Here is a 56,338-nt window from a genome sequence, read left to right on the forward strand (position 1 = left end):
CCCTTCGCCACAACACCCCGATCGATCCCGGGCCCGGCCACCGGGCTGCGTTCGCTCCCGCGGGCACCGCTCTGGCCGGCGGCTCGCTAGCGCTCGCCGAGTTCCCCGGCCTCCGCTGCCGGCTCCGCGGGACAAGCCCGGACGGATCCACCGGCCGCGTGCGCGGAGCTCTTGAGCTGCCCGCACAGACGGGGCATCCGCATGCCCGGCGCCGTCGCGATGGTCGGAGGCGGTAGAGGGCGACCGTGACAGACGCGGACGGTGAGGCCGCGGGAGCGACGGTCCGGACCCGATGCCACTCAACCTATGACCCCGATTTCGGGCCGACGATCACCGGCCACGCCCAAACCGACCGCCAGCGCCGATCAAGGGACGCACGGCTCGACGGCGGACCGTCCCAGCAGATCGTGGTACGAATCCGCCCGCCCGAGGGCACCTACGTACCACGATCTCGACCGTCGCCCGCCGCTCGGTGGCGATCGCGGCCCGGCCCCGCCTGGCCGGTCAATGGCCTGACGCTCCTGAGCGTGGCCAGTTCACGACCTTGGTCGAATTGGCGTGAGCGGCATTGGGACTGGGCCGCGATGGGTCGCGGTAGCTCATATCTGTGTCTGGATACGCGGTTTGGGCGGCGTCCGGTGTGTGAATCCATGTGCGTCGCGCGCCGGATGTCCGGTCGCCCGGCGGAATTGGCCGGCACCCGGGGTCGTTATGCATGCGGCCCGCGAAGAAGCCCGGCGGTGCCGGGTGGTGGGTCGGAGTTCGGTGGAATGGCCGGCGGCCCGGGGCCGTTGTATAGGCGGCTCGCGAAAGGGTTCGGTCGGGTCGGGGCTCCGGTGGGAATGCCGGGTGGGGTCGGGTCGTTGACTATCCCGCGCCGGTGAGTGTGAGTCCGCCGGGTGCTTGTGTTTTCCCCCCGTTGTTTTCCCTGATTTGTTTTGTGGCGTCGAATTCGGCGTCGGGCGCGTGTGTGCGCGTTTTTCCCCCTGGATTGGAGTGTCGGGTATGAACACGATGCTGCGTAAGACGGTGACCGCGGTCGCGGGTTTCGCCTTCGCTGGTGGTGCGCTGCTCGGTCCGTCCACGGCGGCGCTGGCTTCGCCGGCCCACGGTACGCAGGGTGCGCCGGCGGTGGTGTCGGTGGCGCAGGTGAAGGCGGACAAGCCGGGTATGGACAAGCTGGTCCCGCATGGTGTGCAGGGTGAGCAGTCGTACTTCGCGTTGTCGGGTGAGCAGGTGGATAACGCTGAGGCGATTATCGCGGCGACGAAGAAGGCGGGTATGGACGAGCGGGCCGCGGTGGTGGCGATCGCGACGTCGTTGCAGGAGTCGAAGCTGGTGAACCTGGGTCATCTGGGTGATGTGAACGATCATGACTCGTTGGGGTTGTTCCAGCAGCGTCCGTCTTCGGGTTGGGGTTCGCCGGAGCAGATTACCGATCCGGCGTATTCGACGACGGCGTTTTTGTCGGGGTTGAAGAATGTTGACGGGTGGCGGGACATGCCGCTGACCGATGCCGCGCAGGCGGTGCAGGTGTCGGCGTTCCCGTTCCACTACGCGCAGTGGGAGTCGATGGCCGCCAAGACCGTGGCCGACCACTGGAACAGCTGACCCCCAACGAAACAACGAAATAGAGACCGCTGGCCGGGTCCCTCGCTCCCCCCGGGAGGGACCCGGCCAGCTCTCGCCTGTCCGGCCGCCCGGAGATTCTCGCCACCTTGACGAGAAGCCCATGAGGCCGTTATCGTCAAGACGACGATAACGAGGGAGGGGTCGGGATGGCCGACATCACGAGGAGACTGTTCCTGCGGCACCTGCGCGGGGCGCCGACGGCCTATGTGCGGCACGTCGTCCGCGGGCGGGTGCGGCACGAGGGCGTCGGCACGTCGTTCTGGTACCGGCCACTGCACGCGGTCCTCTCCGAGGTGCCGGTCGACGACCGTGAGCTGCCGTTGCTGTTCCACGCCCGCACGGCCGACTTCGCCGACGTGACCGTGCAGGCCACGGTGACGTACCGGATGAGCGACCCGGGCCTGGCCGCCACCCGGCTCGACTTCTCCATCGACCCGCTCCGCGGCGGATGGCGCGGCCAGCCGCTCGACCAGGTGGCGACGCTCCTCGCCGAGCTGGCCCAGCAGCCCGCGCTCGACCTGCTCGCCCGGGTCCCGCTCACCGAGGCGCTGGCCGGCATCGCGACCGTCCGCGAGGCGGTGGCCTCGGCCCTCGCCGGCGACCAGCGGCTCGCCGAGATCGGGGCGAGTGTGGTCTCCTCCCGGGTGGTCGCGATCCGGCCGGAGCCGGAGGTGGAGCGGGCGCTGCAGACCCCGACCCGGGAGGCGGTGCAGCAGGAGGCCGACCGGGCCAGCTACGCGCGCCGCGCGGTCGCCGTCGAGCAGGAGCGCGCCATCGCGGAGAACGAGCTGCAAAACAAGATCGAGCTGGCCCGCCGCGAGCAGCAGCTGGTCGAGCAGCGCGGGGCCAACGACCGGCGGGCAGCCGAGCTGGAGGCGGCCGCCAAGCTGGTCAGCAGCCAGGGACAGACCGACCGGGCCCGGCTCGCCGCCGAGTCGGAGCGGGCCCGCGAGCAGGCCCGAGCCGACGGTGTACGCGCGGTGGGTCTCGCCTCCGCGGAGGCCGAGGTCGCCCGGCTGGCCGCCTACCGCGACGTCCCCGAGGCGGTCCTCTACGCCCTCGCCCTGGAAAAGCTGGCCGGCCAGCTCCCGCAGATCGGCGAGCTGACCATCACGCCCGACGTGGTGACCAAGCTCGTCGGCCGGTTGGCCAACGGGCACGGCGAGCGATGACGCTTCCAACCCGGCTGGTGACCGTGACCCGGCGCAGCGAGCTGGACGAGCTGCTGGCCCGCCACGGCACGCTCGGCGCCGCCGGCTACTTCCTGCGCCAGCGCGGCCGCGACCTGGCGCAGGTGCGGCAGCGGCACGAGGCACAGGCGGCCGCGCTGACCACGGTCGGCGCGGCCGTCCCGCCCGACTGGCGGCGTGGCCACGTGGACCGCGACGACCTGCCCCGGTTCCTTTTCGGGCCGGAGGACGTCGTGCTGGCGGTGGGGCAGGACGGGCTGGTGGCCAACGTCGCCAAGTACCTGGACGGGCAGCCGGTCATCGGCGTCGACCCGGAGCCGGAGCGCAACCCGGGCGTGCTCGTGCAGCACGCCCCGGCCGCCGTGGCCGCGCTGCTCCGCCGCGAGCTGCCGGTCGAGCACCGGACCATGGTGGTCGCCGAGCTCGACGACGGCCAGCGGCTGTACGGGCTGAACGAGGTCTACATCGGACACCCGAGCCACCAGTCCGCGCGCTACGTCCTCGGCACGGCCGGCGGCGCCCGCGAGCGGCAGTCCTCCTCCGGCGTCGTGGTCGGCACCGGCACCGGCGCCACCGGGTGGTGCGCCTCGATCGCCCGTACGCTGGCGCCGGCGCCCGCCCTGCCCGGCCCGACCGAGACTGCGCTGTGCTGGTTCATCCGGGAGGCCTGGCCCTCGCCGGCGACCGGCACCACGCTCACCCAGGGGCGCCTGGCCGGCGCGGAGTGGCTGGAGCTGACCAGCGAGTCGGAGCGGCTGGTCGCCTTCGCCGACGGGCTGGAGGGCGACCACCTGGAGCTCGGCTGGGGCCAGCGCCTGCGGATCGGCCTGGCTGACCGCTCACTCAGCATCGTGCCGCGCCGTTGAGTGTGCCTCCTACGCTGTTCCCCTACACGGCGAAGGGACCGGCCATGGATCGAAAGCGCGCGGAGCTGATCCAGCAGCGGCTGACACTCGTGCCCGACCTGGCCGGGGTGCGCCGGAGCCAGGCCGCCCTGCGGCAGGTCCGGCTGGTCTACTTCGGGGTGCCCGTCCTCATGACCGCCGTGGGGATCTCGATGTACGTGGTGCACACCGTCACGTACGCGATGGTCGGCGCGGGCATCCTCGGCGGGCTCGGCCTGCTGTTCTGCGGCTACTTCTTCTACGCGTACGGGGCGATGGCCCGCGCGGCCAGCGAGACGGTCAGCGGGCTCGGGCTCAAGCTGGTCCAGATGCCGGCGTACCTGCGGGTGCCCGACCTGGCCGGCGGCTTCCTCGGCGGGTTCACGGTCGGCGCGGTGGTCTACCGGGGCGTCCGGCACGGGCGGGCGGTGCACATCGTCCAGGAGCCGAAGCGGGCCGCGACCCTCGTCGGCGAGCCGCCGAGCGGCGGCGCCCCGGTCGGGCCCAGCCCGATGGGGCCGGCCGAGCTGTCCGCGCTCACCGGCGAGCCGCCGCGGTCGTGGCGGCGGGTGACCGTGCTGCGCGGCGACGGGTTCGCGGCCGTACGCCGGGACGGCAACGCGGCCGGAAAGTGGATGTTTCACGACCTGCTCCTGGCCGAGGCGCTGCTGGCGTCGCCCCGGTAACGGGGGACCGGGCCCGGCGTTGCCGGGGTGTTGCCGCGGTGAAACCGGGCGGCGCGACCGTTCGGGGCATGGCAGACAACCACATCCGACCGGCGATCGCGGTGCGCGGGCTGCGCAGGTCGTACGGCGACAAGGTCGTGCTCGACGGCATCGACCTCACCGTCGCCGAAGGGACGATCTTCTCGCTGCTCGGCCCGAACGGCGCCGGCAAGACCACGATGGTGCAGATCCTGTCCACGCTCATCCGCGCCGACGGCGGCGAGATCCGGGTGGCGGGGCACGATCCGGCGCGGGAGCCGGACGCGGTACGGGCCGCGATCGGGCTGACCGGGCAGTTCTCGGCGGTGGACAAGCTACTGACCGGCGAGGAAAACCTGCGGCTGATGGCCGACCTGCACCACCTGGGCCGGCGGGAGGGGAGCCGGCGGGCGACGGAGCTGCTGGAGCGGTTCGACCTGGTGGAGGCGCGGGGCAAGCTGGCCGGGACCTACTCCGGCGGCATGCAGCGCCGGCTGGACCTGGCGATGACGCTCGTCGGGGCGCCGCGGGTGATCTTCCTGGACGAGCCGACCAGCGGTCTCGACCCGCGCAGCCGGCGCGGCCTCTGGCAGATCATCCGGGAGCTGGTGGCCGGCGGGGTGACCATCTTCCTCACCACCCAGTACCTGGAGGAGGCCGACCAGCTCGCCGACCGGATCGCGCTGCTGGACCAGGGCCGGGTGGTGGCCGAGGGTACGCCCGACGAGCTCAAGCGCCGCATCCCGGGCGGGCACGTCAGCCTGCGGTTCACCGACCCGGACGAGCTCGACCTGGCGGCCCGGACCCTCACCGCGGCCGGCGGGGCGCTCGCCGCCGACGGCCGGGACGACGAGTCGCTGGTGCTCCAGGTGCCGCACGACGGCGCAGTGCACTCGCTGCGGGCGCTGCTCGCCCGGCTCGACGACGCGTCGGTCGAGGTGGACTCGCTGACCGTGCACACACCCGACCTGGACGACGTGTTCCTCGCCCTGACCGGTAAGAGCCGGATGACCGACGAGACCGCCCAGACCGGCGAGACCGCCCGGACCGACGAGACGACGATGGAGGCTGTGCGATGAGCACCATGTCACTGGCGCTGGCGGACTCGGCCACGATGGTGCGCCGCCAGATCACGCACATGCGGCGGTACCCGTCGCTGATCCTGCAACTCGTGGGTACGCCCGTGGTGTTCCTGCTGCTGTTCGTCTACGTCTTCGGCGGTACGCTCGGCAACGGCCTGGGCTCCGGCTCCGGCGGCCGCGGCGCGTACGTGGACTACGTGGCACCGGGCATCCTGATGATGGCGGTGGCCGCCGTGGCGATGGGTACCGCGATCTCGGTGGCCATGGACATGACCGAGGGCATCGTGGCCCGGTTCAAGAGCATGGCCATCGCCCGCGTCTCGGTGCTGACCGGCCACGTCGTCGGCGCGATGGTGCAGACCGCCGTCGCCGTGGCGGTGGTCGTCGGGGTGGCGCTCGCCATCGGGTTCCGGCCGAACGCCAGCGTCCTGGAATGGGTCGCGGCCGCCGGTGTCGTGGCGATGATCGCCTTCGCCCTCACCTGGCTGTCGGTGGCGATGGGCCTCGCGGCCAAGACCGTGGAGAGCGCGAGCAACCTGCCGCAGCCGCTGGTCTTTCTGCCGTTCCTCGGCAGCGGGTTCGTCCCCACCGACTCGATGCCGGTGGGTCTGCGGTGGTTCGCCGAGTACCAGCCGTTCACGCCGATCATGGAGACCATCCGCGGGCTGCTGCTCGGTACCGGCATCGGGTCCAGCGGGATCGCCGCCGCCGCGTGGTCGGCCGGGATCGCGCTGGTCGGCTACCTGTGGGCCAGGAAGCTGTACAACCGTCAGGCCTGAGGCCGCTCGCGCAGCGCCGCCCGGGCGGCCACGAGCATCTCGTCAGGGCCGAGGGCGGCGTACGCGGAGACCGCTTCCGCGTACGCCGCCTTGTCGGCCTCTTCGGCGGCCTGCCGTGCCTGCTCCGGCGACATGGCCGGCCGGAAGCCGCGGATGTAGTGGAACCGCTCGGCCAGCGCGGTCAGCCGTACGCCGGAGCCCGTCTCGCCCCGGTCCAGGTCCACTGTGGCCAGTGCGAGCAGCAGCGCGCCACCGAGGGGAAAGCCGGCCAGGGACGTGCGGTTGGCGGCGAGCGCCGCCAGCAGCGCCGAGAGCCGTTCCGGCAGCGCGGCGGCGAGTGGGGCGACGAGCTCGCGCCGGCCGTGCCGGACGTGGGCGATGACGGTCGCCGCCTCCACCTCCAGCGTCCAGCTGTCGAGGCCGGGCACGTCGCCGCGTTCCACCGCTTCGCGGGCCATCCCGGCGACCCGCCGCCACGTCCGCAGGCCGGCCTCGGTCTGGTCGCGGCCGAGCAGGATCTCGGCGCGTACGGCCAGGAAGGAGCTCAGCTCCACCACCTCCTCGGGCTGGTCCGGCTCGAACAGGGCCAGCTGGCGCTCGGCCGCGTCCAGGGCGCCGAGCTGCAGGTTGGCCAGCACGATGCCGAGCCGGACGCCGAGCGTCTCGTGCCGGATGCCGACCTGCTCCAGGATCCGCATCGCGACCTCCAGGTGGGGCAGCGCCTCCGCGCCCCGCCCGGACTGGAGGTACAGGTCGGCGATCCGGGCGCGGGCGAGCAGCCGCGCCCACGGCACCGGCTGGTCCAGCGACGCCGCGAGCATCCGCTCGGCCGCGGACAGGGCGCGGTCGGGCTCGCCCTGGTACTCCCAGAGGTAGGTGGCGACGGCGTTGGCGACCGCGGCGAGCAACGGCACGCCGCTGCCGCAGAGCTCGTCCAGCCGCCGGCTCCCCGCCATCAGCTCCGGCACCGCCGCCAGGACGATCGCGCCGGCCCGGGTCAGCGTGTCCGGCGGTGCGGGCGGGAGCCGGCGCAGCGCCACCAGCGAACGTACCGCCCGCGGCCCCTCGGAGCTGAACGTGAAGCCGGTGCAGAGCGTCGCCGCCGTCCGGGTCACCTCCACGAAGTCCGGGCCGGGCCGGTAGTGCGACAGGATCCAGCCCGCCTCCGCGGTCAGCGCCACCATCCGGGCGTAGTTCGACTCGATCATCCACAGGGCGCCCAGGACCGCGGTCGTCGCCACCACCGTGGTGCTGTCGCCGCGCGCGACCGCCTGGTGCAGCGCCTGCAGCAGGTTGTCCTGTTCGGCCCTGATCCGGTCCGCGGTCGAGGCCGGGTCGGGTCCCAGGGCCGCCTCGTGGTGCGCCAGCCCGAACTCCCTGGCCCAGGCGAGAAAACCGGCGGCCACGTCGTCGTCCTCGCCCGCCGCGGCGCGCCGTGCGGCGCCGAACTCGCGCACCGTCTCCAGCATCCGAAACCGCGCGCCGGAACCGGTGTCGACCACCTTCAGCAGCGACTGGTCGGCCAGGTCCTCCAGCGTGCGCAGGGCCTCGCCGCCCAGCAGACGCCGCGCGCCGCCGGCGGTGAACCCGCCCGGAAAGACCGACAGCGCGCGGATCGCCGCCTGGCCGGCCGGGTCCAGCAGGTTCCAGCTCCACTCGACCACCGCGTGCAGGGTCTGGTGCCGCGAGGGTACGTCCCGGGGCCCGCCGCGCAGCAGGGCGAACCGGTCGCCGAGGTGCTCGGCGATCTCCGCGACCGACATCACCCGTACCCGGGCGGCGGCCAGCTCGACCGCGAGCGGCAGCCCGTCCAGGTGGCCGCAGAGCTCGGCGACCGCCTCCGCGGGCAGGTCGACGCCGGGGCGGGCGGCCCTCGCCCGCTGTGCGAACAGCTCCACCATCGTCGGCAGGCTCAGCTCGGGCAGCGCGTACACGGACTCCGAGGAGAGGCCCAGCGGGGTGCGGCTGGTGGTCAGTACCCGCAGCTCGGGCAGGGCCGAGACCAGCGCCCGGACCAGCTCCGCGGCGCCGGCGACCACGTGCTCGCAGTTGTCCAGCACGAGCAGGGCCGGCCCGGAGCCGAGCGCGGCCGCGATGCCGGCGACCGGGTCCGGCGGTACCGCCGGGTGGGACAGCCGCGGCTCGGCGGCGTCGAACGTCGACGCCACCTGGCGGACGACGTCGGCGTCGGTGGCCACGCCGGCCAGCGGCACGACCTGGACCACTCGCTGCTCGGCGTCCCGGGCGACCGCGTTCGCCAGCCGGGTCTTGCCCAGGCCACCGGGGCCGACGATGGACGTGACCCGGGACCGGCGGACCAGCGCGGCCACCGCGGCCAGGTCCTCGTCGCGACCCAGCAGCGGGTTCGGCTCGGCCGCGACGCCCTGCCGGACCACCGGCGTGTCACCCCGCAAGAGATGCTGGTACGCGGCCTGCAGCGCGGCGCCCGGGTCGGTGCCCAGCTCGTCGCGCAACGCCCGGCGGTACGCCTCGTAGCGGGCCAGCGCCGCCGACGCGCCGACCGTGGCCGCCTCGCCGCGCAGCAGCTCCAGCAGCACCTCCTCGTCGCGGGGCAGGTCGGCGGCGAGGGCGGTGAGCGGCTCGACGGCTTCCCCGTGCCGCCCCAGCCGAGCCAGCGCGAGCGCCCGGGTGCGCACCAGCGACCGGTGCGCCGCCACCCGCTCGGCCCGCAGCGCCTCCACCGGGTCGTCCGTCACGACGGTGTCCCGGGGCGTACCGTCCCACAGGGCCAGGCCGGCCTCGGCGTGGGCGAGCGCGGCCGCGTGGTCTCCCGCGCGCAGCTGCCGGGTGCTCGCCGCCGCCCGCAGCAGCACGGCGCTGCTGTCCACCCGGTCCTCGGCGAGCAGCAGCCGGTACCCCTTGGGTGTACTGGCGATGACGCCCGAACCCAGCTGCGCCCGGGTCCGGGACACCAGCACCTGCAGCGCCTTGGTCGGGTTGCCGGGCGGCTCCTCCGGCCACAGCCCGTCGACGAGGCGTGCGGTGCCGCAGCCCGTACGCAGGTCGCCGGCGAGCAGTGCCAGCAGCCCGCGCATCCGGTGCCCGGTGATCTCCTGCCCCTGGTACGACACGCCGCGGAGCAGGACCAGATCGACGCTCACCCCACCAGGCTAGGCGCGGGTCACCCGGGCTCGCGGCAAGCGGTGTCGACCCCCCTGCCGGACGGGGCGGCATCGTAGCGGCGCGGCGCGCGTCAGGATCGCGTATGGACGCGTACGGATAGCGTCAAGAACCTCGTCCCGCCCCCGGGCCCGCGTTTTCATGGGCAGCGCGCGGCCGATCGGCGGCCGCCCGGAGGCTGGTCAGGAGTGCGTGGTGCGGGCGGAGGCGGGGCGTACCCCGTTCGGTATCGACATGGCGGCGGGCGCGGCGGCGATGGCGGCCGCGACCACCGTGGCGGCCGTGCTGTTTCCGCGCGGCGACACCTCGGGCCGGTTGCTCGTCGTGGCGGTGGCGGCCGGCGTCTACGCGGCGCTCGCCGCGGGCACCCGCGCGGCGCTGGCCACGGCGGGCCTGGGATACCTGCTGTTCAACGGCTTCCTGGTGCACCGCTTCGGCGACCTGTCCTGGGACGGCCCGGAGTGCGGGTGGCACCTGGCCGTGATCGCCTTCGCGACCGCGCTGGGCCTCGGGCAGCGGTGGCTGCGGCACGCACAGGCCGCCGGTGACGGGCGCGAGGAGCCGGTGCGGCGCGGCGTGGGTCACCGCTGACGTCAAGGGTCCGTCAAGAAACGAGGCGGCGCCGTATGGATCCCGTCAAGAGCCCTTACGGCGCGCGCGAGCAGGCGTTTGTATTGCCCGGCACGGTCGACGGCCGGCCGACCGCGAGTTGGCGTTGCCGGCCGACCCGACACGGTACAACCGATATACGCAATTTGAGGCTTTCCTGAAGGAGGCACCCCAGTGGCCGACATAGCCCTGGTGCTGTTGACGGTGGGGCTGTTCGTGGTCCTCGCCCTGGTCGTACGGGCGGTGGAGCGGCTGTGAACGCCGTCAACGTGATCGGTCTGGTCATTTCCGCCGGCCTGGCGATCTTCCTGGTCGCGGCCCTGCTCTTTCCGGAGCGGTTTTGATGGGTGTCGTCTTCGTCCTCTCCCTGATCGCCGCGCTCGCCGTGGCGTACCGCTTTCTGGGTGACTACATGTACCGGGTCGTCTCCGGTACCCGGCACTCCGCCGTCGAGCGGGGCGTCTACCGGCTGGTCGGGGTCAACCCGGCCGGCGAGCAGACCTGGGGCGTGTACGCCCGCAGCGTGCTGGCCTTCTCGGCGGTGTCGATCCTGTTCCTGTACGGCTTCATGCGCCTGCAGAGCTACCTGCCGCTGTCGCTGGGCTTCGACAACGTGATGACCCACGGCGCGTGGAACACCGCCGTCTCCTTCGTGACCAACACCAACTGGCAGTGGTACTCGGGTGAGTCCACGATGGGCCACCTGGTGCAGATGGCCGGCCTCGCCGTGCAGAACTTCGTCTCCGCCTCGGTCGGCATCGCGGTCGCGGTCGCCCTGGTGCGGGGCTTCGCCCGGCGCAGGACCGACCAGCTCGGCAACTTCTGGGTCGACCTGACCCGGATCACGATCCGCATCCTGCTGCCGATCAGCGTGCTCGCGACGATCGCACTGATCATCGGCGGTGCGGTGCAGAACCTCTCCGGCGGCACCGACGTGACCACGCTGGGCGGCGCGACGCAGCACATCACCGGCGGGCCGGTCGCCTCCCAGGAGGCGATCAAGGACCTGGGTACCAACGGTGGCGGCTTCTACAACGTCAACTCGGCCCACCCGTTCGAGAACCCCACGCCGTGGACGAACTGGATCGAGATCTTCCTGCTGCTCTGCATCCCGTTCAGCCTGCCCCGGGTGTTCGGCCGGATGGTCGGCCAGAACCGGCAGGGGTACGCGATCGTCGCGGTCATGTCCGTGCTGGCGATCGCGAGCGTGGCGCTGACGATCGGCTTCGAGTCGGCGCACGGCGGTACGGTGCCGCAGGCGGTGGGCGCCGCGATGGAGGGCAAGGAGACCCGGTTCGGGGTGCCCAACTCGGCCACGTTCGCGGCCGCGACCACGCTCACCTCGACCGGGTCGGTCAACTCGTTCCACGACTCGTACACCGCGCTGGGCGGCATGATGCCGATCGTCAACATGATGCTCGGCGAGGTCGCGCCCGGCGGGGTCGGCGCCGGCCTGTACGGCATCCTCGTCCTGGCGGTGATCACGGTGTTCGTGGCCGGGCTGATGGTCGGCCGGACGCCCGAGTACCTGGGCAAGAAGATCGGCGCCCGCGAGATCAAGTTCGCGTCGCTGTACTTCCTGGTCACGCCGGCCCTGGTCCTCATCGGCACGGCCGCCGCGATGGCGACGAAGAACCACGAGACCGCGCTCAACGTCGGCCCGCACGGCTTCTCCGAGGTGCTCTACGCGTTCACCTCGGCCTCCAACAACAACGGCTCGGCGTTCGCCGGCATCACCGTCAACACCGCCTGGTGGGACACCGCGCTGGGGTTGGCGATGCTGCTCGGCCGGTTCCTGCCGATCGTGCTCGTGCTCGGCCTGGCCGGCTCGCTCGCCCGGCAGCAGCCGGTACCGGAGTCGGCCGGGACGCTGCCGACCCACCGGCCGCTGTTCGTCGGCATGGTCGCCGGCGTGACGGTCGTCCTCGTCGCCCTCACGTTCCTGCCCGCCCTCGCCCTCGGCCCCCTGGCCGAGGGCCTGTAGCCGCCCTAGAGAAGGAAAAGACTGAAATGACCGTCACGACAGTGACACCGGAGGCGCCGGTGGCGGCCCAGCGGGGCAAGCCGGTGGGCGGCGGCCTGCTCGACCCGAAGCAGCTGTGGAAGTCCCTGCCGGACGCGGTGCGCAAGCTCGACCCGCGCACGCTGTGGCGCAACCCCGTCATGTTGATCGTCGAGATCGGCGCGGTCTTCACCACCGTGCTGGCGATCACCGACCCGTCGGTCTTCGGCTGGCTGATCACGGTGTGGCTGTGGCTGACCGTGGTCTTCGCCAACCTGGCCGAGGCGGTGGCCGAAGGGCGGGGCAAGGCCCAGGCCGCCACGCTGCGCAAGGCGAAGCAGGAGACCGTCGCCCGCCGCCTCACCGGGTGGGGTACGGACGCCGAGCGCGAGGAGCGGGTCGACGCCGTCGACCTCCGGCAGGGCGACATCGTCGTCGTGGAGGCCGGCCAGATCATCCCCGGCGACGGCGACGTCGTCGAGGGCATCGCGAGCGTGGACGAGTCGGCGATCACCGGCGAGTCCGCGCCGGTGATCCGGGAGTCCGGCGGCGACCGCAGCGCGGTGACCGGCGGCACCAAGGTGCTCTCCGACCGGATCGTCGTGAAGATCACCCAGAAGCCGGGGGAGAGCTTCATCGACCGGATGATCGCGCTGGTCGAAGGGGCCAACCGGCAGAAGACGCCGAACGAGATCGCGCTCAACATCCTGCTCGCCGCGCTCACGATCATCTTCCTGCTCTCGGTGGTCACCTTGCAGCCGATGGCGATCTTCGCCAAGGGGTTCCAGGCCGCCGCGCCGGACACCCAGGCGATCAACGCCGACGGGGTCACCGGCATCGTGCTCGCCTCGCTGCTGGTCTGCCTGATCCCGACCACGATCGGGGCGCTGCTGTCCGCGATCGGCATCGCCGGCATGGACCGGCTCGTACAGCGCAACGTGCTCGCCCTGAGCGGTCGCGCGGTCGAGGCGGCCGGTGACGTCAACACGCTGCTGCTGGACAAGACCGGCACGATCACGCTGGGCAACCGGCAGGCGTCCGAGTTCCTGCCCGTCGACGGAGTCACGCCCGAGCAGGTGGCGGACGCGGCGCAGCTCTCCAGCCTGGCCGACGAGACGCCCGAGGGCCGGTCGATCGTGGTGCTGGCCAAGACCGGGTACGGGCTGCGGGCCCGCGACGAGGGGGTCATGCCGCACGCGCACTTCGTGCCGTTCACCGCGCAGACCCGGATGTCCGGCGTGGACATCGACGACCGTCAGATCCGCAAGGGTGCGGCGGCGGCCGTCATGAAGTGGGTGCGCGACAACGGCGGCCACCCCACCGACGAGGTCGGGCCGATCGTCGACGGAATCTCCGCGACCGGCGGTACCCCGCTCGTGGTGGCCGAGTGCGTCACCGGCCCGAGCGGCACCACGGCCCGCACGCTGGGCGTGATCCACCTCAAGGACGTGGTCAAGGCGGGCATGCGCGAGCGGTTCGACGAGATGCGCCGGATGGGCATCCGGACCGTCATGATCACCGGTGACAACCCCTTGACCGCCAAGGCCATCGCGGACGAGGCCGGCGTCGACGACTTCCTCGCCGAGGCCAAGCCCGAAGACAAGATGGCTCTGATCAAGAAGGAGCAGGAGGGCGGGCGGCTGGTCGCGATGACCGGCGACGGTACGAACGACGCCCCGGCCCTGGCCCAGGCGGACGTCGGGGTCGCGATGAACACCGGTACGTCGGCCGCGAAGGAGGCCGGCAACATGGTCGACCTCGACTCGGACCCGACCAAGCTGATCGAGATCGTGGAGATCGGCAAGCAGTTGCTGATCACCCGTGGCGCGCTCACCACGTTCTCCATCGCCAACGACATCGCCAAGTACTTCGCGATCATCCCGGCGATGTTCGCGGCCGTGTACCCCTCGCTGGACAGGCTGAACGTGATGCGGCTGGACTCGCCCACCTCGGCGATCCTCTCCGCGGTCATCTTCAACGCGCTGGTGATCATCGCGCTGATCCCGCTCGCGCTGCGGGGTGTCCGGTACCGCCCGTCCAGCGCCTCGAAGCTGCTGACCCGCAACCTGTGGATCTACGGCCTCGGCGGCGTGGTCGTCCCGTTCGTCGGCATCAAGCTCATCGACCTGCTCATCCAGTTCATCCCAGGGATCTCGTGATGCGTCTACCCGGCTGGCTCACCCAGCACCTCGCGGCGCTGCGCGCGCTGCTCGTCTTCACCGTCATCCTCGGCCTGGCGTACCCGCTGGTCATGGTCGGCGTCGCCCAACTGCCGGGCCTGCGCGGCAACGCCAAGGGCTCGCTGGTCGAAAACGCCGCCGGCCAGACCGTCGGCAGCGCGATCATCGGGCAGGCGTTCACCGACGCCGACGGCAACCCCATCCCCGCGTACTTCCAGTCCCGCCCCTCCGCGGCCGGCGACGGCTACGACCCGACCTCCACAGCCGCGAGCAACCTCGGCCCGGAGGACGTCGTCGACACGCTCGCCGACAACCCTGACGACGCGACGCAGAGCCTGCTCACCCAGGTCTGCGCCCGCAGCAAGGCGGTCGGCGAGCTGGAAGGCGTGGACGGGAGCCGGCCGTACTGCACCCCGGACGGCGTGGGCGCGGTCCTGGCCGTGTTCTACCGCGACGGGCTGACCGGACCGATCACCCGCGTGGTCAGCGTCAACCAGACCGGCACCCCGTTCATCTCCACCTACCAGGGGGTACCGGTGCGGAGCGCCCAGACCGGCGTCGACTACCGGGCCGAAGGCGGCGTCATCGTCCCGATCCGCGGCGGCGCCCCGGACCAGCCGGCCGTGCCGGCGGACGCGGTCACCGCCAGCGGCAGCGGCCTCGACCCGCACATCAGCCCCGAGTACGCGGCGTTGCAGGCACCCCGGATCGCCCGCGAACGCGGCACCGACCTGGCCACGGTCCGGCGGCTCGTCGACGAGCACACCGACGGGCGGGCCCTGGGCTTCATGGGCGAGCGCGGCGTCGACGTACTGGAGCTCAACCTCGCCCTCGACCGCGAGTTTCCGCGGTAACCGATGTCCCCCGGCCAGCTGCGTATCTACCTCGGTGCCGCGCCCGGGGTGGGTAAGACGTTCACCATGTTGCAGGAGGCGCACCGGCGTAAGGAGCGGGGCACTGACGTGGTGGTCGGGTTCGTGGAGACGCATGGCCGTAAGCACACCGCGGCGCTGGTCGGCGACCTTGAGGTGGTGCCGCGTAAGCGGGTTTCGTATCGCGGCACCACGTTCGAGGAGATGGATGTCGAGGCGATCCTGGCCCGGCGGCCGCAGGTGGCGGTGGTGGACGAGTTGGCGCACACGAATGTGCCCGGCTCGGGTAACGGCAAGCGGTGGCAGGACATCCAGGAGTTGCTGGAGGCCGGCATTACGGTGCTGTCGACGGTGAATATCCAGCATCTGGAGTCGCTGAACGACGTGGTGCAGCAGATTACCGGTGTGGTGCAGCAGGAGACGGTGCCGGACGAGATTGCCCGGCGGGCCGAGCAGGTGGAGCTGGTCGACATGACGCCGGAGGCGCTGCGGCGGCGGATGGCGCATGGCAACATCTATCGGCCGGACAAGATCGATGCGGCGTTGGGTAACTACTTTCGGGTCGGCAATCTCACCGCGTTGCGGGAGTTGGCGTTGTTGTGGTTGGCCGACAAGGTCGATGAGCAGTTGGATCGGTATCGGGCTCAGCATCACATCGGGGGTACCTGGGAGACCCGGGAGCGGGTGGTGGTGGCGTTGACCGGCGGGCCGGAGGGTGACACGTTGATCCGCCGGGCCGCCCGGATAGCCGCCCGGAGCAAGGGGTCCGATCTGCTCGCGGTCCACGTGGCCCGCTCGGACGGGCTGGCCGGGGCCGACCCGGCGCTGCTGGCCCGGCAGCGGCTGCTGGTGGAGAGCCTCGGCGGCACGTACCACCAGGTGATCGGCGGCGACGTGCCGCGGGCGTTGCTCGACTTCGCCCGCGGCGTCAACGCCACCCAGCTCGTGCTCGGCGCGAGCCGGCGGGGACGGCTCGCGCAGGTCTTCTCCGCCGGTATCGGGGTCACCACCACCGCCCGGTCCGGAGCGATCGACGTGCACCTGGTCACCCACGAGGAGATCGGCCAGGGGCGGCGCCGCCCGATCATCTCCGGGCAGGCGGCGCTGTCCCGGCCGCGGCGGGTCGCCGGGTTCGCGCTGGCCGTGGTTGGCCTGCCGCTGCTCACCGTGGTGCTGTCGGCGCTCCGCGGCGACCTGGCGCTGGCCAGCGACATCCTCTTCTACCTGGCCTGGGTGATCCTCGTAGCGCTGGTCGGCGGGCTGTGGCCGGCGGTGCTGACCGCGCTGGCCGGTTCGCTGCTGCTCAACTACTTCTTCACGCCGCCGATCCACCGCTTCACCATCGCCGAGACGGAAAACCTGCTCTCCCTGCTGGTCTTCGTGGTCGTCGCGGTGGCGGTCAGCGCGGTCGTGGACACCGCCGCCCGGCGTACCCGGGAAGCGGCCCGGGCCAGCGCGGACGCCTCCACCCTCGCGGCCGTCGCGGGCAGCGTCCTGCGCGGCGCCCGGCCGCTGCCGGCCCTGCTCGAACGGCTCCGCGAGACGTTCGCCCTGGAGTCGGTCACCCTGCTCGAACGCCATCCGGACGCCCCGCCCAGCCCGGACCGGCCGCACGACCCGGCGTCCTGGCGGATCGCGGCAACGGTCGGCGGCCGGCCCTGCGCCGCGCCCGGCGAGGGCGCCACCGACGTACCCATCGACGACGACCTGGCCCTCGTGCTGCGCGGCCACCCGCTGCCCGCCGCCGACCGGCGCATCGTCGAGGCGTTCGCCGCCCAGGCCGCGCTCGCCCTGCGGCAGGAGCGGCTCGCCCAGGAGGCCGCCGCCGCCAAGCCCCTCGCCGAGGCGGACAAGATGCGCACCGCGCTGCTCGCCGCGGTCAGCCACGACCTGCGTACCCCGCTCGCCTCCGCCAAGGCCGCGGTCACCAGCCTGCGCAGCCACGACGTCGACTTCTCCACGGAGGACCGTGACGAGCTGCTCGCCGCCGCCGACGAGTCGCTGGACAAGCTGGCCCGCCTGGTCGCCAACCTGCTCGACATGAGCCGCCTGCAGGCCGGCGCCCTCGGCCTGTCGATGGCGGAGATCGGCCTGGAGGACGCCGTACCCCGGGCGCTGGACGAGCTCGGCCCGCACGCTCGCGCGGTCCGGGTGCGGATCCCGCCCGAGCTGCCCGCCGTGCACGCCGACCCGGCGCTGCTCGAACGGGTACTGGTCAACCTCATCGGCAACGCCCTGCGCTTCAGCCCGCCCCAGCAGCCGCCCGACGTGACCGCCCGGGAGCAGGACGGGACGGTGCGGCTCCACGTCGTCGACCACGGCCCCGGCATCCCCGAGGACGCGCGCGAGCACATGTTCCAGCCGTTCCAGCGGCTCGGCGACCGGGACAACCACAACGGCGTCGGCCTCGGCCTGGCCCTGTCCCGCGGCCTGGCCGAGGCGATGGGCGGCACCCTGGCGCCCGACACCACGCCCGGCGGCGGGCTCACGATGATCCTCACCCTGCCGTCGGCCGAGGCGAGCGCGGTCACGGCCGCCGACGCGGCCACGGAGGCGGAGGCGGCCGAGGTCGCCGACCGCGCCATCGTGCAGCGGCTGCGCCGGCGCCCCACCGCGGAACGGGAGAGCAGCCAATGACCCGGATCCTGGTGGTGGACGACGAGCCGCAGATCCTGCGTACCCTCCGGATCAACCTGCGGGCCCGGGACTACGAGGTGGACACCGCGGCCGACGGCGCGAGCGCCCTGCGCGCCGCCGCCGGCACGCTTCCCGACCTGGTGGTGCTCGACCTCGGCCTGCCCGACATGGACGGCGTCGACGTCATCCGCGGCCTGCGCGGCCGCACCGCGGCACCGATCATCGTGCTCTCCGGCCGGGCCGGCAGCGCCGACAAGGTCGCCGCCCTCGACGCCGGCGCCGACGACTACGTCACCAAGCCCTTCGGCGTCGAGGAGCTCCTGGCCCGGATCCGCGCCGCCACCCGCCGGGTCACCACCACCCCGGCCCGCCCGCCGACGGTACGCATCGGCCGGTACGCGGTGAACATCGCCGACCGGCTGATCCACGGCGACGACGGCGCCACGGTACGGCTCACGCCGACCGAGTGGCACCTGCTGGAGATCCTCGCCGAGAGCCCCGGCAAGCTGGTGAGCCAGCGGCGGCTCCTCGACCAGGTGTGGGGTCCCACGTACCTCAAGGAGACGCACTACCTGCGCCAGTTCATGGCGCAGCTGCGCCGCAAGCTCGAAGACGACCCCGCCCACCCGCAGCACCTGCTCACCGAGCCCGGCATGGGATACCGGCTGCACCTCGGCTCGACGCTCGCCCGATGAGGTCGTGCTCGGCGCCACGGTGATCGTCTCCGCGGGGAGCGTGCTCACCACCCTCTCCGCCACCCGCACGCCCGCGATCCGCCTGGTCGCCGCCCGCGGGTAATGGCCCGTGGCGCGCCACCCGACCCGCGCGGGCGTGAATCCAGAGCCTTATGCCACCGCGACGACGATCAGGGCGATCCCGGTGGGGATGTCGATGACCGCGCAGTACTCCGACCAGGTCCGGTGCACGACCTTGCCGACCCTGAAGTGGTAGGCGTCCCAGAGGCCGTGCGCCAGAAACCCCACACCGGCCACCGCGGCGCCGAGGCGGGGTGCGGCGGCCGCGCAGACCAGCGTGATCACGCCGAAGACCACCATGCCGGCGGTTTGCAGCGAGAACGTGTCGACGTCCCTGAACCGTCGCCGGGCGACCGCCGCCAGCCACAGCAGTACCACGACCACCACGATCCCGACGAACGGGTCGGCCCACGACACGTCCATCCGGTGCAGCGCCTGTAGTACCGACATCACGGTGCTCATCACCGCAAACGCCAGCCACGCCGTCCACGGGCGGCCCAGCGCGTAGGCGAACAGGTAGATCCCGGCCATCACGGCCACGCTCGGGCCGAAGAGCTCGGCCTCGTCGTCCACCATGACCATCAGGCCGATCGCGAACGCCACCGTGACGATCGCCAGCCCGGTCGGCCAGCGGTCGGCCAGCCGGGCCTGCCGCGGGGCAGCCACCTCCGTCATGCTCCCCATCGAAACACGGACCTGCTTCATTCCGGCTTCACCGAGGTCGTGACGGGCGAGGTCAACCGGCCGAGTCGGTCGTCAGCGCTGCGCCCGTCATGCCGGCGCCGGCGAACCGGACAGGGCTGCCGGTCACTGCCCGAGGGGGCGGTAGCGCAGGTACACGACGCCGTTTCGGAATCGGCGCTCATCGAGGAGCTCGAGTTCGGCGCGCATGCCGGTCGGCAGCCCTGGCTTGCCCCCGCCGACGACGATCGGCCAGACGAGCAGCTGGCACTCGTCGACCAGCCCGGCCCTGAAGGCCTGCGTCGCGATGTTGGCACCTCCTACGGTGAGATCGCCGCTGGCCGTGGCCTTCAGCTGGTGTACCGCGGCGGGGTCGAAACGGCGCTCGAGTCGGGTGTCGGCGGTTGACACTGCGGCGAGGGTCGTGGAGTAGACGACCTTGTTCGGCGCCTGCCAGGCGCGGGCGAAGTCGGCCATGAGGTCGGACTGCGCGGCCAGAGCGGCGTCGGTCTCCCAGACGGCCATCAGCTCGTACAGGCGCCGCCCGTAGAGGAACGTGCCCACGGACCGCAGGAGGCCGGTGGTGAACGCGAACACCTCGTCGTCGCGTGGAAACCAGCTGAAGGCGCCGCGTTCGTCCTCGATGTAGCCGTCGAGTGACACGTTCGTCAGGTAAACCAGCTTGGCCATGGCTCTACCTCTCGGTGGCTCGCGCGCCACTTGCCCGACCGTAGGATGTTAAGCGTATGGAGACGTGAGTGGCGTTGTCGACGCGTGAACCTTTCCGCCCGCCAGGTGCTACCAATCGGTGATGGACGACGACGCGGCCCTGCTCGCGCAGGTGGCACGGGGGGACGGCGGCGCGCTGGCGCGGCTGTACCAGGCGTACGCCGGCCGCCTCTTCGGCTACCTGCTGCGACTGGCTGGTGACCGTATGGTCGCCGAGGAGGTCCTGCAGGACACGATGCTGGCGGTGTGGCGCTCCGCCGGCGGGTACGCGGGCGCCTCCACCGTCTCGACCTGGCTCTTCGGCATCGCCCGCCGCCAGGCGTACTACCGGCTGCGCGGCCAGCCGCCGCCGGCGCCGTTCGAGGCGGTCGACCGCCCGGACCCGGCACCCGGGCCGGAGGAGCTGGCGATCGCCGCGGCCGGCGGCAGCCCGCTCGCCGGTGCGGTCGGCGACCTGCCGGACCACCAGCGGGACGTGGTCGCGCTGGTCTTCGTCGCCGGGCTGCCGCTCGCCGAGGCGGCCGCCGTCCTCGGCGTACCGGTCGGCACGGTCAAGAGCCGCCTGCACCACGCCCGGGCCGCGCTGGCCCGCACGCTCGCCACCCAGGGGGTGCCGGAATGAACGAAAACCTGATCGAGTACGCGACCGGTGCCCTCGACCCCGCCGGCCGGGCCGAGGTCGAGGCGCACCTCGCCGGGTGCGCCGGGTGCCGGGCGGACGTGGCGGCCTGGCGTTCCCTCGCGGCGGCCGTCGAGCCGCCCGCTCCCCCGGGGCCGGAGCTGGTGCACCGGGTGCTGCTGCGCAGCGCGCTGGACGGGCCGCCGCCACCCACCCGGCGGCCGGCGTGGCTCTCGCTCGCGCTGCTGCGGGCCGAGGCGCGGCTGGTACGGCCGGTGGTCCCGATCGCCTCCGCCCTGGCCATGGCCCTCGGCGTGGTGCTGGCCGCGGCGTCACCGCAGGGCCTGGCCGGGCAGGTGCTCGCCCTGGTCGCGCCGTTCGTGGCCGCGCTCGGCATCGCCGGCCTGTACGGGCCGCGCCGCGACCCCGCGTTCGAGGTGGTGGCCGCCGCGCCCACCGCGCCGGCGCTGATCCTGCTCGCCCGGATCGCGCTGATCTTCGGGTACGACCTGCTGCTCGCGCTCGCCGCCTCCGGGGTGCTCGCCGCGCTGGGTGGCGATCCGGGCGGCGTGTTCGCGCTGGTCGACGCGTGGCTCGGGCCGATGGCGCTGCTCTCCGCGCTGACCCTGGTGCTCGCCGTACGGGTCGGCGCCGACGTGGCGGCCGGGGCGGCCCTGATGCTGTGGTCGCTGCGGGTGCTCGCCGGCGGCCTCCTCGCCGACGTGGACTGGGCGCTCGACGCCGTACGGCTCGCGTGGTCGACGAACGCCGGCACCGTCCTCGCCGCCGCCGCGCTCACCGCGCTCGCCGTGGTCTTCGCCGGCCGGGGTGAACCGATCCGCCACCACCGCGCTACCCACCTGGCGTGAGACCAACAGACCTGTGGCGGTACGAGGTGCGGCGGGCCGGCTGGGCCGCGCTGCTGACCCCGCCCGTCGCCACCGCCGCACTCCTGCTCCTCGCCCTGCTCGACGGCGGGGACGACACCGACCGGACCCTGCTCGCCGCGCTGGAGATGGTCCTGCCGCTGGCCGCCGGGGTGGGCGCCGCCTCGCTGGTCGGCCGCGACCCCGCCGTCGAGCTCCAGCTCACCGTGCCGACCAGCTACCGCTCGACGCTGCTGCGGCGGCTCGCGGTGACGCTCGGCTGGGCGGCCCTCCTGGCGGTACTCGTGGCCGGCATCCTCCTCGCGACCGGCGGGATGCCGCAGGAGCGCGGGGCGCTCAGCGGTCAGCTCGTCTGGCTCGCCCCCACCGTGTGGCTGGGCGGGCTGGGCTTCCTGGCCGGCGCGGCGTTCCGCAGCCCGGCGGCGGCCGGCGGGCTCGTCACCACCTGGTGGATCGTGCAGCAGGTCTTCCCCGGGCTGCTGCAGGGGCGCGACTGGTCCCGGACGCTGTACCTCTTCGAAACCACCCGCGGTGCCGTACCGGAGGGCTGGGCGGCCAACCGGCTCACGCTCGTCGCGACCGCGCTGGTCCTCGCCGGGCTGGGCTGGGCGCTGCTCGGGCGGGCAGAGCGCCTCCTCCGTGAGGAAGCGGAATGACCGCGGCGTTCGTGTACGAGTTCCGGATGCAGGCGCGGAAGCGGTCCATGTGGATCGCGAACGGCGTCATCGTGGCCCTGCTGGGCCTGCTCACCGCCAACCTGCTCACCGACGCGCTGGACGAGCCGTCGGCGAAGGTCGCGATGACCTCCGGCGCGTTCCTGGTCAACCTGATCCTGCCGGTCGTCTACGGCTGCTTCCTCGCCGACCGCCTGGTCCGCGACGACAAGCTCGGCGTCGCGCCCATCCTCGACGCCACGCCCGCCTCGACCGCCGGCCGCCTGTCCGGCAAGTACCTGGGCTCGTGCGCCGCCGCGGCGGTCCCACTGGCGATCATCTACTTCGGATTCGCCGTGCTCTACGCCGCCACCGCCGGCCATCCGGTCGCGCTCGCCTGGGCGGCCGCGCTATTCGCGGTGGTTATCCTGCCGGCGGTGCTCTTCGTCGGGGCGTTCGCGCTCGTCGTACCGCTGCTCATCCCGGCGCCGCTGTTCCGGGTGCTGTTCGTCGGGTACTGGTTCTGGGGCAACTCGATCCACCCGACGCTGATGCCGACGCTGTCGCAGAGCCTCATCTCGCCCATCGGGCCGTACCCGCTCCAGGAGCTCTTCGGCTACGGCGGGCCGGGCGGCGACGTGGTGCTGGCCGGGCCGGTCGACGACGCCACGCTCAACTTCCTGCGACCGGCGGCCACCGCCGCCACCGCCTGGCTCTCCATCGGCGTACTGCTCGCGGTCGCCGCTCTCGTCCTCAGTGCCGCGCCCGCGCTGCGCGCCCGCACCACGCGTTAGGAGTCACCGTTGCGGATCGAGATTTCCGGGCTCGTCAAGACGTACAAGGGGAAGGGGCGGGCCCTCGACGGCCTGGACCTGCTCGTGCCGACCGGCATGTTCGGGCTGCTCGGCGCCAACGGCGCCGGCAAGACCACGCTGATGCGGATCCTCGCCGGCCTGTTGCGCCCGACCGGGGGTGAGGTCCGGATCGGCGGGTACGACGTGACCGGCCGCGCCGGGCGGCAGGCGGTCCAGCGGGTCCTCGGGTACCTGCCGCAGGACCTCGGCGTCTACCCGGACCTGAGCGCCCGCGAGTTCCTCGACTACGTCGGGCTGCTCAAGGGCATCGACGACCGGGCCACCCGCCGGCGCCGGGTCGGCGAGCTGCTGGAGGTGGTCGCGCTGACCGGCGACGCGGACCGGCGGCTGCGCGGCTACTCCGGCGGGATGCGCCGCCGGGTCGGTATCGCCCAGGCCCTGCTCGCCGACCCGCGCCTGCTGATCGTCGACGAGCCGACCGCCGGCCTCGACCCCGAGGAGCGGATCCGCTTCCGCACCCTGCTGTCCCAGCTCGCGGGGGAGCGCACCGTGCTGCTCAGCACCCACATCGTGGACGACGTCGCGCAGACCTGCCGCGAGCTGGCGGTGCTGGCCAAGGGGCGGCTCGTCTTCCGCGGCACCGTGGACGACCTCACCCGCCGCGCCGACCGTCGGGTGTGGTCGGTGGTCACGGCCGGGCCGGCGCCGACCGGCGGCACGGTCGTCTCGGCGCTGCCGGTGGAGGGCGGGCTGCGGTACCGGGTGGTCGCGTCCGTACCGCCCGCACCGGACGCCGAGCCGCTCGCGCCCACGCTCGAGGACGGCTACCTGGCCCTCGCCCAGCCCGGCGCGGCGGAAGACGCCATGCGGCCCTAGGCCCTGCTTCGAAAATCCTTGCCGGGCTGCGCCGGGCCCAGACGACGACCGGCGGCGCCGGGCGTAAGGCCGCATACAACACCGGTATGCGACCTTGCGCCCGGCTTGCCGGATCGCCGCCTGGACTCCGGCTCGCCTCGACAATCCTTTTGAAACAGGGCCTAGCGCGCCGGCGCCACCCGGTAGCTGACGGTCCCCTCCGACGCCGCCGCCCCCCGGGCGGCGGCGCCGGCCCCCGTTCTCGACCTGTTAGACCGACCGGAGCCCGGAAACTCATCGGTGCGCCGGCGGGCGCCGGTAACCTGGCCCGCGTGATCACCACACTGGCCGTGCAGAGCTACCGCTCGCTGCGCGACCTGGTCGTCGAGCTGGGCCAGCTCACCGTGGTCACCGGGGCGAACGGCACCGGCAAGTCCAGCCTGTACCGGGCGCTGCGGCTGCTCGCCGACTCGGCCCGCAACGGGGCGGTGGCCGCGCTGGCCCGGGAGGGCGGGCTCCCCTCCACGCTCTGGGCCGGACCGGCGACGATCGGCAAGGCGGTGCGGGCCGGGAGGTACCCGGTGCAGGGCACGGTGCGGCGCGGTCCGGTCAGCCTCAAGCTCGGCTTCGCCGGCGACGACCTCGGGTACGCGATCGACTTCGGCCTGCCGAACGAGCCGGAGGAGTCGGCCTTCCAGCTGGACCCGCAGGTCAAGCGGGAGGTGGTCTGGGCCGGCCCGATCCTGCGGCCGGCTACGACGCTGGTCGAGCGGGCCGGCACCGCGCTGCGGATCCGCGAGGACCGCGCGTGGTCGGCGTTCGCGGACGCGGTGGGGCCATTCGACAGCATGCTCAGCGAGTACAGCGACCCGCAGCGGGCACCGGAGCTGCTGACCCTCCGCGAGCGGGTCCGGTCGTGGCGCTTCTACGACCAGCTCCGCACCGACGCCGGCGCCCCGGCCCGGGAGGCACGGGTGGGTACCCGCACGCCGGTGCTCGGCCACGACGGCGGGGACCTGGCCGCTGCCCTCCAGACGATCCGGGAGATCGGCGAGGGGGCGGCGCTGGAGACCGCGATCGACGCGGCGTTTCCGGGCAGCCGGCTGGAGATCGCCGTCGAGGGCGGGCGCTTCGAGGTGCGGCTGCGCCAGCCCGGCCTGCTCCGTGGCCTCGGCGCCGCCGAGCTCTCCGACGGCACCCTGCGGTACCTACTGTGGACGGCCGCGCTGCTGACCCCGCGCCCGCCCGCGCTGCTGGTGCTCAACGAGCCGGAGACCAGCCTCCACCCCGAGCTGATCCGGCCGCTGGCCGCCCTGATCGCGGGCGGCGCCGCGCGTACCCAGGTGGTGGTCGTCAGCCACAGCCGACCGCTGATCGACGCGCTCGCCCACGACGAGCCCGACCTGACCCGGATCGAGCTGGTCAAGGACCTCGGCGAGACCCAGGTGGCCGGGCAGGGCCGCTTCGACCAGCCCGCCTGGCAGTGGCCCAAGCGCTAAACCCGCTTTGTGATCAAAGCATGGCGCTGGCTGGCGGCGCGGCGGGCGACGTAGCGCCGGATCTTCGCCGCGGTCCCGCAGTCGTCCATGCTGCACCAGCGGCGGCTGCGGTTCTTGCTCTCGTCGACGAAGAGGAAGCGGCATCCCGCGCAGGCCTTGATCCGGTCCAGCGGGCCGGCGGTCAGCAGCTCGGTGGCGGCGTGCACGACCGGCCACAGTGGACGCCCGAGGTCCCGCGGCTCGGTCCAGCGCCACCGGTAACCCCCCTCCGCCGGGACGAGCCGCGCGTGGGCGACCGCCTCCGCCGTGTCGTCGCGCAGCCGGCCGAGGTGCCGGGCGGAGGGCCGCCCACCCGCGGGGGCCGCCCGAAAGAGCGCGTCGAGGTCGTCCCGGACGCGCAGCGCACGCCGGAACACGGCCTGGGCCTCGTCGGGCTCCGTCGACGCCTGCCGGCCCAGCCGCGCCGCCTCCGAGCCGGTGAGCATGCCCACGTAGGAGGCCCACGCCACGACGTCCTCGTAGCCGTGCAGGACGTCGTCGTCGGGCGGGCCGTCGGGTGGACCGCTCCGGGTGTTGACGTAGTCGAGCGCGAGGTCGCCGCCGACGATCCGCATTCGCTCGACGCCGCTCAATGTTTCCATCAAAAAGCACTTTACCAGTTACGCCGCTCCCCGCTAGCGTTACCGGCGTAACGCGTTTCACCGGAAACATGCCTTTACGGGAGGGGTGGCATGACGATCACGGATATCGGAGACCGGTCGGAGGCCATACGCGCGCTCCGGGCCCGCTGGGCCATCGCGGCGGTGTTCGCCGGCAACGGCCTGGCGATCGCCAGCCTCGCGGTCCGAAACCCGTCGCTGAAGCTCGACCACGACCTGAGCGCCGTCCAGCTCGGCGCGGTGTCCGCGCTGTTCGGCGTGGTCGCGGTGATCGTCATGCAGGTCGCCGGCCGCCTGACCGCCCGGCTGGGCAGCGCGGCGCTGGTCCGTGCCGCGACGGTCGTGCTTCCGCTGGCGCTGCTCGGCGTCGGGCTCGCCGGCGGCCTGCCCCAGCTCGGCGCCGCCATGATCGTGATGGGCGCCGCCCACGGCCTGCTCGACGTGTCGATGAACGCACACGGGGTGGCCGTCGAGCGGGCACTGCACCGGCCGATCATGAACGGCTGCCACGCGGCCTGGAGCATCGGCGCCGTCACGGGCTCGCTGACCGGCGGCGCGGCGGCCGAGGCGGACCTGCCGCTCGCCCACCACTACCTGTACCTGGCCGCCGTGCTGGTGCCCGGCGCGCTGCTGGTCGGCCGCTGGTTGCTGCCCGCCACCGTGGACCGCCGGCCCCGGGTCGAGGACCGCCCACCCCGCGCCGGGTTCACGCGCCGCCTGCTGATCCTCGGTGCCATGGGTGCCGGGGTGCTGACCTGCGAGGGAGCCGTGATCACCTGGAGCGGGGTGTACCTGCACGAAAACCTGGGCGCCTCGCTCGGCACGGCGGCCCTGGGGTACGTCGCCTTCAACATCTGCCAGACCTCGCTACGGCTGGTCGGCGACCGGCTGTCGGCCCGCCACCCGGCGCGGATCCTGATCGGGGTGGGCACGCTCGCCGCCGCGGGCGGGCTGATCGCCGTGGTCCTCAGCCCGTGGCCGGCGCTCGCCATCGCCGGGTTCGCCGTGGTGGGCCTGGGCCTGGCGACCCCGCTGCCGGTGCTGTACAGCGTGGTCGGCCACCTCGGCGCCGGCGGTGCCGGGGCGGCCGGCTCCGTCGCCCGGTTCACCACGATGACCTACTCGGGCGTCCTGCTCGGCCCGGCGCTGATCGGCGGCACCGCCGAGCTCATCGGTCTGAGCTGGACACTGGCGGCGCTGATCCCGGTGCTCTGCCTCGTCGCCCGCGGCGCCCGCCTCAGCTGACGCGGGCGCCGCCACCCGCCTCGCAGCCGGCGGAGAAGCCGGCGGAGAAGCCGGCGTTCGTCCCGTCACCGACGACGCCGGGTGTCGGGTCCCCGAACGATGGCTTGACGTGCGGTGGGCGTTCGTCCAGGCTCGTCGTGGATCAACGCGCGACCTGCTCAGGGAAGGGGTCCGATGGCCCCAGGCAGTCTCCGCCTCGCCGGCGACCCGCCGGGTAACGGGGGCAGGCCCCTGTCTGGCTCTCGCGTGGTGGTGGCCTGCCCCGACTGTTCCTGGAACGTGGTCACCGACCGCCTCCGGCACGCGTGCGGGAGAAACGCCGCGCATGCCCGCCCCATCGTGGTCAAGGCGTTCGTGGTGTGCGAAAAGGGGTGCTGGGACGGATGGTTCGACCACTATCCCGCCGGGTGTTCCAAGGAAACCGATAGGGTTCCGCACCCGATCCGCACCAAAAGGCTGCATTTCCCGCGATGATCGACAGTTTCCTCGATCGGGCCACATCGGTCCTGGAGCGGCGCTTCCTCACGAACGCCTTCCTGCCGGTCCTGGTCCTGCTGCCCGCCGCCGCGCTTCCGTGCCTGATGCAGGACCGCCGGCTCGATCGCCTGATCGCGACGTTCAACCCGCTCCCGCTCGCCACGAAGGCGCTGGTCGCGGCCGGGTACTTCACGTTCTGCTGGTTCCTGGCCGTGATCGTCGCCAGCCAGTGGCGCAACGTCATCCGGCTCTTCGAGGGCTATCCGCTGGCCCGGTGGCCGGCGCTCGACGAGGCGGGCAAGCGGTGGCACCGGGCGCGCAGCGCGGCGCTGGACGCGGACGACGGCGAGTGGTTCACCCTGTACATCGAGTACCCGGCGAGCCACGAGGTGCTGCCGACCCGGTTGGGCAACGTGATCCGGGCGGCCGAGCGTTACCCGTTGTACCGGTACGAGGCCGACCTGATCCTGGTCTGGCCACGCCTGCTCCAGGTCCTGCCGCGCGAGTCCGTGCAGGACGCCGAGGACTCGCGGGCGACGCTTGAGTTCCTGCTCGTCCTGTCGTTGTGGTTCGTCGGCTTCGGGATCCTCTCGCCGGTCGTCGCCGCGGTGGTCGGGAGCTCGGCGGTCGTCGCGCTGGTGTGTTTCGTCATCGGCGCCGGTGGCGCGTACGCCGCCTACCTGTCCGGCATCTCGGCGGCGTCGGAGTACGGCGAGCACCTGCGTGCCCTGTTCGACACCCACCGGCTCACCCTGCTGGAGCAACTCCGGATCCCGCCGCCGCAGACGCCGGACGACGAGCAGGACCGGTGGCGGGAGCTGGGTGACTTCGTGGGGCGTGGCATGCTTCCCACCTGGACGTACGCCGACGGCGTGGCGGAGCCGGCGGATCCCGCGCCCGGATTAGGGTCGCGCGGTGCCCCCCGACGAACACCTGGAGACGCCGGACGCTGACGCGGCCAGCGGGAGGCCGTTGGGGGAGGGGCCGGTCCCCGCCCCGGTCGGCGGCCGCATCGTGGATCTCGACTCGCTCCCGGAGGCACCGGCCGTGGAGCACGCCGCCGTGCCCCGGCAACGGACTCCGGACGCGGGTACCCGGCCCGTGGCCCCCGGCCGCCCGTCCCGCCGGGCGGGACCCCTCTCGCGATACCTGCTGGTCCTCGCGGTGGTGGGCGTCGGCGCCGCGATCTACCTCACCGCCCGGCAGCCCGACACCGTCGCGGTCTTCGTCGCCACCCGGGACCTGCCCGCCTACCACGTCATCACCGCGGACGACGTCACGCTGGGGACGCGGGACGCCGGCGAGGCCGAGAAGTACGCGGACCTGCCGGTGGAGGGGCGCCTCAGCCTCAAGCCGATCGCCCGGGACCAGCCGCTGCGGCGAGGCGACGTCGCGCCGGACGTGGCCCAGGTGCTCGGCGACGACCTCACGGTGCACGGTTTCGAGGTGTCGCCCGCGACGGTGCTCGGCGGCGCGCTCCAGCCCGGCCACCGGATCCAACTGCTGCTGGTCCGCGACCGGCGGGTACTGGCCCGCCTCGACGCGGTCGTGCTCTCGGTGACCGGCGGCGATCCCGCGCCGACCAGGACGCTCGTGGTCGCGCTCCGGGCGCGGGACGCCAAGGCGAACGAGGTGGCCGTTGGCACCGGCACCGCGGTCGTACTCAGGGATCCGGCCGCGGCCGACGCGCCCGCCTAGCCGGCTCCGCCCGCGTCGCGGCTGGCCGCCGGGGCGGCGAGGAGCTTGGTCATGACGTCGTTCTCGGCGCCCTGCTCGTTGACGATGTGCTTGGCGAGGTTGCGGACGTATGCGTTGCGCCCGACCTTGAGCACCGTCTTCGCCATGAGGATGGCGCCCTTGTGGTGCTCGATCATCTGCTCCAGGTAGAGCCGGGTGGCGGCCGGGCCGTCGGCGGCGGCGAGCGCGGCCAGCTGTTCCTCGGTCATCATGCCGTGGCCGGCGCCGTGCCGGGCGGCGGCCGGGTCGTCCGGTGACACCGCCGGGGATCCCCACGCCACCCGCCAGGCGTTCATCTCGGTGATCTCGCGGCCCTGGTCGGCGCGGATGTAGTCGGCGACCGCGACCACCCGCTCCGGTACGCCGGTCTTGCCCAGCAGCGTCTGGCTCATCCGTACCGCCTGCCCGTGGTGGGCGATCATCATGGCGGCGAAGAGCAGGTCCTGGCCGTTGGGTGGCGTCGAGGACGCCTCGGGAGCGGGCGCCACAGTGGACGGTGACGGTGGCGGGGGTGGTGGCGGGACCGCCGCACCGGCACCGGCGCCGCAGCCGGCGAGCAGCAGGCAGGCGGAGAGCGAGAGCGTCGCGCGCACGGCAACCTCCAGAGGGGATCCGCCCCGCGCGCGTCGGCGCGCACGCGGGGCGGAGTCGGGGACGGGTCAGGCCACGCCGTCGCCGTTGACGCCCAGCCGGTCGGCCGGGGCCAGCGGGTTCTGCGCGGTGAAGTCCCGCGGCACGAGGTCGAAGCCCTGCCAGTGCACCGGCATCGGGCTCTGGTCCTCGTCGCGCGGCACGTGGTGGAAGCCGACCCGGACCCACATCACCGGGTCGGTGAGCCGCTCGCCGTTCGTGTACTCCAGGATCGTCGTGCCGGCGCACTCGGGGTCCTGGTTGAACGTGGCGAACTTCTCGCACGGCTTGTACTGCGTGAAGGTCACGTCCGGCTGGGTCTCCGGGTGTGCCTCGTACGCGTCGCTCGCGCCCAGCTCCAGCTCGTACGAGCGGAAGTGGCCGTCGGCGTTCTTGCTGGTCGGGCTGACCACCCGCCACCAGCGGCGCAGGCCGGTGTTGAGCGTCGTCTCGGTGGGCACGTCGGTCTTCGCCGTCGCGTAGATGGCACCGCGCCGGCCCTGCTCGCCGGTCGGCGCCGTGTCGTACTGCTCGACCTTCTCCGTGCCGTCCCCGCCGATGTTGAAGTCGACCCGCCAGAACGCGCTGTGGTAGTGGTTCACGGAGTAGTCGGTCTGGCCGGGTCCGATCGGCCAGCCCTGGTCGGGGGTGGTGTAGTCGCGCGGCGCCAGGTCGCCGGTGGCGCCGAGGCGCACCGAGATCTGGCCGTCGTCGGCGAAGCGGTACTCGGTGATGTACTCGTACCAGCCGACCTTCGAGATGGTCCGGAGCACGAGGTCGGAGCCCATCTTGGCGTACGGCTTCTCCGGCGTCTCACCCTCCAGCCGGTACGCGAGGCCGGTCTCCTCCTCGCTGACGCAGAGCACCTTCTTGGCGTCCTGGCCGGCGCCGGTCCACACGCCGCGCCGCTGCCCCTTGCAGTCGGACGCGGCGAGCGGCTGCATGTAGTCGCCGCCGAACCCGTACGAGGTGATGTCGTTCCACTCGTTGTAGCCCGAGTCGTACGGCACGTTCAGCTGCGCCATCGTGGACGAGTCGAGCACCATGATCGGGAGCTTGTCGCGCTTGCCCTTGACCGCGACCTTCTCCACCACCAGGCCGGTCTTCTCGTCGACGTGCCAGCACATCTGCCACAGCGTGCCGTTCTTGAGCTCCTGCTTGACCAGGGCGTCGTTGCCGCAGTAGTCCCACCGGTCGTTGGCCTGCGCCGGTGCCGGCACCGCGATGCCCGCCGAGACGAGCAGCGCCGCCGCGGCGGCGCCCCAAAGCTTCTTGCGCATCCGGCTCCTAACGTAGGCGCGCCACCGTGCGACCGGAGAGGTCGACCACGATGTCGGTGATGTCGATGAACGGTCCGTTCGGGACCTGGGTGATGAACTGCACGCACCGGTGCTCGCCGCACTGGTCGGCACCGGTGTCGGCAGGCCGGGCGACGTACGTCGTCCCGGTGATCTCGACCTGGTCCGCCGAGGTGAACGCCTTCCCGGTCGCCTTCTGGTACCGGGACTTGAAGTCGGCGCTCTGCCCGTCGGCGAGGAAGAGCGCGAGAGCCTTGGCGACCTCCCGGTCGGATGGGGGCGGCTGCCGCTTGGCGGCCGCGAACGTGCCCTCCACCGCGCCGGTCTTCAGGTTGACCACGCGCTTGACGAGCTTGTCGGCCGTGTAGTCGTAGAGGTACACGGCCGCCCGCCGCGGCGCGTTCGCCTCCTTCGTCTCGACGAGCTCGAACGACAGGTACTCCGGCCCGGCCGCGCCGTTGACGTCGGTGGCCCCGGCGAGCGGCGCGGCGAGGGCGGCGGCCCGCGCCCGGTCCAGTTCGGACGGTGTGAGCGGGTCGCGCCCGGTACCGGCGGCCGGCGCGGGGCCGGGGGTCGGGTCGGCGGCGGGTGCCCGCACCGGCTCGGCCTCGGCGCTCGCCGGGGCGGCCGCGTCGGCGTCCGGTGCCCGGTTGGGTGTCGACGCGGTGGCACCGCCGATCCATGCGACGGCGAGCGCGACCACGGCCGTACAGGAGGCGACACCTAACCCCCATCGCAGCCGCTGCGCCCGGGATTTCCAGGGATGTTCCATAGACCCTCCAGCGGGGGTGAGTGGACGGAGATCACCCTGGGTCGCGTCGATGTCACGATCATCAACGCGCGGGAAGATCGCGATGCCGCCAAACGAGAGGGGGTGGCGTGCCGTTCTCAGTTGCCGCAACACCCCGGAAATGTTGATCACCTAACTTTCGGCCATCGCGGGAACGGCTCCGGCCATCGCGGGAAGGGGGTGGATCATCAGCGCACTCGCCGACGCCATCGCGGACGCGCTCTCCCGCCCCGACGAGCGGCCGCCGGCACCCCGCGCCGGGCTCGACCGCCGGCGACTCTCCGCGCTCCCGGTGGCGGCCCAGGCGGTCTCCGTCGTAGCACCCTCGCCGGGCATGATGTCGGCCACCGCGATGGTCACCGCCATGGGCGCGGCGGCCGTACCGGTGATCGGGCTCGCCACGCTGGCGATGATGCTGGTCGGGCTCGCGGTCGCCCAGTTCGCCCGCCGGATGGCCGCGGCCGGCTCCCTCTACACGTACGTCTCCAAAGGACTCGGCCCGACCGCCGGCTTCCTGACCGGCTGCGCGCTGATCCTCGCGTACGGGTCGCTGGTCGTGATGTGCCTGCTCGGCTCGGGACGGCGGGTGGTCGGCTTCCTCGTCGAGGCGGGCGCGCTGCACCGCCCGGCCGGCGACGCGCCCGCACTGCTCGTCACCGCCCTGCTCGGCGCCGCGATGACCGCCATCGTGGTACGCGGGATCCGGATCTCCGCCGCGCTCACGCTGCTGCTGGAGGCCGGCTCGGTGGTGGCGGTGCTGACCGCGCTCACCGTCGCCGCGTACCGGGGCACCGCCGCCGGCCCGCCCCCCTCCGCGCTCGACCTCGGGGTCTTCGCGGCCGCGCTGCTGACCGGGATCAAGGCGCTCGTCGGCTTCGAGAGCGGGTGCGCGCTGAGCGTCGAGGCGCGCAAGCCGTTCGCGGTCGTACCCCGGGTGGTGCTCTGGACGCCCGCCGCGTGCGGTGCCCTGTTCGCGCTGGCCGCGGTGCTGCACCTGGTCGCGCTCGCCCGCGGCGGCGGTGCGGACGGGAGCGGGCCGCCGCTGCCGGTCCTGCCCGCGCTGGTCCAGCTCGGTCTTGCGTCGTCGCTGTTCGCCTGCGCGATGGCGTCGATGAACGCGGTCGTGCGGGTCCTCTTCTCCATGGGCCGCGAGCGGGTCACGCCGCCCGCGCTGGGCCGCACCCACGCCCGCTACCGCACGCCCTACGTGGCCGCGTACGCGATGGTGCCGCTCGCCGTGGGCGTTCCGCTCGTGATGTGGGCGCTCGGCACGTCCACCCGCCGCGTCTCCGGCTGGCTGGGGCTGCTGGCCGTGCTCGCGTTCCTGGTCGCCTACCTGCTGGTCTGCCTCGCCGCCGCGCCGTTCCTGCACCGGATCGGCGAGGCGACCGCGGGTGCCACCGGCGTCGCCGCGCTCGCCGCCGCGGTGACCGCCGGCTCGCTCGTGCTCGTCGTCCGCGCCGGCCTGAACGACGGGCTGGGCTGGGTGGTCGCCGCGCTGGTCGGCTTCCTCGGGCTGGGCCTGCTGTGGCTGCTGCGGGTGCGGCGCCGGGCACCGCACCGGCTCAGCGCGATGGGCTTCTTCGACGCGGCCACGCCGGACGACATCCTGCCCGGCGCCTCACCGGACGGGCTGGCTCCCGGCGCCGCGTCCCGGCGGGCGCGGTAGGCCCGCCATGGCCACCACCGACCACCCGCCCGCCGGCCGCCAGCCCGCCGCGATCCGCAGCGCCCTCACCGTGCTGGAACAGGTCGCCCGCGCCGGCCCCGGCGTCACCGCGCGCGAACTCTCGGCCGCGCTCGGCATGTCACCCGCCACCACGTACCGCCTGGTCAACCTGCTCGTCGCCGAGGAGTACCTGGTCCGCCTCCCCGACCTGCGCGGCTTCGCGCTGGGGCGCAAGGTGGTGGAGCTGGCCGGCGCCGTCGCCCATTCCGCCGTGCCGGCCGGTGCGGCCGACGCGGTGGCCGAGCTGCGGTCCCGGGTACGCCTGGCGGTGCACCTCGCCTCGCTCCGCCACGGCCGGCTGCGCATGCTCGACCCCGACCCGGACCACCCGCCCTCGCCGGACGCGGTCCTCGCCCGCCACCTGCACGCCTCCGCGCTGGGCAAGCTCCTCCTCGCCGACCAGCCCGACTGGCACGCCCTGGCCCCCGGCGCCCCGGCCGAGCTGCGGCAGCTCACCCCGCACACCGTCGGCCGCCCGGACGCGCTGGACCGCGAGCTCGACCGGGTCCGCGGCGACCGGGTGGCCCGGCAGTTCGGCGAGCTGCGCACCGACCGCGGCTGCGTCGCGATGCCGGTGCGGGACCCGGACGGCGCGCTGGTCGCCGGCCTCGCGGTCAGCGGCAGCCCGGACCGCATCGCCGCCCTGGCGCCCGCGGTGCTCCGCCTGGTCGAGCGCTGCGCCCACGACCTCGCCCGCCTCCTCCACCGTACCCCCGCCTGAAGATCCCGGATACCCCGGTCCGTCTCACCCGCGGGCCGCATGCGCGGTGCTCTCGAGCTGCCCGCACAGACGGGGCACCGCGCCATCCGCGTGGGCTTGCGGCGCGCTGTCCGTCGGGGTGGAGGTGTGCGTGCGCGGTGCGCTGGAGCTGCTCGCACAGGCGGGGCACCGCGCCATCCGCGCGGCGGTCGAGAGGAGCGACCGCGACCGCCGCAGTGGTTCCGGTGTGATGCCGGATGATCGTTCACCCGAAACCCGCGTCCTTGCCCGGCGTTTCACACGGAAACCGGGCGAACGATCACCACTACGGCGTGGTCCCAACGCCGGGCTCCAGCCGGTGATCGCGGTATCCCGAGCGACCGCCTTTGCCATGATCGGCGCTGCGAGATCGGCACGAGCCAACCAAACCTCGGTGGCGATCAAGGGGCGTGCGGACCTCGACCCTGCGTTCAGGGCTCAACAGTGGACCGTCCCAGCAGATCGTGGTACGGATCCGCCCGCCTGGGGGCACCTGTGTACCACGATCTCGACGGCCGCCCGGTGATCGCGGCCGGTCGACGGCCTGACGTTCCTGAGCGTGACCAGGCGCGGGAGGTGAGGCCGCGGGAGCAACGGTCCGGACCACGACGGACGTCGCGGTAGCTCGAATTCTTTGGCTTTCGGACAGAGCGGTCTCGTGCCGCTCCGCGCGCCCGTCCTCAACGGTGATCGAAGCTCCCTTCAAGTCGCTAGAACGACGTGAAGGGAGCTTCGATCACGGAGGTGGTGGGGGTCAGTCGCCGCCGGGGAGGATCGGGGGAAGCGTGGGGAGCTGGATCGGCGGCAGGGGGAGGAGCGGGGGGGGCCGCGGGAGGAGGCCGCCGCCCGGGTTGGACGGGGTGGGCGACGGGGCGCCGCCCTCCGGCGGGGGTGCGGGCTTGGCGCCCGGCGAGCCGCCCGGCGCGGGCCGGCTGGCGCGCGGGGGCGGCGGCGCGGTGGGTGCCGGCGCCGGCGTGGGCGTGACGGCCGGCGGCGGGGGTGCGGTAGCGGCGTTCAGGACGCGCTGGAGGGCCTCGACCTCGCCCCGCAGCCGGGCCGCGGTGGCCTCGTCGTCGATCCGGGCGATGTGTGCCCCGGCCTTGGTGAGCAGGGCCTGCGCGTCGGCGTTTCGCCCCTCGGCGAGGGCGGTGGCGGCGTCCGCGATCGCCTTCTCCGCGGCCTTCACCTCGGCCCGCTGCGGATAGACCACTTTGGACACCGGCCACAGTACGCTGCCGGGCTGGGCCTGGTGTGCGGAGACGGCGAGCCCCATCGCCACCACCGCGGCGGCCGCCGCGCCGAGGATGGCCTGGACCAGCCGCCGCTTGCGGGCCGGGTCGCCGGCCGGGAGCGGGGCCGGCTCATCGTCGAGATCGTCCCAGAGGTCGCCGTCCCCGGCTTCCTCGGCCAGGTCGTCGCGCCAGGCCGCGAGCATCGCCGCGGCCGGATCCGCCGCCAGGTCGGCGTCGAGCGGCTCGCCGCGGCCGAGCGCGTCCAGCAGCCGGTCGTCGGCGGCGATCTGAGCCACCGATACCGGCTGGTCGGCCTTGCCGCGCTGGTCGCTCATGGCCGTCCTCGCTTAGCCGCGGGCGGCCGCGCGGCTCCAGGCGGGCTGAGCCCGATGATTCCCACGCTTCGCTCGGTCATGCCGCGCTCACCTCGTCCAGCGCACTACCGGCCAGCGTACGCAGGCGGGCCAGCCCGCGAGACTGGGCGACCCGGACAGCGGCCGCGGACATGCCCATGACCTCGCCGACCTCCTCGGCGGGGAGCCCGACCGCCACGCGCAGCAGGATGATCTCGCGCTGCGCCTGCGGCAGGCGGTCGAGCAGCGCGGAGAGGCGCCGGGCCAGGTCGGTGGAGACGGCCTGCTGCTCCGGGCCGGGCGCGGCGTCGGGCCGGTCGAGCACCTCGTCGGAGGCGGCCACCGCGGACGAGTCGCGGATCGCGGCGCGCTGGGCGTCGGCGACCTTGTTGGCGGCGATGGCGTACACGAAAGCGGAGAACGGGCGACCCTCCTCCCGGTAACGCGGGAGCGCGCGCAGCACGCCCAGGCAGACCTCCTGCGCCACGTCGTCGGCCGTCGTGTACGCGCCGCCGATCCGGCCGAGCCGGGCACGGCAGTACCGGACCAGCCCCGGGCGCAACTGCGCCAGCAGGGCGGACGTCGCCGCGGAGTCACGCCGCGCGGCGCGCGCGACGAGCTCCGGATCGATCGTTGCCGTCATGTCGTGGGGAGACGCACCTTCGTTACTGGGGGGTTAACCACGCACCGTACCGGTGAGCAGCTCAAATGGCCAACGCGGGAAATCGGCTGTTACGCCCCGCGGCGCCCGAGCGATGCAACAGGCGTGGGAGTCGAGGTGCGGGTCGAGGGCCTGACCAAGTCGTTCGGCCGCCAGCCGGTCTGGTCGGACGTGAGCCTCACCCTTCCCGCGGGCGAGATCTCGGTGCTCCTCGGCCCCTCCGGCACCGGCAAGTCGGTCTTCCTGAAGACGCTCGTCGGGCTGCTGCGGCCGGACCGCGGCTCGATCTGGATCGCCAAGCACGACCTGACCCGCCTCTCCGAGCGGCGGCTCTACGAGGTGCGCCGCCTCTTCGGCGTGCTCTTCCAGGACGGCGCGCTCTTCGGCTCGATGAGCATCTACGACAACGTGGCCTTCCCGCTGCGCGAGCACACCCGCCACTCCGAGTCGCGGATCCGGGACGTGGTCCTGGAAAAGCTCGATATGGTCGGGCTGGTCGGCGCCGAGGGAAAGCTGCCCGGCGAGATCTCCGGCGGCATGCGCAAGCGGGCCGGCCTCGCCCGGGCGCTCGTGCTCGAACCGGAGATCGTGCTCTTCGACGAGCCGGACTCCGGCCTCGACCCGGTCCGCACCGCCTACCTCAACCAGCTGATCATCGACCTCAACCAGCAGACCGGCGCGACGTTCCTGATCGTCACCCACGACATCAACACCGCGCGCACCGTGCCGGACAACATCGGCCTGATCTACCACGGGCATCTGGCCATGTTCGGGCCGCGGGAGATGCTGCTGTCCAGCACCGAGCCGGTGGTGCGGCAGTTCCTCAACGCGCAGCGGGTCGGGCCGATCGGGATGGCCGAGGAGAAGGACGCCGACGAGCTGCGCGCCGAGGCCGAGGCCGGGGTGGAGCTGCCGCCGCTGCCGCCGATCCCGTTCCAGCTGCGCCCCTCCAACGGCCTGCCCCGCCGCGCCGAGCACCCGCCCGGCGCCTGGTGCCGCGCGCACGGGGTGGAGCCGCCGCCCGGGTCGTTCGAGACGGTGGTGCTCAGATGATCGCCGCGACCGGCAACTTCGTCGCGTTCAGCCTGGACGCGCTGCGCGGGCTGCCACGGCGGCCGTTCCAGCTGCGCGAGTTCGTGCAGCAGGCCTGGTTCATCAGCTCGGTCTCGATCCTGCCGGCCGCGCTGGTCTCGATCCCGTTCGGCGCGGTGATCGCGCTGCAGCTCGGTTCCCTGGTGCGGCAGCTCGGCGCCCAGTCGTTCACCGGCGCCGCCTCGGTGCTGGCGGTGGTGCGCGAGGCCGGACCGATCGTGACCGCGCTCATCATCGCCGGCGCCGGCGGCTCCGCGATCTGCGCCGACCTGGGCGCCCGGAAGATCCGCGAGGAGCTGGACGCGATGCGGGTGCTCGGCATCGACCCCATCCAGCGCCTCGTCGTGCCCCGCCTGCTCGCCTCGATGCTCGTCGCGGTGCTGCTCAACGGCCTGGTCAACGTGGTCGGCGTGGCCGGCGGCTACTTCTTCAACGTGGTGCTCCAGGGCGGTACGCCGGGCGCCTACCTGGCCAGCTTCCAGGCCCTCGGGCAGCTCCCCGACCTGGTGGTGGGGGAGATCAAGGCGCTGGTCTTCGGCGCGGTGGCGGCGCTCGTCGCCTCGTACAAGGGGATGACCGCCAAGGGCGGGCCGAAGGGCGTCGGCGAGGCCGTCAACCAGAGCGTGGTGATCACGTTCATGCTGCTCTTCGCCCTCAACTTCGTCATCACCGCGATCTACTTCCAGGTCGTCCCGCAGAAGGGGACGTGACGTGCTGGACACACTGGGCGCGCAGCTCGCCTTCTACCTCCGGGCCTTCGCCTGGACGCCGCGCACCGTCCGGCGGTACAAGCGCGAGGTCGTGCGCCTGCTGGCCGAGGTGAGCTTCGGCAAGGGCGCGATCGCCGTGGCCGGCGGCACCGTCGGCGTCATCTGCTTCCTGACCTTCTTCACCGGCACCGAAGTGGGGTTGCAGGGCTACCAGGCGCTCAACCAGATCGGCAGCAGCGCGTTCACCGGCTTCGTCTCGGCGTACTTCAACACCCGCGAGATCGCCCCGCTCGTGGCCGCCCTCGCGCTCTCCGCGACCGTCGGGTGTGGATTCACCGCGCAGCTCGGCGCGATGCGGATCTCCGAGGAGGTCGACGCGCTGGAGGTGATGGCCGTGCCGTCGCTGCCGTTCCTGGTCACCACCCGGATGATCGCCGCGTTCGTCGCGGTCGTCCCGCTGTACGTGATCGGGCTGCTCTCCAGCTACTTCGCCACCCGGATGATGGCGATCCACTACTTCGGACAGTCCGCCGGCACGTACGACTACTACTTCGACCTCTTCCTACCCCCGGTCGACGTGCTCTGGTCGTTCGCCAAGGTGCTGGTCTTCGCGGTCATCGTCGTGCTCGTGCACTGCTACTACGGGTACACGGCCAGCGGCGGGCCGGCCGGCGTCGGCGTCGCGGTGGGCCGGGCGGTGCGGCTCTCCATCGTGGCCGTCAACATCGTCGACTTCTTCCTGTCGCTCGCCATCTGGGGTGCGACGACGACGGTACGGATCGCGGGGTGAGCATCCACATGAGACACCGTGTCCTCGGCATCGCGTTCGTGCTGGTCCTCGTGGCCGCGCTCGGCGCGTCGGTGCTCCAGTACCGCAAGGCGTTCACCCCGGTCACCTGGGTCACGCTCGACGCCGAGCGGGCCGGCATGCAGCTGTCGCCGGGCGCCGACGTCAAGCTGCGCGGCGTGGTCGTCGGCGACGTGCGCTCGGTCGAGAGCGAGGGCGGGGGAGCCCGGCTGCGGCTGGCGCTCGACCCGCACCTGGCCCGCCGGGTGCCGGCCGCGGTGACCGCGCGGCTGCTGCCCAAGACGCTCTTCGGCGAGCGGTACGTGGCGCTGGTCGCCCCGCCCGGCGCGGCCGGCCAGCCGATCCGCGACGGCGCGGTCATCACCCAGGACCGCAGCCAAAACGGCGTCGAGCTGGAACGGGTGCTCGACGAGGCGCTGCCGCTGCTCCAGTCGATCCGCCCGGACCGGCTCGCCGCGGTGCTCGGCGCGCTCGCCGCCGCGCTCGACGGGCGCGGCGAGCGGCTCGGCCGCGACCTGGTGCTCACGAGCGACTACCTGGCCCGGCTCAACCAGGAGATGCCGGTCATCGCCGACGACGTGCGCATGCTGTCCACAGTGGTCGGGGCGTACGACGCGGCGCTGCCGGACCTGCTTTCGATCCTGCGCGACGTCACGGTCACCGCGGGTACGGTGGTCGACCAGCGGGCCGAGCTCTCCGCCTTCCTGGCCAGCACCACCGGGGCCGCCGACACCACCCGGCTCTTCCTGGACCGCCACGACGACCAGCTCATCCGGCTCGGCGACGTGGGCCGGCCGGTGCTGGAGCTGCTGGCCGCCTACGCGCCGGAGTACCCCTGCCTGATGCGCGGGCTCGTCGCGCTCCAGCCGCGCGTCGAGGAGTCGTTCGAGGGCGGGAAGTTCCACATCACGCTGGAGATCACCAAGGACGGCGGCAAGTACGAGCCGGGCCGGGACGAGCCGGTGTACGGGGCGGGCAACGGTCCACAGTGCTACGGGCTGCCCAACCCGAAGGTGCCCGCACCCGGCCACGCGATCAACGACGGCTATGACTACGGCGCCGACCGCACCACCCCGAAGCTGCCGATCGGCCTTCCCTCCACGACGCCCGCGGCGGCCGGCTCCCGGCCCCCGGACGCGCCGACCGACATGGGCTCGGCCGGCACCGCCGAGGAGCGTGACCTGATCAAGCCGATCATCAGCGCGGTCACCGGCCTGCTGCCGGTCGAGGTGCCCGACATCGCGGTGCTCCTGTGGGGCCCGCTGCTGCGTGGAGCGGTGGTGAACACCCCATGAGGGAGCGGAGCGAGCGAATCATCGGGCACAGTGTGTTTAAAGCCTCGTGGCCGCCCGCAGCGAAGCGAGGACGGCCATGAGCGTCCGAGCGCCCCTGCTCAAGCTCGTCGCGTTCGCGGCGGTGACCGTGCTGCTGACCGCGATGCTGGCGCAGACGCTCGGCTCGCTCACCGGCGGCGGCACCACCTACCGGGCCCGCTTCACCGACGTCACCGGCCTGCTCGAAGGGGACGACGTGCGGATCGCCGGCGTACGCGTGGGCCAGGTGGAGGGCATCCGGGTCGCCGACAACACGACGGCCGAGGTCGAGTTCACAGTGGACGGCGACATCCCGCTCGGCGCCGGCACCCGGGCGAAGATCCGCTACCGCAACCTGGTCGGCCAGCGGTACATCGCGCTCGCCGAGGGCCCCGGCGACGGCCGGCCGCTGCCCGCCGGGGGGCTGATCCCGCTCGCCCAGACCACGCCCGCGCTCGACCTGACCGTGCTGTTCAACGGGTTCCGGCCGCTCTTCACCGCGCTCACGCCAAACGACGTCAACAAGCTGGCGTACGAGATCATCCAGGTGCTACAGGGCGAAGGGCCGACGGTGACCAGCCTGCTGCGGCGCACCGCCTCCCTCACCAACACGCTCGCCGACCGCGACGAGGTCATCGGCCGTGTGGTCACCAACCTCAACGGCGTGCTGTCCACACTGGCCGATCGCGACGAGAGCCTCGACACCACCATCACCCAGTTGCAAAGCTTCGTCAGCGGGCTCTCCGCCGACCGGCTGGCGATCGGCGAGGCGGTCGCCAACCTCGGCGAGCTGACCGGCGCCACCGCCGACCTGCTGACCGAAGCCCGCCCGGCCATCAAGGCCGACGTCGCCGCGCTGGAGCAGGTGGCCGGCACGCTCAACCGCAACGAGGACGTCATCGACCGTACGCTCGGCACGCTGCCTGGCCGGTACGAGTCGCTGACCCGGGTCGCCTCGTACGGCTCGTGGCTCAACTTCTTCCTCTGCGACTTCGACGGCCGGGTCACGCTGCCCGGCGCCGGCGCGGTCACCCCGGCCGGCGTCGACTCGCCCGCGGCCCGCTGCGACACGTCGGGAGGTGCCCGATGAAGCGGCACCCCCGGATCACCGGTGCGGTCAGCCTCGCCGTCCTGGCGCTGCTCGTGCTCGCCGCGTTCCGGCTCGACGGCATCACGTCGATCGGCGACCCGGCCTACCGGGCGGCGTTCCGGGACGCGAGCGGCCTGGCCCCCGGCAACGAGGTGCGGGTCGCCGGCGTACGGGTCGGCAAGGTGACCGAGGTCGGCCTGGCGCGCGGCCCCGGCGGCCCGTACGTGCGGGTCCACTTCCGGCTGAACGACGAGAGCGTGCACCTCGGCGAGCGGACCGGCGCGACGATCCGCATCAAGACCGTGCTGGGCCAGAAGTACCTCGCGCTGGCGCCGTCCGGGCAGGGCACGCTCCCCGAGGACGGGGAGATCCCGCTCGACCGCACGGCGTCACCGTTCGACGTGATCCAGGCGGTGTCCGGGCTCGGCGAGACCGTCGACGAGATCGACTCGGAGCAGCTCGGCGCGGCGTTCACCACGCTTGCCCGGACGTTCGCCGACACACCGTCCAGTGTGGAGGCGTCCCTCGACGGCCTCTCCCGGCTCTCCCGGACGGTCGCCAGCCGCGACGCCGAACTGCGCGAGCTGCTCGGCCGGGCCCGCACCGTCACCGCCGTACTGGCCGAGCGGGACGAGGAGTTTCGCAAGCTCGTCGCCGACGGAGACGCGCTGCTGCGCGAGGTCAGCCGCCGCCGGGACGCCATCCACGAGCTGCTCGTCGGCACCAACCAGCTCGCCCAGGAGCTCTCCGGCCTGGTCGCCGACAACCGCGAGCAGCTCAAGCCGGCGCTCGACCAGCTGCGCGGCGTGGTGGGGATCCTGCAGCGCAACCGGGACAACCTCACCGAGACCATCGAGGGGATGGCGCCGTTCGTCAACGCGTTCGCCAACGTGGTGGGCAACGGCCGCTGGTTCGACACGTACGTCCGGGGATTGCTCCAGCCGTACCAGCCGTCGGTCGGGGGTGGCTGATGCGGTGGCGTATTCCGGTCGCGCTCGCGGTGTCCACAGTGGTCGCCGTGGCCGCCTGCGCGGTCGTGCGCGACGAGCCGGAGCGGCGGGTCGTGGCGCACTTCGCCCGCGTGGTCGGCGTGCACCCCGGCTCGGACGTGCGCGTGCTCGGTGTCCGCATCGGGCGCGTGGTCGCCGTGGAGCCGCAGGGGCGCACGGTGCGGGTGGAGATGCGCTACGACCGTGACTGGCCGGTGCCGGCGGGCGCCCAGGCCGTCATCGTCCCGCCCAGCGTGGTCAGCGACCGGTACGTCCAGCTCACCCCCGCGTACGGCGGCGGGCCGGCCCTCGCCGACGGCGCCGAGCTGCCGGTCGAGCGCACCGCCGCGCCGATGGAGATCGACGACATCTACCGGGCGCTGGACGAGTTCAACCGGGCGCTCGGCCCGCAGGGCGCCAACAAGGACGGTGCGCTCAGCGACCTGATCGCCGTGGGCCGGGCCAACCTGGAGGGCAACGGCGCCGCGCTGGGCGAGACGCTCGACGGGCTCTCCCGCGCCCTCGACACGCTCGCCGACGGGCGGCAGGACCTCTTCGGCACGGTCGGCAACCTCCAGGAGTTCACCACCGCGCTGGCCCGCAGCGACCAGCAGGTGCGCTCGTTCAACGTCCAGCTCGCCGGGGTGGCGCGGCAGCTCGCCGGCGAGCGCGACGAGCTGGCCGCCGCGCTGCGCAACCTGGCCACCGCGCTGGCCGACGTGACCACGTTCGTCAACCAGAACCGGGCCGCCCTGACGTCCAATGTGGACGCGCTGACCGACGTCACCGGCATCCTGGTGCGGCAGCAGCGCTCACTGATCGAGATCCTCGACGTGACGCCGCTCGCGCTCTCCAACCTCAACCTCGCGTACAACCCGCGCTCCGGCACGCTGGACACCCGGGACAACGTGCTCGGCCCGTACGACCCGGCGAGCTTCGTCTGCTCGCTGATGGTCGACCTGCTGCCGGCGGCGAAGGTGTCGCGAAAGTGCTTCGCGCTCGCGCAGACCCTCCAGGCGAAGAAGCTGCCCATGACCGACCAGCTTCGCAAGCTGCTCAAGCTCCCACCCGCGGCGCCGCCGGCCAAGCCCGCGCCGGCACCCGCGCCGGAGACACCCGAGCCGCCCTCCACAGTAGACCGGACGCTCGGCGGGATCCTGCGAGGTACCGAGTGAAAAGGCTGACCCCCGCGGCGCTCGCGCTGGTCCTGCTGGCCGGCGGGTGCGGGCTGCCCGACCTCGCCGACCTGCCGCTGCCGGGCGGCGCGCCCTCCGGCCCCAGTTACCGCGTGACCGCCGAGTTCGCCGACGTGCTCGACCTGGTCGAGCGGGCGGCCGTGAAGGTCGACGACGTCACCGTCGGGACCGTCGAGGAGATCTCGCTGCACGGCTGGACCGCCAAGGTGCGGCTGCGCATCGACCGCGACGTGCGCCTCCCGGCCAACGCCACGGCCGCCGTCCGCCAGACCAGCCTGCTGGGGGAGAAGTTCGTCGCGGTCTCCGCGCCGGCCACCGAGGCGGCGCGCGGCACGCTCGCCGACGGCGCCACGATCCCGCTGGTACGCACGAAGCGGGGCGCCGAGGTCGAGGAGGTGCTCGTCGCGCTCGGCCTGCTGCTCAACGGCGGCGGACTGGCCCAGCTCAAGACCATCAACGAGGAGCTGGGCACCGCGCTCGACGGCCGCGAGGCGGAGGCGAAGGACGCGCTGCGGCAGCTCGACGCGTTCGTCGGCGGCCTGGACGAGCAGAAGGCCGACCTGGTCCGCGCGATCGAGGCGCTGGACCGGCTCACCGGCCGCCTCAACCGGCAGAAGGCGGTCATCGGCGGCGCGCTCGATGCGCTCGGGCCCGGCATCACCGTGCTGGCCGAGCAGCGCGAGCAGCTCACCGCCGCGCTGAACGCGCTGGGCGAGCTGGGCAAGGTCGGCAGCCGCGTGGTCCGGGCGAGCAAGGACGACACCGTGGCCAGCCTCCGCGCGCTCCAGCCGATCCTCGACCAGCTCGCCGAGGCCGGCGACGCCCTACCGAAGTCGCTGGACTTCATGCTCTCCTACCCGTTCCCGCCGAACGTCACCGGCGCGATCGTCGGCGACTTCGTCAACCTCTCCATCACCGCCGACCTCGACGCCGCGACGATCCTCGCCAACCTGGTGGCGGCCGCCCCCCGTGCCCCGCGGGCGCCGTCGGCCCCACCCGCGCCGTCGCGCGGCGGCGATTCACCGGGTACGCCGTCGCCGAAGCCCGGGGCCAAGCCGGCGCTTCCCGGGCAGCTCCCGCCGCTCTGCCTGCCGCTGGACGGGATCCTGCCGCCGCAGTGGGTGCCGCCCGAGGAGTGCGAGCTGCCGGAGGGGTGCAAGCTGCTCAAGCCCGGTTCGCCGATACCGCTCGGCGCGCTCGTCGTACCGGCGAACGGGTTGCTGCCCCAGGGCACGGTCTTCCCGGCCGGCACCCGCCTCGCCGCGGGCACGATCCTGACCGTGCAGTGCCTGCTCGCCCCGGTCACCGGCGCGGTCGACGGGATCATCGGCGGCGTCGGCGACCTGCTCGGCGGCATCACCGGCTCCGGCGCGTCTCCCGGGGGTGGCTAGCCATGGTCAGGACGAGTACCAAGCTTCAGGTCATCGCGTTCCTCGTGGTGAGCGTGCTCGGCATCGCCTACGTCGCGGTCCGCTACGTCGGCCTCGGCGACCGGCTGCTCGGCCGCGGATACCTGGTGCAGGCCGACTTCGCCGACGCCGGCGGCATCTTCCCGAACGCCCCGGTCACCTACCGCGGCTCGCCGGCCGGCCGGGTGACCGCGGTGCGGCTGCACGGCGACGGCGTACGCGTGGAGCTGCGGCTCGGCGGCGACGTGCGGGTGCCGGCCGCGCTCCGGGCCGTGGTGACCCAGCGCTCGGCGGTCGGCGAGCAGTACCTCGACCTGCGCCCGGAGCGGGAGGGCGGCCCGTACCTGACTGACGGCTCAGTCATCCCGCGGGACCGCACCGGCACCCCGGTCGCCGCCGAGACGTTGCTGGCCAACCTCGACGCGCTGGTCCGCTCGGTCGACCCGGACGACCTCGCCGTGGTCATCGACGAGCTCGGCACCGCGTTCGAGGGAAACGAGACCGCGCTGCGTACGATCCTCGACGCCAGCGACGCGCTGCTGACCGACGCGACCGCGAGCCTGCCGGAGACGGTCGCGCTGATCCGGGACGGGCGCACGGTCCTCACCACCCAGGCCGAGTCGGCCAGTGCGATCCGCGAGTGGGCCGACGGGCTGGCCAAGCTCTCGGCCACCCTGCGCGGGTCGGACGCCGATCTGCGGCGGCTGCTCGCGGTCACCCCGCCGGCCGCCGCCGAGCTGGTCACGCTGCTGCGCGACCTCGAGCCGACGATCGGCACGCTGCTCGGCAACCTGGTCTCCACGGGCGGTGTCGCCGCCCGCCGCCTGCCCGGCATCGAGCAGATCCTAGTCGTGTACCCGCTCGTGGTGGCCGGCGGCTTCACGGTCACGCCCGGCGACGGCACCGCCCACCTCGGACTGGTGGTCAACCTCGACGACCCGCCGTCCTGCAAGTACGGCACGTCCACCACGTGCGCCCCGAACGGCCGGGCGCGCGGGTCGGGTGTGCGCAGCACCGCCAACGCACCCCGTCCCGGCGGCGGCGACCCCGCTCCGCCGGCCGGCTACGACCCCGCGACCGGCCTCGTCACCGCCGCGGACGGCAGCCCGTTGCGCTTCGGCGCGACCGGCGGCCAGGGGCGGCTCGCCGGCGACCAGTCCTGGAAACAGCTGCTCCTTGCTGGCCTGGCTCCATAGCCATTCCCGTCAGTCTCGTCAGGGAGGCGTCTCATGCCAACGCGCGAAGAGCGCACGCTCAAGCTGGTGAAGGGGAGCGGTGGCACGGTGACCCGCCGCCGCGCGGTCGTGCGCCGGATACCTCGTACCGAGGAGGATCCGGTCGAGCTGCTCGGCCGCCTGGACGAGGAGCCGGTGCTCGATACCCCACCGGCACGCCGCCGCCGTCCACGGTGGAGCGTCCTGCTCGCCTGCGGGGTCCTGGCGCTCGCCCTCGTCGCCGCCGTCCTGGGCGGCTACCGCTGGTACGGCGACCGCGCGCTGGACCGGGCGCACGAGGCCGCGCTCGCCGCCGCCCGGCAGACCGCCGTCAACTTCGTCTCGGTCAGCGCGTCCAGTGTGGACCGCGACCTGCAGCGGATCGTGGCCGGCGCGACCGGGGAGTTCAAGGACGAGTTCGTGCGCGGGCAGGCCCAGGTGCGCGCCGCGATCGTCGAAAACAAGGTGGAGTCCACCGGCACCGTCCTCCGCGCCGGCCTGATCTCCGGCGACCGCCGCTCGGCCGTGGTCCTGGTCGCGGTCGACGCCACCGTCAAGAACGTCAAGGCGCCCGACGGCCGGCCCTCGCACTACCGGATCCAGGTGGACGTGACCCGCGACGGCGACGCCTGGCTCGTCTCCCGGCTCCAGTTCGTGGGATAGGAGTGGTCCACATGAGACTCTTCCACAAGGTCGGTACGCTCCCCGCGCTCGCCGTCGCGGCCGCGCTGGCCGCCGGTGTCGCCGGCGCCTCCTGGTGGAGCCACTTCCGGGCCGACCAGCGCGAGACCGCCGTACGGCAGTCACTCGCCGCCGCCGCGCCGGCCGCCAAGGCCATCTTCTCGTACGACTACCGCACCTTCGACACGAGCGTCGCCAACGGGCGGCTCTTCGTCACCGGCGGCTTCGCCGACGAGTACGCCCAGACCACGGCCGCGCTCAAGGAGACCGCGGTGAAGGAGCAGGCCGTGGTGGTGGCCGAGGTCTCCGCGACGGGCGTCGTCGAGGCCGCCGGCGACGAGGTCGAGCTGCTGCTCTACCTCAACCAGTACCGGCGCAACGTCAACACCGCCGGCGAAAAGGTCGACCAGAACCGCGTCGTGCTCACGATGGTCGCCGTCGACGGCGAGTGGAAGGTCGCCAAGGCCGCCGCCATCTAGAGTCCTCAGGGGTGATCAAAGCTCCCCTCACGTCGCTAGAACGACGTGACGGGAGCTTCGATCACAGGGAGGGCACGGCAAGCGTGGCGGTCGGGACCACCACCACGGCGTCGAACGCCTCGGCGAGCGGTGTTCGCATGTAGTCGCTCTGGCTCCGGATGCGGTCCAGCCCTTCGACCGCCGCCGGTGCCCGCCTCAGGTCGACGAGGCCGAGCCGCACCTCGGCGGCGAGCGCGGCCGCTTCCACGCTGCCCGGCTCCGGCGGCGGGAGCGCCGCGTCGACCACGGCGAACCCGGCCGGCGCGGAGCTGTCCAGCCGCATCTCGGCGGTGCGGTCGGCGGTGCTGGTGACCGCGATCGGCAGGTACGCCCCGCCGAGCGCCCGGTCGAGGTGCAGGCCCATGGGGAGCGTGGTCAGCACGCCGCCGTACGAGACGGGGGCGCGCTGGATGTGGTTGTTGTGCGCGGCGAGCACGATCCGGGTCTCCGGGTCGCCGTGCTCCAGGTGCCAGCGCACCGAGTCGGCCATGAACCGGTCGCGCACGGACATGTCGCCGGGCAGGCCGGTCCCGGTGAAGAGCCCGTTCATCGCGCGCAGCATGTAGTCGGCGTGCCCGGCCGCTTCGAGGCGGCGCAGCGCCACGTCGTAGTCGTGCTGGCCGCCGCGTTCGACGTAGAGCGGCCGCAGCCCGCGAAACCGCAGCAGCAGCCGGGCCAGCGCCGCGGTGAGCGCGTCCTGCTCGGCGGTCGCCAGCCCCGCCCAGGCGGGGGCGGCCGAGGCGCCCGACTTGCCGGCGAACTTCTCCGCCGTGGCGATGGCGGCATCGAGCGCCGGGAGCGCGTCGGCGTCGACGTCCCGCAGATACTCGGCGACCGGTTGCAGCGCGGGCAGCAGCGAGCCGCCGGCCTCGGGGATGTCGATCCCGACGAAGCGGACCGGCCGGCCCGAGCCGGTGGTGAGCCCGCGCAGGTGCCGCAGCAGGTCGCCGGCGCCCCAGGCGGCCGCCGCCTCGCTCACGGTCGCGAGGTCGACGCCGGCGCCGTCCCGTACCCACCGGTCGAGCGCGAACCCCTCGCTGAAGCCGAACTCGAACGCGAAGGCGGTGAAGCCGCAGCGCTCGACCAGGAAGCGCAGGATCCGCTGGCGGGCCTGGGTGAACTCGCGGATGAAGTGCGCGTTTTCGCCGATGGCGACGACCCGGGCGGCGCCGACGACGTCCCGCAACGGCTCGAGGTCGTCGAGCGGGCCGTCGGGGTCGAGCGTGTCCAGGTGTACGACGTTGTCGCGCAGCCAGTCCACGAACGCGCCGGCGCCAGCGGTTGGTTCGGACATGTCCTCGATGCCTCCCGGGTGGACGTGCCGACAAGTCAACCGCCCGGCGCGGGGCCGCGCACGGCAATTTCGAGACCGCCCCGTGGACCCGCCCGCTAGCGCGGTGGCCACCAACGTTCACCGGGTGACCGGCGCCGGTCACCCGGCGCCGGCGAAGCCGGCAAAGTTGGTGGCCAGGGCCTAGCGCTGAGCGGAGGCGAGGCCGTCGCGCACGCCGGCCGCGTCGAGGTCCGTCGTGTACACGGGTGAGCCGGGCTGCTGCCGCCAGCTGTCGTCGAGGCCGCCGCCGTCGATCGGGTCGAAGCCGAGCTCCTCGACCAGCCCCATCACCGTCCGCTTGGCGTTGGCGTCGTCGGAGGCGACCGGGAGCGCGATGCGGGCCGGGTCGCCGGCCGGGCGGCCGTCGGCCAGCAGGTGGCCGGCCCGGATCGTGTTGAACGCCTTCACCACGGTCGCGCCCGGCAGGTGCTCGGCGGTCCAGCCGCTCGACGTCGCCGTCTTGCCGACCAGCGGGCCGATCTGGCCGTCGCGCTGCGGGTAGTAGTTGTTGGCGTCGATGACCACCTTGCCGCGCATGGCCTCGGCTGGCAGGTCCGGGACCGCCCGTACCGGCGTCGCGATCATCACCAGATCGCCGGACTCGGCCGCCTGCCGGGCGGTGGCGGCGGTGGCGCCGGTCTCCGCCGCGAGCGGGGCGAGCGTCTCGGGGCCGTGCGAGTTACCGACCGTGACCTGGTGGCCGAGGGCCTGGAGGCGGCGGGTGAGGGTGCCGCCGATGTTGCCGGAGCCGATGATTCCGATCTTCATACCGGTATGGGTTCCCCGGGCCCGCCGCGCCTACCGTGCCGGCGTGTGATCGATCAGACTCCGCGCGGGCAGCAGGCTCTCCGCGCAGTCCACGATCGTCGCCGTGGCCGGCCGAGGCGTGAAGCCGAGCATGCGCTGGGCCTTGGCACCGCTGAACGTCAGCTGCCGCCCGAGCAGCGGGGTCAGCGCGCGGAGGTCCGGCACGAACCGGGCCAGGGCGCGCACGACCCCGTCGGGTACCCCTCGTCCCGGGACCTTGCCCGCGCGGTCGCCGAGATGCTCGCGGAGGGTGCGGGCGATGTCGGCCAGCCACATGAACTCGCCGCCGGCGATGAAGCGTTCACCGGCCGCCTCGGGGGCGGTCATCGCGCGGATGTGGAGGTCGGCGAGGTCGCGTACGTCGACGATGGTGAAGCCGAAGCGGGGCAGCAGCGGCGGGCGGCCGGCCAGCAGCCGGCCCACGATGTCGACCGAGCTCGCGTTGCCCCGGGACAGCACCGGGCCGAAGATCGCGACCGGCAGGATCGTGGTCAGCGTGGTGCCGCCCGCGCCGGCCTGGGCGGCCATGAAGTCCCAGGCCGCGCGCTCGGCGAGGAGCTTGGAGCGGCGGTACGGGGTGAGGCCCGGGCCGGTCGGGTCGGTCCACACCGTCTCGTCGCTCACGCCGCGCCCGTCCGAGGGAGTCGCCGCCGCGGTCGAGGAGGTCATGACCACCCGCTTCACGCCAGCGCGCGCGGCGGCGGCCAGTACCCGCAGGGCGCCGTCGCGGGCCGGGGCGACCAGGGACTCGTCGGTGCCGCGGCCGTCGCCGCCCAGCGGGGAGGCGACGTGCAGCACGTAGTCGCAGCCGGCCACCGCCGCGTCCCAGTCCTCGTGGCGGGTGAGGTCGGCCACGGCGAACGACAGCCCCTCCCGGCCACCGGCCGCCGCGCGGACGGCGGACTCCTTGGCCGGGTCGCGGATCGTCGTCCGGACCGCGTATCCGCGGTCGAGCAGTCCGGCCACGCACCACCCCGCCACGAACCCGGTCCCGCCCGTGACCAGCACAGTTTCGGTCATCTCACGCCTCACTCAGTTGTGCGGGCCGACCGCGCACCGGCGGCGGCTAGGTATACAGCTGTAGACTAGCGCGGGTACGATGTGATGTCTACAAGCGTAGACTTGGAGGGCGGATGGCAGCGGGGCGCAAGCGGGACGCGGCGGCCACGCGTTCGGCGATCCTGGCCTCGGCGCGGCGGGCGTTCGCGCGCAGCGGCTACGACGGTGCGGGCGTGCGGGAGATCGCCGAGGGCGCGGGCGTGACGGCGATGATGGTCAACCGCTACTTCGGCTCGAAGGAGCGGCTCTTCGCGGCGGTGATCGCCGACGTCATGGCCGGGCCGAGCATCCTCACGCCGGAAAACCTCGACGCGGCCGACCTCGCCGCCCGCATGGCCGCGATCCTCGTCGACATCACCAAGGCCGGCGACACGCCGCTCGACGGCTTCCTCATCATGCTGTACTCGGCGTCGAGCGAGCGCGCCGCCGATATCGGCCGGGAGGAGATCGAGCGGCACTACCACCGCACGCTGACCGCCGCCCTGCCCGGCGACCTGGCCGCCGAGCGGGCCGGCGTGCTGCTCGCGATCGTGGCCGGCATGCAGGTCATGCGCCAGATGATCGGCCTGCCCGCCCTGGCCGGGGCCGACCCCGAGGTGCTCCGAAAGCTCCTGGAGCCCGTCTTCGCGCAACTCCTCTCGAAACCCTTTCAACACAAGGACTGAGCGCCACGGCTCGTCCGTCGTGGTCCCGCGCACCCGCGCCGCGCGCACGACGAGCACCAGCGGTACTGGAAGTACGTTATGGCGCCCTCATAAGGTATCTGGAGTACCGCTGGTCGCGGACCCGCCCGGATCCAACCCCGAAAGAGATTTGGGCTACCGCGATGTCCGTGGTGGTCCGGACCGTTGCTCCCGCGGCCTCACTCTGCGCGGTCGGCGGTCTTACCCCGGCCCCTGCGGGGAGCCGTGAGCGGTCTTGGGGTTATGACACTTCACCACCGCGCCGCCGGGCGGGCGGATGTGTGTGCGGGAGGCTCTGGAGCTGCCCCGTTTGTGCGTGCGGCTCGTGCAGCTTCCCCGTGGGCGGTGACCGCGACGTCAGCGCGGACCTCGCGCCTGGGCTGGGCTTGGGGCGTGGAGCCGGCAGCGGAGGCCGGGGATTTCGGCGAGCGCCAGCGAGCCGCCGGCCGTAGCGGTGCCCGCGGGAGCAAACGGCCCGCAGCTGGCGCGGGCGGGGGCAAATCCCGTCGGTAGAAACGCCGGGACGTGCCGCACCCCCCCTCCCCAGAGCCCATCACCCTGACTCAGATCGTCTGCGGGCGGGGAGCGCGGCGGGGTCGTCTGCGGCGGGTCAGGGGCGGGGCGGAGCGGTGCTCGCCCGGACCACCAGGCGGGTGGGCACGAGCGTCGTGCCCGGCTCGGTGGTCTGGTGGCGGATCTGGCGCAGGACCGCCTGCACGCAGAGCCGCCCCACCGCGGCGAAGTCCTGGTGGACGGTGGTCAGGGGCGGGATGAACGAGGCCGCGTCCGGGATGTCGTCGAAGCCCACGACGCTGACGTCGTCGGGCACCCGCCGGCCCCGCTCGTGAAACGCGCGGAGTAGGCCGAGCGCCATCTGGTCGTTGGCGGCGAAGACCGCGGTGCACTCCGGGTCGGCGGCCAGCTCCAGCCCGGCGTGGTATCCCGACTCGGCGGACCAGTCGCCGTGCCGCACCTCCGGGACGGGCCGCCCGGCCTCGGTCAGGATGGCCCGCCACGCGTCGGCGCGGCGCTGGCTGGCGAAGGACCCGGCCGGCCCGGTCAGGTGCCAGACCGTGCGGTGGCCGAGGTCGAGCAGGTGCCGCACGGCCTGCCGGGCGCCGTCGGCCTGGTCGGTGTCGACCACCGTGTACCGGTCGCCGGCGTCCGAGTCGACCACGACGACCTGGGCGCCGGGCGGCAGGGTCACGGTCACGGCGTCGAGGAGGTGCACCTCCATGATCACGATGACCCCGTCGACGGCGAGCTCGCCGAGCCGGGTGAACGCCCCGAGCAGGCCGTCCTGGGTGGGGGAGGCGACCGGGATCAGCGTGATCGCGTACCCCTCCTCGGCGGCGTGGCTGGCGATCGCCTCCACGGTGCGGCTGTTGCCGGTGGTTGCCAGCGTGAAGAGGGTGACCCCGATGGTGCGGAACTCGCCCCGCTTGAGCGCCCGGGCCGCGCTGTTGGGCCGGTAGCCGAGCTGCTTCATCGCGGCGAGCACCTGCTCGCGGGTGGAGCCGACCACGCCCGGGTGGCCGGTCGAGACCCGGGAGACGGTCTGCGAGGAGACGCCAGCCAGCCGCGCGACATCGGCCATCGAGACGCCGCGCTTGGGTCGCTGGCGCGGCGGTGGCTTCTGCTGCGTCACCGGCAGGGCCTCCGGGAGTCGGGGTTGACGATCGCCTGACGGCGGTGACACTATCACCGCGTAATGTTTGCGTAAACATTGCCGGCTTGACCCCTCGTTAGCGGCGTGTTTGCGCAAACATCGAGACCTGACGTATGGGGTTGGCATGGCAGTGGCGCGGGTCGCTACCGGGCGCGGTGTCGCGCGGCGCAGATCGCTGGTGGGCTGGGGCTTCGTCGGCCCGTTCCTGGCGGTCTTCGCGCTCGTCTTCCTCGCCCCGATCGGGTACGCGATCTACCTGAGTCTGTTTCGCAACCGCCTCATCGGGGGCAACTCCTTCGTCGGGCTGGACAACTACACGCAGGCGTTGCAGGACTCCCAGTTTTGGTCGGCGCTCGGCCGGGTGGCGCTCTTCCTCGCCGTCCAGGTGCCGATCATGCTGTTCCTCGCGCTGCTGGTCGCGCTCGCCATCGACAGCGGCCGGCTGTACGGGAAGAGCTTCTTCCGGGTCACGATCTTCCTGCCGTACGCGGTGCCGGCCGTGGTGGCCACGCTGATGTGGGGCTTCATGTACGGCACCCGCTTCGGCCTGATCGGCAACATCAACGACGCGCTCGGCGTCACGCTGCCCGACCCGCTCTCCCCGGACCTGGTACTCGCCTCGATCGGCAACATCGTGACCTGGGAGTTCGCCGGATACAACATGTTGATCTTCTATTCGGCCCTGCGGGTCGTGCCGGTCTCGCTCTACGAGGCGGCCGAGATCGACGGGGCCGGCCAGTTTCGGATCATCCGGGCGATCAAGCTGCCGGCCATCCGCGGCGCCCTGGTGATCGCCACCATCTTCTCGGTGATCGGCAGCTTCCAGCTCTTCAACGAGCCGAGCATCCTGCAGGACATCGCGCCCAACGCGATCACCACCTACTTCACCCCCAACCTCTACGCGTACTCGCTCTCCTTCTCCGGCCAGCAGTACAACTACTCGGCCGCCGTGGCGATCGTGATGGCCGTGGTCACGATGGTGATCGCGTACGTCGTGCAGCTACGCGGCATGCGGAGGGAGGGCCAAACCGGAATCCGGGTCGAGCGCCGTCGTGGTCGTCCGCGGCCTCCAGCCCTACTCGGAAGGTCCCGTCGATGACCACCTCAGTGCGTGCTCCGCTGGCTCAACCCGGGGCCGCCAAGGCCGGCCTCACGGTGCGGGCCAGAGCCCGGCGCGGGCGGCGGCGCAGCCTCACGCTCACGATCCTGACCGGCATCGTGCTCGTGTACAGCCTGATCCCGCTGGTCTGGCTGGTCGTCAACTCCACCAAGACCCAGGCCGGGCTCTTCGACTCGTTCGGCCTGTGGTTCGACGGCGACTTCGCGCTCTTCGGCAACATCGCCGACACGCTCACCTACGACGACGGCATCTTCCTGCGCTGGCTCGGCAACACGCTGCTCTACGTGGTCCTCGGTGCCGGCGGGGCCACGTTCCTGGCCGTCCTCGGCGGCTACGGCCTGGCCAAGTTCGACTTCCCCGGCAAGCGGGCGGTCTTCGCGGTCGTCATCGGGGCGGTCGCCGTGCCGGGTACCGCCCTCGCGGTGCCCACGTTCCTGATGTTCAGCCGGCTCGGGCTGACCAACACCCCGTGGTCGGTCGTCATCCCGTCGCTCGTCACGCCGTTCGGCCTCTATCTGATGTGGACGTTCGCGGCGGAGGCGATCCCGGACGAGCTGATCGAGGCGGCCCGGGTCGACGGGGCCGGCGAGTTCGGCACGTTCTTCCGGATCTGCCTGCCGCTGCTCGCTCCCGGCATCGTGACCGTGCTGCTGTTCAGCATGGTCGCCACCTGGAACAACTACTTCCTCCCGCTGATCATGCTGAAGAACCCCGACTGGTACCCGCTCACGGTCGGCCTCAACTCCTGGAACGAGCAGGCGGGGACCGCCGGTGGCGAACCCGTCTTCAACCTCATCATCACCGGTTCGCTGCTCACGATCCTCCCGCTGCTCGCCGCGTTCCTGCTGCTGCAGCGCTACTGGCGGTCGGGCCTGGCCGCCGGCAGCGTCAAGCAGTAACGCCCACGAAGGGATCCCCCATGAGAAGAAAGACCTTACGGATAGCCGCTCTCGCCACCGCCACCCTGCTCGCCCTGGCCGCCTGCGGCTCCGGCGACGACGAGGGCTCCGGCTCCGGCAGCGGCGGCACCACCGTCTCCGAGGCCGACGTGCAGGCCGCGCTGGAGAAGGGCGGCAACCTCACGGTCTGGGCCTGGGAGCCGACGCTCAAGGACGTCGTCGCCAAGTTCCAGGCGAAGTACCCGAACGTGAAGGTCAACCTGGTCAACGCCGGCACCGGCAACGACCAGTACACGGCGCTGCAGAACGCGATCGCGGCCGGCAGCGGCGTGCCGGACGTGGCGCAGATCGAGTACTACGCGCTGCCGCAGTTCGCGCTCGCCAAGTCCGTCGACGACCTGAAGGCGTACGGGGCGGAGGGCCTCGACGGCACGTTCACGCCGGGGCCCTGGGCGTCGGTGAACACCGCCGGCGGCGTCTACGGCCTGCCGATGGACTCCGGCCCGATGGCCCTCTTCTACAACAAGGAGGTCTTCGACAAGCACGGCATCAAGGTGCCCACCACGTGGGCCGAGTACCTGGACGCGGCGCGCAAGCTGCACCAGGCCGACCCGAAGGCGTACATCACCAGCGACACCGGTGACGCCGGCTTTACCACGAGCCTCATCTGGCAGGCCGGCGGCAAACCGTACAAGGTGGACGGTACGAACGTGACGATCGACTTCGCCGACGCCGGGTCGACGGAGTTCGCCACCACGTGGCAGCGGCTGATCAGCGAAAAGCTGCTCGCGCCGATCGCCGGCTGGAGCGACCAGTGGTACCAGGGGCTGGGCAACGGCACGATCGCCACGCTGGCCACCGGCGCGTGGATGCCGGCCAACTTCGTCACCGGTGTGCCCGGCGCCTCCGGCAAGTGGCGGGTCGCCCCGATGCCGCAGTGGCAGGCCGGCGGAAACGCCAGCGCGGAGAACGGCGGAAGCTCGCTCGCCATGC

The 56,338-nt window shown here is 72.9% G+C and carries 52 protein-coding genes (1 of these 52 cut by a window edge); 39 read left to right on the forward strand and 13 right to left on the reverse strand.

Annotated elements, in window-relative coordinates:
• The first annotated feature begins 1,005 nt into the window (after positions 1-1,005).
• The 6 genes from RB614_RS07545 to RB614_RS07570 all read left to right on the forward strand — a co-directional run bounded on the left by RB614_RS07545 (position 1,006) and on the right by RB614_RS07570 (position 6,271).
• Positions 1,006-1,611, forward strand: coding sequence for a hypothetical protein (locus RB614_RS07545; protein ID WP_308711650.1), 606 nt, complete (start codon positions 1,006-1,008; stop codon positions 1,609-1,611).
• A 167-nt stretch (positions 1,612-1,778) separates the two neighbouring features.
• Positions 1,779-2,804 carry an SPFH domain-containing protein gene (locus tag RB614_RS07550; protein WP_308711651.1) on the forward strand — a complete coding sequence of 342 codons (1,026 nt, stop codon included), beginning with the start codon at positions 1,779-1,781 and terminating at the stop codon, positions 2,802-2,804.
• Positions 2,801-3,688: an NAD(+)/NADH kinase gene (locus RB614_RS07555; RefSeq protein WP_308711652.1), complete on the forward strand. Its 888-nt coding sequence runs from the start codon at positions 2,801-2,803 to the stop codon at positions 3,686-3,688. Before RB614_RS07550 ends, RB614_RS07555 begins: the two co-directional genes overlap by 4 nt.
• 44 nt (positions 3,689-3,732) lie before the next feature.
• The gene (locus tag RB614_RS07560; RefSeq protein WP_308711653.1) at positions 3,733-4,392 is read left to right on the forward strand and encodes a hypothetical protein; all 660 of its coding nucleotides are present in this window, start codon (positions 3,733-3,735) and stop codon (positions 4,390-4,392) included.
• A 68-nt stretch (positions 4,393-4,460) separates the two neighbouring features.
• Positions 4,461-5,489, forward strand: coding sequence for an ATP-binding cassette domain-containing protein (locus RB614_RS07565; protein WP_308711654.1), 1,029 nt, complete (start codon positions 4,461-4,463; stop codon positions 5,487-5,489).
• A complete protein-coding gene (locus RB614_RS07570; protein ID WP_308711655.1) occupies positions 5,486-6,271 on the forward strand; it encodes an ABC transporter permease in 786 nt (261 codons plus the stop codon). Before RB614_RS07565 ends, RB614_RS07570 begins: the two co-directional genes overlap by 4 nt.
• On the opposite strand, the gene RB614_RS07575 is transcribed toward RB614_RS07570, so the two are convergent.
• Positions 6,262-9,393 (reverse strand): ATP-binding protein, encoded by a 3,132-nt coding sequence (locus RB614_RS07575; protein ID WP_308711656.1) that lies wholly within the window; start codon positions 9,391-9,393, stop codon positions 6,262-6,264. The genes RB614_RS07570 and RB614_RS07575 overlap by 10 nt on opposite strands.
• Before the next feature lie 160 nt (positions 9,394-9,553).
• Between RB614_RS07575 and RB614_RS07580 the strand changes: the two genes are divergently transcribed.
• The 7 genes from RB614_RS07580 (at position 9,554) to RB614_RS07610 (ending at position 18,407) form a co-directional block, all read left to right on the forward strand.
• The gene (locus tag RB614_RS07580) at positions 9,554-10,003 is read left to right on the forward strand and encodes a hypothetical protein (RefSeq protein WP_308711657.1); all 450 of its coding nucleotides are present in this window, start codon (positions 9,554-9,556) and stop codon (positions 10,001-10,003) included.
• Between the two features lie 272 nt (positions 10,004-10,275).
• The gene (gene kdpF, locus RB614_RS07585; RefSeq protein WP_308711658.1) at positions 10,276-10,365 is read left to right on the forward strand and encodes a K(+)-transporting ATPase subunit F; all 90 of its coding nucleotides are present in this window, start codon (positions 10,276-10,278) and stop codon (positions 10,363-10,365) included.
• The gene (gene kdpA, locus RB614_RS07590) at positions 10,365-12,005 is read left to right on the forward strand and encodes a potassium-transporting ATPase subunit KdpA (protein WP_308711659.1); all 1,641 of its coding nucleotides are present in this window, start codon (positions 10,365-10,367) and stop codon (positions 12,003-12,005) included. The genes kdpF and kdpA overlap by 1 nt, the downstream gene beginning before the upstream one ends.
• A gap of 26 nt (positions 12,006-12,031) precedes the next feature.
• Entirely contained in the window at positions 12,032-14,182 is a 2,151-nt protein-coding gene (gene kdpB, locus RB614_RS07595; RefSeq protein WP_308711660.1) for a potassium-transporting ATPase subunit KdpB, read from the forward strand.
• Positions 14,182-15,057, forward strand: coding sequence for a potassium-transporting ATPase subunit C (locus RB614_RS07600; protein WP_308711661.1), 876 nt, complete (start codon positions 14,182-14,184; stop codon positions 15,055-15,057). The genes kdpB and RB614_RS07600 overlap by 1 nt, the downstream gene beginning before the upstream one ends.
• 3 nt (positions 15,058-15,060) lie before the next feature.
• Complete coding sequence (locus RB614_RS07605; RefSeq protein ID WP_308711662.1) at positions 15,061-17,712, forward strand: sensor histidine kinase; 2,652 nt, start codon at positions 15,061-15,063, stop codon at positions 17,710-17,712.
• Positions 17,709-18,407, forward strand: coding sequence for a response regulator (locus RB614_RS07610; RefSeq protein WP_308711663.1), 699 nt, complete (start codon positions 17,709-17,711; stop codon positions 18,405-18,407). The genes RB614_RS07605 and RB614_RS07610 overlap by 4 nt, the downstream gene beginning before the upstream one ends.
• Positions 18,408-18,557: 150 nt before the next feature.
• Here the strand turns inward: RB614_RS07610 and RB614_RS07615 are convergent, their stop codons facing one another.
• Positions 18,558-19,142 (reverse strand): hypothetical protein, encoded by a 585-nt coding sequence (locus RB614_RS07615; RefSeq protein ID WP_308711664.1) that lies wholly within the window; start codon positions 19,140-19,142, stop codon positions 18,558-18,560.
• Between the two features lie 132 nt (positions 19,143-19,274).
• Complete coding sequence (locus RB614_RS07620; protein ID WP_308711665.1) at positions 19,275-19,838, reverse strand: dihydrofolate reductase family protein; 564 nt, start codon at positions 19,836-19,838, stop codon at positions 19,275-19,277.
• Positions 19,839-19,959: 121 nt separating this feature from the next.
• Here RB614_RS07620 and RB614_RS07625 point away from each other — a divergent pair, with 121 nt between their 5' ends.
• The 6 genes from RB614_RS07625 to RB614_RS07650 all read left to right on the forward strand — a co-directional run bounded on the left by RB614_RS07625 (position 19,960) and on the right by RB614_RS07650 (position 25,205).
• Entirely contained in the window at positions 19,960-20,499 is a 540-nt protein-coding gene (locus RB614_RS07625; protein ID WP_308711666.1) for an RNA polymerase sigma factor, read from the forward strand.
• A complete protein-coding gene (locus tag RB614_RS07630; protein ID WP_308711667.1) occupies positions 20,496-21,365 on the forward strand; it encodes an anti-sigma factor family protein in 870 nt (289 codons plus the stop codon). The genes RB614_RS07625 and RB614_RS07630 overlap by 4 nt, the downstream gene beginning before the upstream one ends.
• Complete coding sequence (locus RB614_RS07635; protein ID WP_308711668.1) at positions 21,362-22,039, forward strand: hypothetical protein; 678 nt, start codon at positions 21,362-21,364, stop codon at positions 22,037-22,039. Before RB614_RS07630 ends, RB614_RS07635 begins: the two co-directional genes overlap by 4 nt.
• The gene (locus tag RB614_RS07640) at positions 22,036-22,830 is read left to right on the forward strand and encodes a hypothetical protein (protein WP_308711669.1); all 795 of its coding nucleotides are present in this window, start codon (positions 22,036-22,038) and stop codon (positions 22,828-22,830) included. Before RB614_RS07635 ends, RB614_RS07640 begins: the two co-directional genes overlap by 4 nt.
• Positions 22,831-22,839: 9 nt before the next feature.
• On the forward strand, positions 22,840-23,727 hold the full coding sequence (locus tag RB614_RS07645; RefSeq protein ID WP_308711670.1) for an ABC transporter ATP-binding protein: 888 nt from the start codon (positions 22,840-22,842) through the stop codon (positions 23,725-23,727).
• A gap of 311 nt (positions 23,728-24,038) precedes the next feature.
• Complete coding sequence (locus RB614_RS07650; protein WP_308711671.1) at positions 24,039-25,205, forward strand: AAA family ATPase; 1,167 nt, start codon at positions 24,039-24,041, stop codon at positions 25,203-25,205.
• Here RB614_RS07650 and RB614_RS07655 read toward each other — a convergent pair.
• A complete protein-coding gene (locus tag RB614_RS07655; RefSeq protein WP_308711672.1) occupies positions 25,202-25,846 on the reverse strand; it encodes a CGNR zinc finger domain-containing protein in 645 nt (214 codons plus the stop codon). The two genes, RB614_RS07650 and RB614_RS07655, sit on opposite strands and share 4 nt — an antisense overlap.
• 90 nt (positions 25,847-25,936) lie before the next feature.
• On the opposite strand from RB614_RS07655, the gene RB614_RS07660 reads away from it, so the two are divergent.
• The 3 genes from RB614_RS07660 (at position 25,937) to RB614_RS07670 (ending at position 29,284) form a co-directional block, all read left to right on the forward strand.
• The gene (locus RB614_RS07660; protein WP_308711673.1) at positions 25,937-27,109 is read left to right on the forward strand and encodes an MFS transporter; all 1,173 of its coding nucleotides are present in this window, start codon (positions 25,937-25,939) and stop codon (positions 27,107-27,109) included.
• 470 nt (positions 27,110-27,579) lie between these two features.
• Positions 27,580-28,539, forward strand: a complete 960-nt coding sequence (locus RB614_RS07665; protein WP_308711674.1) for a hypothetical protein — start codon at positions 27,580-27,582, stop codon at positions 28,537-28,539.
• Positions 28,502-29,284 carry an SAF domain-containing protein gene (locus RB614_RS07670; RefSeq protein ID WP_308711675.1) on the forward strand — a complete coding sequence of 261 codons (783 nt, stop codon included), beginning with the start codon at positions 28,502-28,504 and terminating at the stop codon, positions 29,282-29,284. The genes RB614_RS07665 and RB614_RS07670 overlap by 38 nt, the downstream gene beginning before the upstream one ends.
• On the opposite strand, the gene RB614_RS07675 is transcribed toward RB614_RS07670, so the two are convergent.
• The 3 genes from RB614_RS07675 to RB614_RS07685 form a co-directional block, all read right to left on the reverse strand.
• Positions 29,281-29,916: a DUF305 domain-containing protein gene (locus RB614_RS07675; RefSeq protein ID WP_308711676.1), complete on the reverse strand. Its 636-nt coding sequence runs from the start codon at positions 29,914-29,916 to the stop codon at positions 29,281-29,283. The genes RB614_RS07670 and RB614_RS07675 overlap by 4 nt on opposite strands.
• A 66-nt stretch (positions 29,917-29,982) precedes the next feature.
• Complete coding sequence (locus RB614_RS07680) at positions 29,983-31,233, reverse strand: copper amine oxidase (protein WP_308711677.1); 1,251 nt, start codon at positions 31,231-31,233, stop codon at positions 29,983-29,985.
• A 7-nt stretch (positions 31,234-31,240) separates the two neighbouring features.
• On the reverse strand, positions 31,241-32,023 hold the full coding sequence (locus RB614_RS07685) for a hypothetical protein (RefSeq protein ID WP_308711678.1): 783 nt from the start codon (positions 32,021-32,023) through the stop codon (positions 31,241-31,243).
• A gap of 310 nt (positions 32,024-32,333) precedes the next feature.
• Here RB614_RS07685 and RB614_RS07690 point away from each other — a divergent pair, with 310 nt between their 5' ends.
• Both RB614_RS07690 and RB614_RS07695 read left to right on the forward strand, forming a co-directional pair.
• Complete coding sequence (locus RB614_RS07690) at positions 32,334-33,710, forward strand: APC family permease (RefSeq protein WP_308711679.1); 1,377 nt, start codon at positions 32,334-32,336, stop codon at positions 33,708-33,710.
• 7 nt (positions 33,711-33,717) lie between these two features.
• Positions 33,718-34,491 carry an IclR family transcriptional regulator gene (locus RB614_RS07695; protein ID WP_308711680.1) on the forward strand — a complete coding sequence of 258 codons (774 nt, stop codon included), beginning with the start codon at positions 33,718-33,720 and terminating at the stop codon, positions 34,489-34,491.
• 772 nt (positions 34,492-35,263) lie between these two features.
• Here the strand turns inward: RB614_RS07695 and RB614_RS07700 are convergent.
• Positions 35,264-36,076, reverse strand: coding sequence for an anti-sigma-D factor RsdA (locus RB614_RS07700; protein ID WP_308711681.1), 813 nt, complete (start codon positions 36,074-36,076; stop codon positions 35,264-35,266).
• Positions 36,077-36,152: 76 nt separating this feature from the next.
• Entirely contained in the window at positions 36,153-36,737 is a 585-nt protein-coding gene (shbA, locus tag RB614_RS07705; RefSeq protein WP_308711682.1) for an RNA polymerase sigma factor ShbA, read from the reverse strand.
• A gap of 123 nt (positions 36,738-36,860) precedes the next feature.
• Here shbA and RB614_RS07710 point away from each other — a divergent pair, with 123 nt between their 5' ends.
• The 11 genes from RB614_RS07710 (at position 36,861) to RB614_RS07760 (ending at position 47,736) form a co-directional block, all read left to right on the forward strand.
• Positions 36,861-37,808, forward strand: coding sequence for an ABC transporter ATP-binding protein (locus RB614_RS07710; protein ID WP_308711683.1), 948 nt, complete (start codon positions 36,861-36,863; stop codon positions 37,806-37,808).
• On the forward strand, positions 37,805-38,557 hold the full coding sequence (locus RB614_RS07715) for an MlaE family ABC transporter permease (RefSeq protein ID WP_308711684.1): 753 nt from the start codon (positions 37,805-37,807) through the stop codon (positions 38,555-38,557). Before RB614_RS07710 ends, RB614_RS07715 begins: the two co-directional genes overlap by 4 nt.
• 1 nt (position 38,558) lies before the next feature.
• Complete coding sequence (locus tag RB614_RS07720; protein WP_308711685.1) at positions 38,559-39,347, forward strand: MlaE family ABC transporter permease; 789 nt, start codon at positions 38,559-38,561, stop codon at positions 39,345-39,347.
• Positions 39,348-39,355: 8 nt separating this feature from the next.
• Positions 39,356-40,660, forward strand: coding sequence for an MCE family protein (locus tag RB614_RS07725; protein WP_308711686.1), 1,305 nt, complete (start codon positions 39,356-39,358; stop codon positions 40,658-40,660).
• 76 nt (positions 40,661-40,736) lie between these two features.
• Positions 40,737-41,768, forward strand: a complete 1,032-nt coding sequence (locus RB614_RS07730; RefSeq protein ID WP_308711687.1) for an MCE family protein — start codon at positions 40,737-40,739, stop codon at positions 41,766-41,768.
• Positions 41,765-42,739 (forward strand): MCE family protein, encoded by a 975-nt coding sequence (locus RB614_RS07735; RefSeq protein WP_308711688.1) that lies wholly within the window; start codon positions 41,765-41,767, stop codon positions 42,737-42,739. Before RB614_RS07730 ends, RB614_RS07735 begins: the two co-directional genes overlap by 4 nt.
• Entirely contained in the window at positions 42,739-43,932 is a 1,194-nt protein-coding gene (locus RB614_RS07740) for an MCE family protein (protein WP_308711689.1), read from the forward strand. Before RB614_RS07735 ends, RB614_RS07740 begins: the two co-directional genes overlap by 1 nt.
• Positions 43,929-45,344 carry an MCE family protein gene (locus RB614_RS07745; RefSeq protein WP_308711690.1) on the forward strand — a complete coding sequence of 472 codons (1,416 nt, stop codon included), beginning with the start codon at positions 43,929-43,931 and terminating at the stop codon, positions 45,342-45,344. Before RB614_RS07740 ends, RB614_RS07745 begins: the two co-directional genes overlap by 4 nt.
• A 2-nt stretch (positions 45,345-45,346) precedes the next feature.
• The gene (locus RB614_RS07750; RefSeq protein ID WP_308711691.1) at positions 45,347-46,558 is read left to right on the forward strand and encodes an MCE family protein; all 1,212 of its coding nucleotides are present in this window, start codon (positions 45,347-45,349) and stop codon (positions 46,556-46,558) included.
• 33 nt (positions 46,559-46,591) lie between these two features.
• Positions 46,592-47,239, forward strand: a complete 648-nt coding sequence (locus tag RB614_RS07755; protein WP_308711692.1) for a hypothetical protein — start codon at positions 46,592-46,594, stop codon at positions 47,237-47,239.
• 11 nt (positions 47,240-47,250) lie between these two features.
• Positions 47,251-47,736 (forward strand): hypothetical protein, encoded by a 486-nt coding sequence (locus RB614_RS07760; RefSeq protein WP_308711693.1) that lies wholly within the window; start codon positions 47,251-47,253, stop codon positions 47,734-47,736.
• 61 nt (positions 47,737-47,797) lie between these two features.
• Here RB614_RS07760 and RB614_RS07765 read toward each other — a convergent pair whose 3' ends face one another.
• The 3 genes from RB614_RS07765 to RB614_RS07775 all read right to left on the reverse strand — a co-directional run bounded on the left by RB614_RS07765 (position 47,798) and on the right by RB614_RS07775 (position 50,935).
• Positions 47,798-49,069, reverse strand: coding sequence for an erythromycin esterase family protein (locus RB614_RS07765; RefSeq protein WP_308711694.1), 1,272 nt, complete (start codon positions 49,067-49,069; stop codon positions 47,798-47,800).
• 180 nt (positions 49,070-49,249) lie between these two features.
• On the reverse strand, positions 49,250-49,876 hold the full coding sequence (locus RB614_RS07770; protein ID WP_308711695.1) for an NADPH-dependent F420 reductase: 627 nt from the start codon (positions 49,874-49,876) through the stop codon (positions 49,250-49,252).
• Between the two features lie 30 nt (positions 49,877-49,906).
• Positions 49,907-50,935: an NAD-dependent epimerase/dehydratase family protein gene (locus RB614_RS07775; protein ID WP_308711696.1), complete on the reverse strand. Its 1,029-nt coding sequence runs from the start codon at positions 50,933-50,935 to the stop codon at positions 49,907-49,909.
• Between the two features lie 113 nt (positions 50,936-51,048).
• On the opposite strand from RB614_RS07775, the gene RB614_RS07780 reads away from it, so the two are divergent.
• Positions 51,049-51,639, forward strand: coding sequence for a TetR/AcrR family transcriptional regulator (locus RB614_RS07780; protein ID WP_308711697.1), 591 nt, complete (start codon positions 51,049-51,051; stop codon positions 51,637-51,639).
• Between the two features lie 628 nt (positions 51,640-52,267).
• On the opposite strand, the gene RB614_RS07785 is transcribed toward RB614_RS07780, so the two are convergent.
• Positions 52,268-53,305 carry a LacI family DNA-binding transcriptional regulator gene (locus RB614_RS07785; RefSeq protein WP_308711698.1) on the reverse strand — a complete coding sequence of 346 codons (1,038 nt, stop codon included), beginning with the start codon at positions 53,303-53,305 and terminating at the stop codon, positions 52,268-52,270.
• Between the two features lie 145 nt (positions 53,306-53,450).
• Between RB614_RS07785 and RB614_RS07790 the strand changes: the two genes are divergently transcribed.
• The 3 genes in view from RB614_RS07790 to RB614_RS07800 are tightly spaced (at most 20 nt apart) and all read left to right on the forward strand, a layout consistent with a single transcriptional unit that may run on beyond the window.
• On the forward strand, positions 53,451-54,425 hold the full coding sequence (locus tag RB614_RS07790; RefSeq protein WP_308711699.1) for a carbohydrate ABC transporter permease: 975 nt from the start codon (positions 53,451-53,453) through the stop codon (positions 54,423-54,425).
• Positions 54,422-55,345 (forward strand): carbohydrate ABC transporter permease, encoded by a 924-nt coding sequence (locus RB614_RS07795; RefSeq protein WP_308711700.1) that lies wholly within the window; start codon positions 54,422-54,424, stop codon positions 55,343-55,345. Before RB614_RS07790 ends, RB614_RS07795 begins: the two co-directional genes overlap by 4 nt.
• A 20-nt stretch (positions 55,346-55,365) precedes the next feature.
• Positions 55,366-56,338, forward strand: partial view of an ABC transporter substrate-binding protein gene (locus RB614_RS07800; protein WP_308711701.1) — the 5' portion only. Its footprint extends 368 nt past the window's final position; only the first 973 of its 1,341 coding nucleotides appear in the window; its start codon is at positions 55,366-55,368; its stop codon lies beyond the right edge, outside the window.

This window comes from Phytohabitans maris (assembly GCF_031085175.1).
Classification (GTDB): Bacteria; Actinomycetota; Actinomycetes; order Mycobacteriales; family Micromonosporaceae; genus Phytohabitans; species Phytohabitans maris.

What these genes read in the sequence shown, in the direction of transcription:
- RB614_RS07545 (WP_308711650.1), top strand. Translation starts at nt 1,006, where the DNA reads ATGAACACGATGCTGCGTAAGACGGTGACCGCGGTCGCGGGTTTCGCC.
- RB614_RS07550 (WP_308711651.1), top strand. Translation starts at nt 1,779, where the DNA reads ATGGCCGACATCACGAGGAGACTGTTCCTGCGGCACCTGCGCGGGGCG.
- RB614_RS07555 (WP_308711652.1), top strand. Translation starts at nt 2,801, where the DNA reads ATGACGCTTCCAACCCGGCTGGTGACCGTGACCCGGCGCAGCGAGCTG.
- RB614_RS07560 (WP_308711653.1), top strand. Translation starts at nt 3,733, where the DNA reads ATGGATCGAAAGCGCGCGGAGCTGATCCAGCAGCGGCTGACACTCGTG.
- RB614_RS07565 (WP_308711654.1), top strand. Translation starts at nt 4,461, where the DNA reads ATGGCAGACAACCACATCCGACCGGCGATCGCGGTGCGCGGGCTGCGC.
- RB614_RS07570 (WP_308711655.1), top strand. Translation starts at nt 5,486, where the DNA reads ATGAGCACCATGTCACTGGCGCTGGCGGACTCGGCCACGATGGTGCGC.
- RB614_RS07580 (WP_308711657.1), top strand. Translation starts at nt 9,554, where the DNA reads ATGGGCAGCGCGCGGCCGATCGGCGGCCGCCCGGAGGCTGGTCAGGAG.
- kdpA (WP_308711659.1), top strand. Translation starts at nt 10,365, where the DNA reads ATGGGTGTCGTCTTCGTCCTCTCCCTGATCGCCGCGCTCGCCGTGGCG.
- kdpB (WP_308711660.1), top strand. Translation starts at nt 12,032, where the DNA reads ATGACCGTCACGACAGTGACACCGGAGGCGCCGGTGGCGGCCCAGCGG.
- RB614_RS07600 (WP_308711661.1), top strand. Translation starts at nt 14,182, where the DNA reads ATGCGTCTACCCGGCTGGCTCACCCAGCACCTCGCGGCGCTGCGCGCG.
- RB614_RS07605 (WP_308711662.1), top strand. Translation starts at nt 15,061, where the DNA reads ATGTCCCCCGGCCAGCTGCGTATCTACCTCGGTGCCGCGCCCGGGGTG.
- RB614_RS07610 (WP_308711663.1), top strand. Translation starts at nt 17,709, where the DNA reads ATGACCCGGATCCTGGTGGTGGACGACGAGCCGCAGATCCTGCGTACC.
- RB614_RS07615 (WP_308711664.1), bottom strand. Translation starts at nt 19,142, where the DNA reads ATGACGGAGGTGGCTGCCCCGCGGCAGGCCCGGCTGGCCGACCGCTGG.
- RB614_RS07620 (WP_308711665.1), bottom strand. Translation starts at nt 19,838, where the DNA reads ATGGCCAAGCTGGTTTACCTGACGAACGTGTCACTCGACGGCTACATC.
- RB614_RS07625 (WP_308711666.1), top strand. Translation starts at nt 19,960, where the DNA reads ATGGACGACGACGCGGCCCTGCTCGCGCAGGTGGCACGGGGGGACGGC.
- RB614_RS07630 (WP_308711667.1), top strand. Translation starts at nt 20,496, where the DNA reads ATGAACGAAAACCTGATCGAGTACGCGACCGGTGCCCTCGACCCCGCC.
- RB614_RS07640 (WP_308711669.1), top strand. Translation starts at nt 22,036, where the DNA reads ATGACCGCGGCGTTCGTGTACGAGTTCCGGATGCAGGCGCGGAAGCGG.
- RB614_RS07655 (WP_308711672.1), bottom strand. Translation starts at nt 25,846, where the DNA reads ATGGAAACATTGAGCGGCGTCGAGCGAATGCGGATCGTCGGCGGCGAC.
- RB614_RS07660 (WP_308711673.1), top strand. Translation starts at nt 25,937, where the DNA reads ATGACGATCACGGATATCGGAGACCGGTCGGAGGCCATACGCGCGCTC.
- RB614_RS07665 (WP_308711674.1), top strand. Translation starts at nt 27,580, where the DNA reads ATGATCGACAGTTTCCTCGATCGGGCCACATCGGTCCTGGAGCGGCGC.
- RB614_RS07680 (WP_308711677.1), bottom strand. Translation starts at nt 31,233, where the DNA reads ATGCGCAAGAAGCTTTGGGGCGCCGCCGCGGCGGCGCTGCTCGTCTCG.
- RB614_RS07685 (WP_308711678.1), bottom strand. Translation starts at nt 32,023, where the DNA reads ATGGAACATCCCTGGAAATCCCGGGCGCAGCGGCTGCGATGGGGGTTA.
- RB614_RS07695 (WP_308711680.1), top strand. Translation starts at nt 33,718, where the DNA reads ATGGCCACCACCGACCACCCGCCCGCCGGCCGCCAGCCCGCCGCGATC.
- RB614_RS07700 (WP_308711681.1), bottom strand. Translation starts at nt 36,076, where the DNA reads ATGAGCGACCAGCGCGGCAAGGCCGACCAGCCGGTATCGGTGGCTCAG.
- shbA (WP_308711682.1), bottom strand. Translation starts at nt 36,737, where the DNA reads ATGACGGCAACGATCGATCCGGAGCTCGTCGCGCGCGCCGCGCGGCGT.
- RB614_RS07715 (WP_308711684.1), top strand. Translation starts at nt 37,805, where the DNA reads ATGATCGCCGCGACCGGCAACTTCGTCGCGTTCAGCCTGGACGCGCTG.
- RB614_RS07725 (WP_308711686.1), top strand. Translation starts at nt 39,356, where the DNA reads ATGAGACACCGTGTCCTCGGCATCGCGTTCGTGCTGGTCCTCGTGGCC.
- RB614_RS07730 (WP_308711687.1), top strand. Translation starts at nt 40,737, where the DNA reads ATGAGCGTCCGAGCGCCCCTGCTCAAGCTCGTCGCGTTCGCGGCGGTG.
- RB614_RS07735 (WP_308711688.1), top strand. Translation starts at nt 41,765, where the DNA reads ATGAAGCGGCACCCCCGGATCACCGGTGCGGTCAGCCTCGCCGTCCTG.
- RB614_RS07740 (WP_308711689.1), top strand. Translation starts at nt 42,739, where the DNA reads ATGCGGTGGCGTATTCCGGTCGCGCTCGCGGTGTCCACAGTGGTCGCC.
- RB614_RS07750 (WP_308711691.1), top strand. Translation starts at nt 45,347, where the DNA reads ATGGTCAGGACGAGTACCAAGCTTCAGGTCATCGCGTTCCTCGTGGTG.
- RB614_RS07755 (WP_308711692.1), top strand. Translation starts at nt 46,592, where the DNA reads ATGCCAACGCGCGAAGAGCGCACGCTCAAGCTGGTGAAGGGGAGCGGT.
- RB614_RS07760 (WP_308711693.1), top strand. Translation starts at nt 47,251, where the DNA reads ATGAGACTCTTCCACAAGGTCGGTACGCTCCCCGCGCTCGCCGTCGCG.
- RB614_RS07765 (WP_308711694.1), bottom strand. Translation starts at nt 49,069, where the DNA reads ATGTCCGAACCAACCGCTGGCGCCGGCGCGTTCGTGGACTGGCTGCGC.
- RB614_RS07770 (WP_308711695.1), bottom strand. Translation starts at nt 49,876, where the DNA reads ATGAAGATCGGAATCATCGGCTCCGGCAACATCGGCGGCACCCTCACC.
- RB614_RS07775 (WP_308711696.1), bottom strand. Translation starts at nt 50,935, where the DNA reads ATGACCGAAACTGTGCTGGTCACGGGCGGGACCGGGTTCGTGGCGGGG.
- RB614_RS07780 (WP_308711697.1), top strand. Translation starts at nt 51,049, where the DNA reads ATGGCAGCGGGGCGCAAGCGGGACGCGGCGGCCACGCGTTCGGCGATC.
- RB614_RS07790 (WP_308711699.1), top strand. Translation starts at nt 53,451, where the DNA reads ATGGCAGTGGCGCGGGTCGCTACCGGGCGCGGTGTCGCGCGGCGCAGA.
- RB614_RS07795 (WP_308711700.1), top strand. Translation starts at nt 54,422, where the DNA reads ATGACCACCTCAGTGCGTGCTCCGCTGGCTCAACCCGGGGCCGCCAAG.